The 57,671-nt window shown below is 51.4% G+C and carries 54 protein-coding genes, 1 tRNA gene and 1 riboswitch (1 of these 56 running past the window's edge); of the genes, 18 read left to right on the forward strand and 37 right to left on the reverse strand.

The annotated features are described in order from the left end of the window. The first annotated feature begins 122 nt into the window (after positions 1–122). The 4 genes from KJB30_RS14280 to KJB30_RS14295 all read left to right on the forward strand — a co-directional run bounded on the left by KJB30_RS14280 (position 123) and on the right by KJB30_RS14295 (position 4,222). Positions 123–1,256 (forward strand): NAD-dependent epimerase/dehydratase family protein, encoded by a 1,134-nt coding sequence (locus KJB30_RS14280; protein ID WP_214300502.1) that lies wholly within the window; start codon positions 123–125, stop codon positions 1,254–1,256. Positions 1,257–1,286: 30 nt separating this feature from the next. Then, positions 1,287–2,474: a glycosyltransferase family 4 protein gene (locus tag KJB30_RS14285; protein ID WP_214300504.1), complete on the forward strand. Its 1,188-nt coding sequence runs from the start codon at positions 1,287–1,289 to the stop codon at positions 2,472–2,474. A gap of 142 nt (positions 2,475–2,616) precedes the next feature. Continuing rightward, complete coding sequence (locus KJB30_RS14290) at positions 2,617–3,687, forward strand: CgeB family protein (protein WP_214300506.1); 1,071 nt, start codon at positions 2,617–2,619, stop codon at positions 3,685–3,687. Positions 3,688–3,819: 132 nt separating this feature from the next. Beyond that, positions 3,820–3,896, forward strand: a riboswitch (cyclic di-GMP riboswitch). Positions 3,897–3,964: 68 nt separating this feature from the next. After that, positions 3,965–4,222 (forward strand): hypothetical protein, encoded by a 258-nt coding sequence (locus KJB30_RS14295; protein ID WP_214300508.1) that lies wholly within the window; start codon positions 3,965–3,967, stop codon positions 4,220–4,222. Between the two features lie 118 nt (positions 4,223–4,340). Here the strand turns inward: KJB30_RS14295 and KJB30_RS14300 are convergent, their stop codons facing one another. Further along, on the reverse strand, positions 4,341–4,796 hold the full coding sequence (locus KJB30_RS14300) for a DUF2383 domain-containing protein (protein ID WP_214300510.1): 456 nt from the start codon (positions 4,794–4,796) through the stop codon (positions 4,341–4,343). Between the two features lie 172 nt (positions 4,797–4,968). Between KJB30_RS14300 and KJB30_RS14305 the strand changes: the two genes are divergently transcribed. Together KJB30_RS14305 and KJB30_RS14310 are read left to right on the forward strand one after the other, a co-directional pair. Beyond that, the gene (locus KJB30_RS14305; RefSeq protein WP_214300512.1) at positions 4,969–5,760 is read left to right on the forward strand and encodes an alpha/beta fold hydrolase; all 792 of its coding nucleotides are present in this window, start codon (positions 4,969–4,971) and stop codon (positions 5,758–5,760) included. Between the two features lie 18 nt (positions 5,761–5,778). Next, positions 5,779–6,687 (forward strand): putative 2-dehydropantoate 2-reductase, encoded by a 909-nt coding sequence (locus KJB30_RS14310; RefSeq protein ID WP_214300514.1) that lies wholly within the window; start codon positions 5,779–5,781, stop codon positions 6,685–6,687. A 12-nt stretch (positions 6,688–6,699) separates the two neighbouring features. Here the strand turns inward: KJB30_RS14310 and KJB30_RS14315 are convergent, their stop codons facing one another. The 6 genes from KJB30_RS14315 to KJB30_RS14340 form a co-directional block, all read right to left on the reverse strand. Next, positions 6,700–7,422, reverse strand: a complete 723-nt coding sequence (locus KJB30_RS14315) for a DUF72 domain-containing protein (protein WP_214300516.1) — start codon at positions 7,420–7,422, stop codon at positions 6,700–6,702. Between the two features lie 256 nt (positions 7,423–7,678). Continuing rightward, positions 7,679–8,224 carry a tetratricopeptide repeat protein gene (locus KJB30_RS14320; protein WP_214300518.1) on the reverse strand — a complete coding sequence of 182 codons (546 nt, stop codon included), beginning with the start codon at positions 8,222–8,224 and terminating at the stop codon, positions 7,679–7,681. Beyond that, positions 8,221–9,249 (reverse strand): HoxN/HupN/NixA family nickel/cobalt transporter, encoded by a 1,029-nt coding sequence (locus tag KJB30_RS18260; RefSeq protein ID WP_214300520.1) that lies wholly within the window; start codon positions 9,247–9,249, stop codon positions 8,221–8,223. The genes KJB30_RS14320 and KJB30_RS18260 overlap by 4 nt, the downstream gene beginning before the upstream one ends. Positions 9,250–9,562: 313 nt before the next feature. Next, positions 9,563–10,375, reverse strand: coding sequence for an energy-coupling factor ABC transporter ATP-binding protein (locus KJB30_RS14330; RefSeq protein WP_214300522.1), 813 nt, complete (start codon positions 10,373–10,375; stop codon positions 9,563–9,565). Further along, positions 10,372–11,184, reverse strand: coding sequence for a cobalt ECF transporter T component CbiQ (gene cbiQ / locus KJB30_RS14335; RefSeq protein ID WP_214300524.1), 813 nt, complete (start codon positions 11,182–11,184; stop codon positions 10,372–10,374). The genes KJB30_RS14330 and cbiQ overlap by 4 nt, the downstream gene beginning before the upstream one ends. Before the next feature lie 94 nt (positions 11,185–11,278). Then, complete coding sequence (locus KJB30_RS14340) at positions 11,279–12,307, reverse strand: energy-coupling factor ABC transporter permease (RefSeq protein WP_214300526.1); 1,029 nt, start codon at positions 12,305–12,307, stop codon at positions 11,279–11,281. A 166-nt stretch (positions 12,308–12,473) separates the two neighbouring features. Between KJB30_RS14340 and nikR the strand changes: the two genes are divergently transcribed. Continuing rightward, on the forward strand, positions 12,474–12,890 hold the full coding sequence (gene nikR / locus KJB30_RS14345) for a nickel-responsive transcriptional regulator NikR (RefSeq protein WP_214300528.1): 417 nt from the start codon (positions 12,474–12,476) through the stop codon (positions 12,888–12,890). Positions 12,891–13,341: 451 nt separating this feature from the next. Here the strand turns inward: nikR and KJB30_RS14350 are convergent, their stop codons facing one another. The 6 genes from KJB30_RS14350 to lhgO form a co-directional block, all read right to left on the reverse strand. Beyond that, entirely contained in the window at positions 13,342–14,613 is a 1,272-nt protein-coding gene (locus KJB30_RS14350; protein ID WP_214300530.1) for a YhjD/YihY/BrkB family envelope integrity protein, read from the reverse strand. A gap of 216 nt (positions 14,614–14,829) precedes the next feature. Next, complete coding sequence (locus KJB30_RS14355; RefSeq protein ID WP_246545711.1) at positions 14,830–15,648, reverse strand: transporter; 819 nt, start codon at positions 15,646–15,648, stop codon at positions 14,830–14,832. Between the two features lie 313 nt (positions 15,649–15,961). Beyond that, positions 15,962–16,240: a quaternary ammonium compound efflux SMR transporter SugE gene (gene sugE, locus KJB30_RS14360; protein WP_281415664.1), complete on the reverse strand. Its 279-nt coding sequence runs from the start codon at positions 16,238–16,240 to the stop codon at positions 15,962–15,964. A gap of 124 nt (positions 16,241–16,364) precedes the next feature. Further along, the gene (locus tag KJB30_RS14365; protein WP_214300532.1) at positions 16,365–16,949 is read right to left on the reverse strand and encodes a GNAT family N-acetyltransferase; all 585 of its coding nucleotides are present in this window, start codon (positions 16,947–16,949) and stop codon (positions 16,365–16,367) included. Between the two features lie 27 nt (positions 16,950–16,976). Further along, positions 16,977–17,633 (reverse strand): hypothetical protein, encoded by a 657-nt coding sequence (locus KJB30_RS14370; protein ID WP_214300534.1) that lies wholly within the window; start codon positions 17,631–17,633, stop codon positions 16,977–16,979. Positions 17,634–17,685: 52 nt separating this feature from the next. Beyond that, the gene (gene lhgO, locus KJB30_RS14375) at positions 17,686–18,885 is read right to left on the reverse strand and encodes an L-2-hydroxyglutarate oxidase (protein WP_214300536.1); all 1,200 of its coding nucleotides are present in this window, start codon (positions 18,883–18,885) and stop codon (positions 17,686–17,688) included. Positions 18,886–18,949: 64 nt separating this feature from the next. Between lhgO and KJB30_RS14380 the strand changes: the two genes are divergently transcribed. Together KJB30_RS14380 and KJB30_RS14385 are read left to right on the forward strand one after the other, a co-directional pair. After that, complete coding sequence (locus KJB30_RS14380; protein ID WP_281415665.1) at positions 18,950–19,267, forward strand: type II toxin-antitoxin system RelE/ParE family toxin; 318 nt, start codon at positions 18,950–18,952, stop codon at positions 19,265–19,267. 10 nt (positions 19,268–19,277) lie between these two features. Then, positions 19,278–19,574: an addiction module antidote protein gene (locus tag KJB30_RS14385; RefSeq protein WP_214300538.1), complete on the forward strand. Its 297-nt coding sequence runs from the start codon at positions 19,278–19,280 to the stop codon at positions 19,572–19,574. A 65-nt stretch (positions 19,575–19,639) separates the two neighbouring features. Here the strand turns inward: KJB30_RS14385 and KJB30_RS14390 are convergent, their stop codons facing one another. From KJB30_RS14390 to KJB30_RS14405, 4 genes are all read right to left on the reverse strand, one after another. Next, complete coding sequence (locus tag KJB30_RS14390) at positions 19,640–19,945, reverse strand: hypothetical protein (RefSeq protein WP_214300540.1); 306 nt, start codon at positions 19,943–19,945, stop codon at positions 19,640–19,642. Between the two features lie 55 nt (positions 19,946–20,000). Next, positions 20,001–20,417: a tRNA (N6-threonylcarbamoyladenosine(37)-N6)-methyltransferase TrmO gene (gene tsaA / locus KJB30_RS14395; protein ID WP_214300542.1), complete on the reverse strand. Its 417-nt coding sequence runs from the start codon at positions 20,415–20,417 to the stop codon at positions 20,001–20,003. Positions 20,418–20,547: 130 nt separating this feature from the next. Further along, on the reverse strand, positions 20,548–21,138 hold the full coding sequence (locus KJB30_RS14400; RefSeq protein WP_214300544.1) for a nitroreductase family protein: 591 nt from the start codon (positions 21,136–21,138) through the stop codon (positions 20,548–20,550). A 190-nt stretch (positions 21,139–21,328) separates the two neighbouring features. Further along, the gene (locus tag KJB30_RS14405; RefSeq protein WP_214300546.1) at positions 21,329–21,676 is read right to left on the reverse strand and encodes a DUF3024 domain-containing protein; all 348 of its coding nucleotides are present in this window, start codon (positions 21,674–21,676) and stop codon (positions 21,329–21,331) included. Positions 21,677–22,298: 622 nt separating this feature from the next. Between KJB30_RS14405 and KJB30_RS14410 the strand changes: the two genes are divergently transcribed. Next, a protein-coding gene (locus KJB30_RS14410) for an IS3 family transposase (protein WP_437179734.1) occupies positions 22,299–23,473 on the forward strand; the annotation gives its coding sequence in 2 pieces (ribosomal slippage) (positions 22,299–22,569 and positions 22,569–23,473; 1,176 coding nt in all). A gap of 30 nt (positions 23,474–23,503) precedes the next feature. On the opposite strand, the gene KJB30_RS14415 is transcribed toward KJB30_RS14410, so the two are convergent. Beyond that, positions 23,504–23,959: an REP-associated tyrosine transposase gene (locus tag KJB30_RS14415; protein ID WP_214300550.1), complete on the reverse strand. Its 456-nt coding sequence runs from the start codon at positions 23,957–23,959 to the stop codon at positions 23,504–23,506. Positions 23,960–24,345: 386 nt separating this feature from the next. Here KJB30_RS14415 and KJB30_RS14420 point away from each other — a divergent pair, with 386 nt between their 5' ends. After that, positions 24,346–25,050, forward strand: a complete 705-nt coding sequence (locus KJB30_RS14420; protein WP_214300552.1) for a hypothetical protein — start codon at positions 24,346–24,348, stop codon at positions 25,048–25,050. Positions 25,051–25,275: 225 nt separating this feature from the next. Here KJB30_RS14420 and KJB30_RS14425 read toward each other — a convergent pair whose 3' ends face one another. From KJB30_RS14425 to KJB30_RS14490, 14 genes are all read right to left on the reverse strand, one after another. Next, complete coding sequence (locus KJB30_RS14425; RefSeq protein ID WP_214300554.1) at positions 25,276–26,094, reverse strand: CoA-transferase subunit beta; 819 nt, start codon at positions 26,092–26,094, stop codon at positions 25,276–25,278. Between the two features lies 1 nt (position 26,095). Further along, a complete protein-coding gene (locus tag KJB30_RS14430) occupies positions 26,096–27,070 on the reverse strand; it encodes a CoA transferase subunit A (protein ID WP_214300556.1) in 975 nt (324 codons plus the stop codon). 64 nt (positions 27,071–27,134) lie between these two features. After that, positions 27,135–28,292, reverse strand: coding sequence for an acyl-CoA dehydrogenase family protein (locus KJB30_RS14435; protein WP_214300558.1), 1,158 nt, complete (start codon positions 28,290–28,292; stop codon positions 27,135–27,137). Between the two features lie 9 nt (positions 28,293–28,301). Further along, complete coding sequence (locus KJB30_RS14440; RefSeq protein WP_214300560.1) at positions 28,302–29,213, reverse strand: electron transfer flavoprotein subunit alpha/FixB family protein; 912 nt, start codon at positions 29,211–29,213, stop codon at positions 28,302–28,304. A 150-nt stretch (positions 29,214–29,363) separates the two neighbouring features. Next, positions 29,364–30,140, reverse strand: a complete 777-nt coding sequence (locus KJB30_RS14445; RefSeq protein ID WP_214300562.1) for an electron transfer flavoprotein subunit beta/FixA family protein — start codon at positions 30,138–30,140, stop codon at positions 29,364–29,366. Between the two features lie 156 nt (positions 30,141–30,296). Further along, entirely contained in the window at positions 30,297–32,282 is a 1,986-nt protein-coding gene (locus KJB30_RS14450) for a heterodisulfide reductase-related iron-sulfur binding cluster (protein ID WP_214300564.1), read from the reverse strand. 48 nt (positions 32,283–32,330) lie between these two features. Then, complete coding sequence (locus tag KJB30_RS14455) at positions 32,331–33,470, reverse strand: acyl-CoA dehydrogenase (RefSeq protein ID WP_214300566.1); 1,140 nt, start codon at positions 33,468–33,470, stop codon at positions 32,331–32,333. A gap of 101 nt (positions 33,471–33,571) precedes the next feature. Continuing rightward, positions 33,572–34,354, reverse strand: a complete 783-nt coding sequence (locus tag KJB30_RS14460; protein WP_214300568.1) for an enoyl-CoA hydratase-related protein — start codon at positions 34,352–34,354, stop codon at positions 33,572–33,574. Positions 34,355–34,436: 82 nt separating this feature from the next. Then, positions 34,437–35,282: a 3-hydroxybutyryl-CoA dehydrogenase gene (locus KJB30_RS14465; protein ID WP_214300570.1), complete on the reverse strand. Its 846-nt coding sequence runs from the start codon at positions 35,280–35,282 to the stop codon at positions 34,437–34,439. Positions 35,283–35,391: 109 nt separating this feature from the next. Then, positions 35,392–36,570, reverse strand: a complete 1,179-nt coding sequence (locus KJB30_RS14470; protein WP_214300572.1) for a thiolase family protein — start codon at positions 36,568–36,570, stop codon at positions 35,392–35,394. A gap of 151 nt (positions 36,571–36,721) precedes the next feature. Continuing rightward, positions 36,722–37,888: a M24 family metallopeptidase gene (locus KJB30_RS14475; protein WP_214300574.1), complete on the reverse strand. Its 1,167-nt coding sequence runs from the start codon at positions 37,886–37,888 to the stop codon at positions 36,722–36,724. Between the two features lies 1 nt (position 37,889). Continuing rightward, the gene (locus tag KJB30_RS14480) at positions 37,890–38,417 is read right to left on the reverse strand and encodes a nitroreductase family protein (RefSeq protein WP_214300576.1); all 528 of its coding nucleotides are present in this window, start codon (positions 38,415–38,417) and stop codon (positions 37,890–37,892) included. 151 nt (positions 38,418–38,568) lie between these two features. Continuing rightward, entirely contained in the window at positions 38,569–41,814 is a 3,246-nt protein-coding gene (icmF, locus tag KJB30_RS14485) for a fused isobutyryl-CoA mutase/GTPase IcmF (RefSeq protein ID WP_214300578.1), read from the reverse strand. A 26-nt stretch (positions 41,815–41,840) separates the two neighbouring features. Continuing rightward, on the reverse strand, positions 41,841–42,395 hold the full coding sequence (locus KJB30_RS14490; RefSeq protein ID WP_214300580.1) for a DUF6125 family protein: 555 nt from the start codon (positions 42,393–42,395) through the stop codon (positions 41,841–41,843). A gap of 488 nt (positions 42,396–42,883) precedes the next feature. Here KJB30_RS14490 and KJB30_RS14495 point away from each other — a divergent pair, with 488 nt between their 5' ends. From KJB30_RS14495 to KJB30_RS14505, 3 genes are read left to right on the forward strand one after another with little or no spacing between them, the layout of a single operon-like run. After that, the gene (locus tag KJB30_RS14495; RefSeq protein ID WP_214300581.1) at positions 42,884–43,648 is read left to right on the forward strand and encodes an ABC transporter substrate-binding protein; all 765 of its coding nucleotides are present in this window, start codon (positions 42,884–42,886) and stop codon (positions 43,646–43,648) included. Between the two features lie 17 nt (positions 43,649–43,665). After that, the gene (locus KJB30_RS14500; RefSeq protein ID WP_214300583.1) at positions 43,666–46,077 is read left to right on the forward strand and encodes an ATP-binding protein; all 2,412 of its coding nucleotides are present in this window, start codon (positions 43,666–43,668) and stop codon (positions 46,075–46,077) included. Positions 46,078–46,085: 8 nt separating this feature from the next. Beyond that, positions 46,086–48,122, forward strand: a complete 2,037-nt coding sequence (locus KJB30_RS14505) for an ATP-binding response regulator (protein WP_214300585.1) — start codon at positions 46,086–46,088, stop codon at positions 48,120–48,122. Positions 48,123–48,153: 31 nt separating this feature from the next. Here KJB30_RS14505 and KJB30_RS14510 read toward each other — a convergent pair whose 3' ends face one another. Both KJB30_RS14510 and KJB30_RS14515 read right to left on the reverse strand, forming a co-directional pair. After that, complete coding sequence (locus tag KJB30_RS14510; RefSeq protein WP_214300587.1) at positions 48,154–48,969, reverse strand: citrate synthase family protein; 816 nt, start codon at positions 48,967–48,969, stop codon at positions 48,154–48,156. Next, the gene (locus tag KJB30_RS14515) at positions 48,966–49,772 is read right to left on the reverse strand and encodes a citryl-CoA lyase (RefSeq protein WP_214300589.1); all 807 of its coding nucleotides are present in this window, start codon (positions 49,770–49,772) and stop codon (positions 48,966–48,968) included. Before KJB30_RS14515 ends, KJB30_RS14510 begins: the two co-directional genes overlap by 4 nt. 156 nt (positions 49,773–49,928) lie before the next feature. Between KJB30_RS14515 and KJB30_RS14520 the strand changes: the two genes are divergently transcribed. Then, positions 49,929–51,617 carry a thiamine pyrophosphate-binding protein gene (locus KJB30_RS14520; protein WP_214300591.1) on the forward strand — a complete coding sequence of 563 codons (1,689 nt, stop codon included), beginning with the start codon at positions 49,929–49,931 and terminating at the stop codon, positions 51,615–51,617. Between the two features lie 70 nt (positions 51,618–51,687). Continuing rightward, complete coding sequence (locus tag KJB30_RS14525; RefSeq protein ID WP_214300593.1) at positions 51,688–53,799, forward strand: TonB-dependent receptor plug domain-containing protein; 2,112 nt, start codon at positions 51,688–51,690, stop codon at positions 53,797–53,799. A gap of 123 nt (positions 53,800–53,922) precedes the next feature. Here the strand turns inward: KJB30_RS14525 and KJB30_RS14530 are convergent, their stop codons facing one another. Together KJB30_RS14530 and KJB30_RS14535 are read right to left on the reverse strand one after the other, a co-directional pair. Then, the gene (locus tag KJB30_RS14530; protein ID WP_214300595.1) at positions 53,923–55,896 is read right to left on the reverse strand and encodes a solute symporter family protein; all 1,974 of its coding nucleotides are present in this window, start codon (positions 55,894–55,896) and stop codon (positions 53,923–53,925) included. Between the two features lie 10 nt (positions 55,897–55,906). After that, the gene (locus KJB30_RS14535; RefSeq protein ID WP_214300597.1) at positions 55,907–56,215 is read right to left on the reverse strand and encodes a DUF485 domain-containing protein; all 309 of its coding nucleotides are present in this window, start codon (positions 56,213–56,215) and stop codon (positions 55,907–55,909) included. Between the two features lie 435 nt (positions 56,216–56,650). Here KJB30_RS14535 and KJB30_RS14540 point away from each other — a divergent pair, with 435 nt between their 5' ends. Both KJB30_RS14540 and KJB30_RS14545 read left to right on the forward strand, forming a co-directional pair. Continuing rightward, a complete protein-coding gene (locus KJB30_RS14540; protein ID WP_214300599.1) occupies positions 56,651–57,064 on the forward strand; it encodes a helix-turn-helix domain-containing protein in 414 nt (137 codons plus the stop codon). Positions 57,065–57,199: 135 nt separating this feature from the next. Beyond that, a tRNA-His gene (locus KJB30_RS14545) sits at positions 57,200–57,275 on the forward strand. 50 nt (positions 57,276–57,325) lie between these two features. Here the strand turns inward: KJB30_RS14545 and KJB30_RS14550 are convergent. Then, positions 57,326–57,671, reverse strand: the final stretch of a protein-coding gene (locus KJB30_RS14550; RefSeq protein ID WP_214300601.1) for a TatD family hydrolase. Its footprint extends 1,037 nt past the window's final position; only the last 346 of its 1,383 coding nucleotides appear in the window; its start codon lies off the right edge, out of view; it ends in the stop codon at positions 57,326–57,328.

A 57,671-nucleotide genomic window follows, 5' to 3' on the forward strand; every position in this document is an offset into this window, starting at 1 on the left:
GAACAGAGAATCTAGTTACTGTCAGTCCAACATACAAGGCGTAGCAGCGCTACGCCGCACAAGGCGGGTTTCGAGGATGGCGGCGAGATGGCTGTTTTTCAACAACCCGCTAAGGGGGATTCATGGCTGGCAGGATTCTGATTACAGGAGGAGCCGGATTTATAGGATCCCACCTGGCAGATGAGCTCCTCCATCACGGATATCAGGTACGGGCTCTGGATTGCCTGATACCTCAGGTACATGGACCCGGAGCAGGCCGGCCGGCTTACCTGAATGGAGAGGTGGAGCTGATCAAAGGTGACGTGAGGGATGCAACAGCGGTCGACAAAGCGCTGCACGGTGTTGATGCGGTGTTCCATCTGGCCGCAATGGTCGGGGTCGGCCAGAGCATGTATGAGATTGAAAAATATACCTCGGTAAACAACAGTGGCACCGCAGTTCTGCTGGAGGCCATTGCCCAGACGGGAAACATAAAGAAACTGGTGGTTGCCTCGAGCATGAGTATTTATGGCGAAGGACGCTACCGTGACAGCAGCGGCAATCATTACGACAATCTTCAGCGGCCGGTACAGCAGCTCCAGGCCGGAAAATGGGAACTGCACAACGGCACCAGCGAACCGTTGATGCCCATTCCAACGCCTGAATCTAAAGCTCCGTCACTCTCTTCCGTGTATGCCCTTTCCAAATACGACCAGGAGCGCATGTCGATCATCGTGGGTAACTCCTACCGCACACCTGTGGTAGCTCTGCGCTTTTTCAATGTATATGGCACCCGCCAGGCACTTTCCAATCCGTACACCGGCGCACTGGCCATATTTGCCTCCCGCTTTCTTAACAACAAATCCCCCCGCATTTTCGAAGATGGCCTGCAGAAGCGCGATTTTGTCAGTGTACGCGATGTAGCCACCGCCTGCCGTCTGGCTCTGGAAGTGGACCAGAACGAGGCCCAGGTTTTCAACATCGGCAGCGGGGCAAGCATCAACGTGCTGGAAGTGTTGGACCGCCTTGGTCGGGTATTGGGGTGCGAGCATATTCAACCTGAGATAACCCGGACCTATCGGGCCGGTGACATCAGGCACTGCTTTGCAGACATAAGTGCAGCACGGCAGATATTGGGTTATCAGCCTGAAGTCAGTTTTGAAGATGGGCTGAGAGAACTTGCCGAGTGGCTTCAGGGACAGATTGCAGTGGATCGTGTGCCAGAAGCCCATTCCGAACTCCCCATGAGGGGGCTGACACTAACCTTCATCCTGTAAGTCTGCCGCCAACACATAAGGAGTAACTTCATGAAGCACCACATGCAAAAACACACTGCTTCAGAACCTCGACGTATCCTGATGACAGCAGATCCCATTGGCGGCGTATGGACATACGTTCTGGAATTGGCCAGGGGACTTTCCCGGCATGGGATAGAGATTTCACTGGCGACCATGGGGCAACCTTTATCCGCCGATCAAAAAGCTGAAGTCGCACATATTCACAACATCGTCTTATACGAGAGTTCGTTTAAACTGGAGTGGATGGAGAATCCCTGGGAAGAGGTCCGGCAAAGTGGTCAATGGCTGCTTTCACTTGAAGAAGAGATTAAACCGGAACTGATTCATCTCAATGGGTATATACATGCTGCCCTCCCCTGGAAAGCTCCCTGTCTTGTGGTGGCTCACTCCTGCAAACTTTCCAGGTGGGAGGCAGTACGCGGTACGGAACCGCCTCAACGACTCCAGCAGTATCGGGAACAGGTAAATCGTGGACTGGCAGCCGCTGATCTGGTGGTTGCTCCCTCTGCGGCAATGCTTTTCAGTCTGGAATCTTTCTACCCTCAAGCACCTCAGGGAAGGGTGATTCACAATGCCCGCAGCCGAGGCACCTTAACCCCCGGCAAAAAATCGGATTATATTTTTTCCGTTGGTCGCCTGTGGGACGAAGCCAAAAATATCACAACCCTTGCAAAGGCGTCGTGCTGCCTGGCCTGGCCTGTCTATGTTGCAGGCGAAACAACCCATCCCAGCGGACAGTCCGCCAACATTGATCATGTGCACCTCTTGGGGCTTCTTCCCCCGTCCAAACTGGCCCACTGGTTTTCCATGGCTTCCATCTATGTGCATCCGGCACGCTACGAACCTTTCGGACTCACCGTATTGGAGGCAGCCATGTCAGGATGCGCTCTTGTTCTTGGCGACATTCCCAGCCTTCGTGAAATATGGCAGGATGCTGCGGTGTTTGTTCCGCCAGATGACATTTGGACTCTGACCCGAACCTTGCGCATCCTGTGCAACGACCGCTCTTATCGTGATGAAATGGCCGAAAGAGCACTGATCCGCAGCCGCAGATTCACAGTTGAAGCAATGGCAGCAAAGTATCTGGCAGCTTACGCATCGCTGCTTCAAAATAGGAGGAATCAGGCTGACAGGAAAGCAGAATTCACCAAAGCTTCATTTACTGTTGCGTTGCCCGAAGCAACTCCCACGGCGTGAAAGAAACCCATGCAAATTGTAATGTTCTACCATTCCATCGTTTCGGATTGGAATCATGGCAACGCCCATTTCTGCGAGTCAGACATCGATGACAGAAACCACCCGCTGTACGCGGCAAGGTGGATAAACAGAAAGGATAATCATGATCGCCCCTCTCTCCATTGCCTTTTTCGGATCAAGCCTTGTTTCATCATACTGGAACGGCGCCGCCACCTATTACCGGGGGATGATCCGCGCCCTGCACCAGCGGGGGCACAGCGTCACTTTCTATGAACCGGACGCTTATGAACGACAGGCATATCGTGACATGGACGATCCGGACTGGGCGACAGTGGTGGTGTACCCGGCAACTGAAGAAGGAGTCGTACGTTCTCTGGAGGCTGCAAGGGGAGCCGATATAGTTGTCAAAGCCAGTGGTGTCGGGGTCTTTGATGAATTTCTGGAACAGGAGGTCCTTTCCCTGAAACGGGAAGGAACCCAGATAATATTTTGGGATGTGGATGCACCTGCTACTCTGGCCAGACTCAGAGAAAATCCCGATGACCCTTTCCGGCACCAGATACCGCGCTACGACCTGGTGTTAACCTATGGAGGGGGCAACCCCATCGTTCAATCCTATGGCTCGTTCGGCGCCCGCAGGTGCATACCTATTTACAATGGGCTAGACCCTGAAACTCACTTTCCTGTGAAGCCAGACTCCCGTTTCCAGGTTGATCTGGCCTTTCTGGGCAACCGCCTGCCTGTCCGTGAGCGCCGCGTTGAAAATTTTTTCCTTGATGTTGCAGCCGGACTCCCTCACAGGAGGTTCCTGCTGGCGGGGAGCGGATGGGATTACAAGCAGAGCGCAGACAACATTGCCTTTCTCGATCACCTCGATACCTGCGATCACAACGCGTTCAACTGCAGTGCGAAAGCTATTCTCAACATCAGTTGCAATAGCATGACAGACAATGGGTTCTCTCCTGCCACGCGGGTGTTCGAAGCTGCCGGTGCGGGAGCCTGCATCATTACCGACAAATGGGAAGGCATAGATTATTTTTTCGAACCGGAAAAGGAAATATATGTAGCCGCATCAGGAGACGAGGTCGCCGGGATACTCGACCAGCTAACCCCGGAAATCTCCTGTCTGGTAGGGAAGCGTGCCATGACCAGGGCCCGTGCCGAGCACACCTATGCCCACCGCGCACGCCAATTTGAAGGAATATTCGGGTAAGCGGGAACCGGGGTTCAGATTTGGTGTTGCTGGTCACTCGTCTCCGCTTCGCAACGCTTTTGTACGGGTCATTCACGCATTGATTGACTTTCAAAGCGATTTTCTCTAGATTGCTTTGTATAAAAGAATAGCTAACGATAATACTAAACCATGCGCGAGCATGGGGCGGAAAGCCTACAGGGTCTTACAGAGACAGCCGGGTTGCCGAAATGAAAAGACGGCAACCCGTTTTTTTATTTCGCTCCCTTATACCAAACAGCAAGGAGAAACCATCATCATGATCAGAATTACCGGCAGCATTTTACTTGTTTGTGCAACAGCCAGTTTTGCCATGGCAGCAGTGGGTGTTGATGTGGCCACACCCAATGTAAGAGTTAGGGTAGGTGCACCCCCAGTCCCAGTTCCACCGCCACCAGTAATTGTTACGGAAAGAGAACGGGTTGTCGTCCGGGAGAAAGAAGTAATTCATGATCGGCATGACCGGGGCAAACACAAGGGACATTACAAACACAAAAAAAAGCATAAACACGACTAAGAATTAATCCGCAAATTCTAAGTTTTTTGCTCATTTTCAAATGAGCCTGAACACGAATGGCCCTGCTACATCAGCAGGGCCATTCGTGTCTTAACTGGTAAAATTCTCTCAGGAAGAATCAGCGATTACGGTCCCCACTGCTTGCCCTTGATATAGCCTCACGAACAAAAGAGAGATGGCGCTGCTCGTCGGAGAGGTGAATCCGGATGATCCCGGCAATATCGGCAGGAAAATCCTGCTTTATGGCTTTTTCGTAACTGGATGTGGTGAGGCGTTCATTGGTTTCCATTGCCTCAAGCGCACCTTTCGTGCCGGTCATGCTGCGCAGGGACGTAAAACCGGAGATGAAGAATCCTTTGAAGTCCTTGTGAAATTCAGGCGGAGTCCCTCCCAATACTCTCATCTTTTCAGAAAGAACATCCACGTGGCGACGGTGCTCTGCCTGAAACAACACCAGCTTCTCACGAATTATGGCTTCGTCAATGTTCTTAATAGCCTGCTCATATGCGTGATAAGCATCGACATCCAGGTGAATCAGTTTCTCGATCTGACTTAAAATTTCATCGTTATTCATCGGTTCCTCCTTTATTCAGTATGTAGAAAAAGAGTAACACGCATGAGCAGTTACGCAACCGGCTCAGGAAAATTATAGCGGCACCTGCCCCGCTCTGGTACTATCTCAAGGGCAACCAACCGGTCACCCCTACGGGTTCACCTTCACACACAGGATACATAAAGGAGGCTCCATGAAAGCTGATATAAATGGTATTTCTCTCGCCTACAGCGACCGGGGAGAAGGCCTTCCCTTAATGCTCATCCACGGCTTTCCGCTCTGCCGGAAGATGTGGCGCCCCCAGGCGGAAGCGCTGGCCAAAGCCGGTTGTCGGGTAATTACCCCGGATCTGCGCGGATTTGGAGAAAGCGGAACAGACTCCGGACCGGTGAGCATGGATACATATGCAGATGATGTAGTGGCATTACTTGATTACCTGCAGATCGACAAGGCGATTATCGGCGGAATGTCCATGGGGGGATACGTGCTCCTGAACCTTCTGGAGCGGCACCCGGCACGTGTTCACGCTGCAATTTTCATAGTAACCAAAGCTGGTGCCGATGATGAAGCCGGTCGGGAAAAACGAACCGCTCTCGCTGAAGGAAGCCGCACTCAAGGCAGCCTGCCGGTGGCAGATACTTTTCGTAAAGTACTGTTTGCACCGGGAACAGAGACCGAAAACCTGGAGCTGGTTGACGAGGTGTACGGCTGGATGAAGGCAACGCTCCCCCAAGGTACTGTGGATGGTCTCATTGCAATGCGGGAACGTAAGGACAGCATCCCCTTACTCGGCAGCATCAGCCACCCTGCCCTTGTAATCGGAGCTGATCAGGACCAGGCAATACCGCTGGAAAATGCACACATTCTTGCTGAAGGACTTCCGGATGCGGAGCTTTGCATTCTGCATGGGGCCGGTCACATGGTTAACCTGGAGCAGCCGGTGGCTTTTAACGATACGATCTACAAATTTCTAACCGAATTATAAAGATATCGAGGGTGTACCATGCAAATCGCTGTTGTCGGCGCCGGGGCGCTGGGATTGTTCTACGGGGCTCTGCTGCAGAGAAGTGGTGAAGATGTTCATTTCCTCTTGCGCCGTGATTACAACGCCATCAGCAGCCAGGGGCTCAAGGTTTTCTCCACCTTTGGTGACTTCAGCCTGCCGAAGGTTCATGCATATCGTGCTCCTCAAGAGATCGGCACGGTTGATCTGGTACTGGTGGGGCTGAAAACCTTTGCCAACAGCAGCTATGAAGAATTGATCGGGCCGCTGGTGGGAGAGCACACACAGATACTGACTCTGCAGAATGGTTTGGGTAACGAAGAGGCGTTGGCGATGCTGTTTAAAGAAGAACGCATTATCGGCGGCGTTGCTTTTCTCTGTGCAAACCGGGGCGTTTCCGGGGAAGTTCATCACATGGGACCGAGCCGGATCGTACTGGGCGAACTGAAACAGTGCGACCGGTCACGGCTGGACCGGCTGACAGCGATGTTTACCAGGGCTGGTGTGGAATGTCGCGCAACTGATGATCTCAGACGAAACCGCTGGGAAAAGCTGGTCTGGAATATACCTTTCAATGGCTTGTGCGCCCTTTTGCTGCAGCCGGTCACCAGCCTTCTGGCACAGCCGGCAACACGAAGCCTGGTGCGCGAGATTATGGTGGAGGTAATTTCCGCAGCCAATGCCCAGCAGCTCTCAAAGCCGATTTCCAACGCATTCGTCGACAGCATGATGGAGTTTACCGACAGGATGGGGGAATACCGGCCTTCGATGCAGATTGATCGTGAAGAGGGTCGTCAGCTCGAGATCACCGCGATCTTCAAGATTCCGCTTGAATATGGTCAGCGGCAAGGTGTCCGGATGCCGAGGATTGAGATGCTCTCAACCCTGCTGGAGCAGGCGGTGGGTTAAAGGGTTAAGCCCCTAAAGGTTTCCAAAACCTTTAGGGGCTGTTATCAACTCAAGGAATCTCCTGGCCATCTCAGGCCCCCTGGCTTCATCCTCGTGCTTGAAGAATACAAACACATCCTCCCACTCCTGTTCCCTCACCCGCTCTACCCATGCCTTCAGCTCCTCATCGCCATAATCGGGTCTCCGTAAACGGAGATAGCCCCACCTGCCTGTGGCAACGAAAGGCACTTCAAGATTATTCTCTGCCTCAGCAATACACAGCACCGCCTGATGGTCATGCAACAGGCTGAAAACGTCATCATCAAACCATGACTGATGCCGGAATTCGAACGCTACGCGAACCTGCGGCGGAAACAGCGCGAGAAAATCCCCCAGCCGCGGCAGATCCTTCTTTAACCCCGGGGGCAGTTGGAACAGCAGCGGCCCCAACCTCTCCTTCAGCACGCTCGAAACTTCCAACAGATACGATACGGAATCATCCACATCCTGGAGGCGCTGTATGTGGGTGATCCGCTGAGGGGCCTTGAGCACGAAACGGAAATCTGCAGGCACCTTCTCCGCCCAACCCTCCAGGACTGACACCCTCGGCATGCGATGGAAGGTGTTGTTGATTTCAACCGTCCGAAAGTGCTCGCCGTAAAAATGCAGCATCTGCTTATCAGGCAGCTTCTCGGGATAGAACCTGCCTTTCCATTCCTTATAGGAGTATCCGCTGGTACCGACGTAAAGGTTCATCTGAAACTCCTGAATTTTGCAGGGGATAAAAAATTGCAGCAGGGTGAGGGAGCATGAAAATTCATGCTCCCTTGGCTCTGGATTAATCTACATTACAAAACATTTTTTTAATTAAAATATAACATATAATCTTAACAGGAAACATATCATCTGCAATCACCTCTTAGTCAAGGATCTTGTCTTAAACGAAAAATCCACCAACCTGTTAGGGTGGTGGATTTGGAATTTAAATCGTATCGTGATCGAAGTAAGAAAGTTACCTGGATGGCTTCTTTTTATTCTGGGCCTTCTGCAGCGCGGATAAAAGGCTGTTTTTGCGCTCGGCTTCCTTTTCCCGGTTCAAGCCTTTGCGCAGCATGTTCTCGCTTACCTCCAGCCCCTTTCGATAAGCAGCTTCTGCTTCAGAATTCCGCCCTGACTCTTCCAGAGCTTGTCCCAAACCCAGGTACACCATGGAATCATCACTCTTGATGGAGATCGCCTTCTGAAACCAGGCAATCGCTTCCGCTGATTTCTTTTCCTTCAGGCGAATCAATCCCATTACATCGTGGGCGTCGAAGTTACGAGGTGCAACCTTCAGTGTTTCAACCAGCTCTCGCTCAGCGTCCTTTAACTTGTTCTTGCGGTACAATACCATTGCCAGCTTGGTTCTGGTCTGAATGTCCTTGGGGTTAATCTCAAGAACGATGCGATATTCAGTCTCGGCAATCGCATCCGGCAACAGGCCGGTCTCCGGATGAGCAAGGACCAGGGACGGGGCAAGCAAGGCAGCAATAGTAACGATTACAGGAAGTAGTTTCATGGCAATGCGTTAAAATGAGCTACTGAAGAAACAAGAGTCCCGGCACCGATCAGAGTTACAATCAGCGCACTGGCAAAGGCGACTTTTGGCGCATAGCGTTCCGTATCGATGAACCGTCTGGCTGCCTTGAAACCGTTCACCACTGCCAGGCCAATAGCGACCAGGGAAGCGGCAAGACCAAGGCTGAACACCAGGACCATGCCCAATCCTTTTCCGATCTGACCGACTGAAACCGAGGCCAGCAGTAAGGCCAGCGCAGCAGGACAGGGAACAATTCCGCCCGAGACCCCCAGCAGCAAAAGCCCCATCCAGCCCAGCGGCTTTTCACCATGCCCATGCCCATGACCGTGTGTCTGTGCATGAACATGTTTGCTCTTCTGAGCATCTGCATGGTCATCATGTGCGTGATTATGTCCGTCACCATGGTGATGGTCGTCATGCGGATGACTATGGCCGTCACCATGGTGATGGTCGTCATGCGGATGACTATGGTCATGACCATGGTGGTCATCAACCGAGTGACTCTGATTGTCGTGATGATGATCATCATGGGGATGAGCATGGTCATGACCTGTGTGGTTGTGACCGTGATTTTTGTGGCTATGACCATGACTGTGTCCGCCATGGGAATGAGCAGGTGCATGGCTGTGGCCAAAACCAAAGAGGTGCGTATGATGATGCGCCTTGGACGGATCCTTCAGAGCCTGCCAGCGCTGCCGCAGCATCCACAGACCAATTCCAAGAATGATAAGGCTTGCAACGAACCCGAGGTAGACATGGATTTCCTGTTCAGTTAGAAAGCGCGCCGAGTATTTGGCCAGCAGACCGAGCAGGATGATGCTGAAGGAGTGGGTAAAGGTAACAACCAGGCCAAGGATAATGGCATCGATGCTTCTGCCACGCGAACCGACCAGATAGGCTGCAACAACAGTTTTGCCGTGACCCGGCTCCAGGGAGTGTGCTGCCCCCAGCATAAATGCAGCCATGTAGATACCGATCATGCCTGAACCACTTATAGTTTCCATTCAACCTTCCTGAACAACCGAGTTTGCCCGACAGAGCGGTCAATATACTGTTATTGACAGAGCCATGGCAAGATCTGATTTTCCTTAGCAGGTTGTTGAAAAACAGCCATCTCGCCGCCATCCTCGAAAGCCACCTTGTGACTTCGGCCTGCGGCCTCACCCTTCGGGCGCCTTCGCGGTCCACTTTCACAGGTGAAAGTGTGCGGCGGATTAAGTTCATGCCTCCGCGGGGTGTTCTCCGGTTGCGACGATCTGACTATTTTTGAACATCCTGAATTTTTCAACAGACTCTTAAAGCCCCACCCCAGCACACCTATGAATCAAATCCTGAAGAAGCATATGACTTCGGACAGGGAATAGCAGAACCTGCTAACCTGCCGCTTCCGCAAATCGGGCAGCCCTGCATGGATAGTGGCTTTTCCAGACGACACTCGGCCAGCAGTTTTTCATTGTTGAATATTTCCAGTGTCGGCCCATCTGCCCATACTTCACCTTCATGCAGCACAATAACCCGTTCGCAGAGTTCCAGCACCATGTCCAGATCATGGCTGGTGAAGATGCGCGTATGTTTGAAATCCCTGATCAGTGCCATGAGCTGCCGCCTGGCAAAGGGATCCAATCCATTTGTCGGCTCATCCATGACCAGAATGTCCGGAGACATGGAAAGCACCGTAGCTATGGCCACACGCTTCTTTTCTCCGCCGGACAGATTGTAGGGAGGCTTGTCCCGCAGGTGATTTGCGCCGACCAGCTCAAGCACCTCTGTCACCCGCTGTTCCACATCGGCAACAGCCATTCCCAGGTTGAAGGGACCAAAAGCGACATCATCGAAAACCGTCGGCATGAAGAGCTGATCATCCGGATCCTGAAAAACCATTCCCACCGTGCGCCGGATATCCGGCAGCGTTCCTTTGGACAGCGGTATGTCGCCAATGCGGATGTTGCCGGAAGTCGGCTCCAGGTAGCCGTTAAGATGCAGGAGCAGAGTTGATTTCCCTGCCCCGTTGGCACCGATGATCCCCACCGATTCGCCGTGCGTGATGCGGAAAGAAGCATCTTTTAGGGCTACGGTGCCGTCGGAATAGACGTGCCGCAGGTTCTTGACTTCGACAATGTGATGACTCATGGAAATAACCCCGTGACCAGCTTCCCCAGCAATTGCGAAGCGTTCTGGAGGCGCAGGAAGATGAACAGCGTGGACCAGCCAAGGACAAACATCAGCTCGCTCTTTCCGAAATGTGACTGCCGGTGGGCATGGAATGCACCAGTAAAACCTCTGGCCAGCATGGCCATGTGGATGCGTTCGGCACGCTGCCAGGTGCGCAGCAGCAGGTGTCCGATCAACGAGCTGAAGCTTCGTATCCCCAGTCCTTTTTTCCCGCAGGCCCGCAGCTCCCGTGCCCGTGAGGCCCGGCCAGCTTCTTCGGTGAGCACGAATATGTAACGATACAGAAAGAGCAGCTGAACGGCAAAAACCTGCGGCATTCCCAGGCGCTCCAATGCCTGGCAGACAGCGGTAAAACCGGTCACACCAACCAGTATGAACGCTGCCCCGACAGTGAGGATGGAACGGACCACAATGGAAGCAAAGGAGACCCAGCCGCCGGAGACAGCAAAAGATCCGAGATGAAGAAGGACTTCCCTGTCAAAGACCGGATTGAACATGCCAACCACCAGGACAAATGGACAGAGCAGGGCGATTTTTCGTGCGATGAAAAGAGGGGGAAGATCAGCCAGCGCGATGATAACGGCCGGAAAAATAAAGAAAGGAAACAGGGCGGCCAATTCGTATCTTCCGTACGAAACAATGCATATGATGAACACACAGGTCACAAGAACCTTGGCCCGAGCATCGAGACGATGAATAGACGAATCGTTGTTTGCCAGCAGATCCAGGCGCTTCAGATCCAGCACCGCCTTGTTGATTGAGTCCATGTGTATCCTTTAAAAAGAAGAGAGAGGACCGTTTCTCCCCTCTCCCGGTAATTAATCTACAGAACTAAACTAAATCCACTTTAGCGTCATTCAACTACTTTCTCTTTTTGAGGACCAAGCCGCTGAGAAACGCCAGTGCCAGCACTATCATGGTTCCGACCAGCCCGGCGGCACTTGTGCCGACTTTTCCCGCCTCATCCTTTTGTACCGGGACTGTCTCTGATTTCTTCGGTTCAGGCTGTTTCCTGAAAGAGTAATCGGGCAGAAATGCTGTCTTTTGCTGCAGATCCGCCAGTACACCATGGAGACCCTGTTTCGATGCCTCCAGCTCTTCCTTACCCGTTACTTTGGCAATCGCCCATTCCAGGCCATCGGGGTTCTTGGAAGCGAACAACGAGACAATTCCTCCGATGAAAAGAGCAGCAACTAGGAAGGCAACCACCACAGTACGCACGGGGCGACTGCCGGTTGGCCCTGCTTCCAGCGCACCCTGAAGGATTTCGGGCCGGGCTTTAAATACAAAGGTAACCACGGCAACAGTGACAAGGCCTTCAACAGCACCGATTGCCAGATGAATTGGTTGCATGAGCAGTACAAAGGTACTAAACGGCAGCGAGGAAACGCCCGAAAGCACAGTTTCCAGCACCACGCCAAACGGGCCGAGTTGCAGACAGACAATGGCCGAAACCATTATTGCAAGTGTCAGACGCGTCTGATTCGGATTATTGCCAACCATTTTTTTGTAGATAAAGGGATAGGCCAGGAAAGCTGGAAAGAAACCCATGTTGAAGATATTGCAGCCCAAGGCCAACAGTCCGCCATCGGCAAAGAAGAGAGACTGAACGACCAGCACAGAGGCAATGGTTAGAAAGGCCGCGTACGGGCCAAGCAAGATGGTCAGCAGCATTCCCCCACCGATATGTCCGCTGGAACCGGTGGCCGGGATGGTGAAGTTAATCATTTGTGCGGCAAACAGGAATGCTCCCAGAACTCCCATCAACGGCACCTTCTTGTCGTCCAGCTCTTGTCGAACCTTCCTGGAACAATAAGCGATGGTGCCTGCTGAAACGGCACACATTGCGCCGCCTACAGCTGGTGAAAGCAGTGCATCTGCCATATGCATGATCGTTACTCCTGCCTTATGATAAAAGGAATTGCACAGTAGCATGAATAAACAGATCGTGTCACGACTTGAATGCATCGCTGTACCGTTTCCACAAATCTATAGCTTGAAACAATGAGAAGTATGATATAGAGGTGTGCCGAACAACAGCAGGGAGGAGTTACATATGGGAAACACCGTAAGATTCGGTATATCACTTGATGAGAAATTACTGGCCAGCTTTGATCAGCTCATCGAGCAAAAGAGCTATATGAACAGATCCGAGGCGATTCGTGACCTGATTCGCGCATCTCTGGTGGAAGAACAACTTGGGTCGGAAGAGCAGGAAGCTGTCGGTACGGTGACGCTGGTATACAACCATCACGTACGTGACCTTTCGGACAAGCTGACGGAACAGCAGCATTCCCACCATGACCACATCATCTCAGCACTGCATGTGCATCTTGATGCTCATAACTGTCTGGAAGTGCTGATCATTCGTGGGATTGTGAAAGACATAAAAAAGATCGGCAATGAACTGATTGGCGTGAAAGGGGTAAAACACGGTAAGCTTGTACTGACCACCACGGCTGAAAATCTCTGATCCTCCATTTCATATCAAAACTGTAAAGGGACATGCTGCTTTAGCTGTCCCTTTTTTCGTCTCAGGTTTTAGCCTGATTACTTATGAAAAAAAATTGTAATGAACATCAGGGGAAATGAAACCAGAAATGAGATTACAAAGATGATGCAGGTCACAGCAAGAATCGGGTCGTCTAACTTGGAATATTTTCTTTTAAAAATGAATTCAAACAGCCCGGCTAGCTTGTGAATTGAACCGTAAAAAATATCGCCGAATTCCTTTTGTTCGAAAAAGTGCCTATGCTTGATATGCAGCCGTATCAATATGGCAAGCAGTGAAGTATTTACAATCACGAAGGATATCAGCATAAAATTTTCAAGCATTTATCCGACCCTTGCAATTTTCTATAAAGTATCCAAAGCTTAAACCGTCATCGAGATTATCGCCGTAACCCGTACTTTCATCTATTTCCTTATTGAACTTCTGTCTCCTTAATACTTCCCGGGGACGGTTGAGACGTTTCCTTCATCATGTCACCTATAGTAAATCCTTTGAAGGTCTCACGACGCATGCCTGATTCCCGGGCCAACAGATCAATTGCCGGTCCGCATGCCGCAACGAATTCCTCTGTCGGCGGCAGTTTTCCGCGCAGAGCGACCAAAACCTCATCAAGCATCATGAATGAAGGTTCACGCGCCGGAAGCCATCCCGCGCGGTCACCTCTGACTTTCACCAGATAATGCAACTTCTGCAGCGTCTCCAGCAATTCCTCTACTTCATTGAGCGGTATGCCCAGTTCATCGGACAACTGCAGCGCCGCAGGCGGCGGCGCGCCAGTGTAAAAACGCTTGCACACCAGCAGCAATACTGACAAAGCCAGCATATCGCGAGTAGTGTCGGTTCGTACGCCGGTTCCCGGATGCCTTGTGCAGACAGCCCGGTGCTGATGGGCGTAGGCCACTTCCAGTCCGAATAAAACGATCAGCCAACTGATATATACCCAGACAAGGAAGATCGGCACTGCCGCCAGAGTGCCGTAAATAGCATTGTAATTGGTCATCCCGATCTGAAAGTAAAAATAGCCCCACTGGGCAATCTGCCAGGCGGTTCCAGCCAGAACGCCCCCAACGATTGCAGAGCGAAGCTGAACCTTGGTATTGGGAATGAAGATATACAGGAAGGTCATGGCGACCCAGATGAACAAATACGGTGCCATGCGAAACAGCAGCAGGATGGTGCCAGCCAAATAGGTGTTTTCAATCAGCCACTTCACCAGCCATTGGCTCTGCAGGCTCGAGTTCATACTGGTCGCGGCCAGAAGCAGCATGGGACCTATAACCACGACACTCAGGTAATCACTGAAGCGACGCTGCAACGATCGGTTTTCCGGTACGCCCCAGGTTGCATTAAAAGCTTCCTCGATAGTGCCGAGCAGTGAAATTACCGACAGCACAAGCATCAGCAGGCCAACTGTTCCTATGGATCTCACATTGGTATTATCCACATAGGTGATGATCCGGGAGATAGTTTCCTCAGAATCCCCCGCCACCTGCTGCAGCAACGGTTCAAGAGCATTCTGGACACCAAATCCCTTGAGTACCGAGAAGGCAATCGCAAGAAGGGGAACCAACGAAAGCACAGTTGTGTAGGTAAGAGCTGATGCCCGCAGGAACCCCTGGTGAGCATAAAATGCGACGCCTATCTGATAGGCGGTCTGAAGAAACCTAAAAACCCGCCCCTTCATGCCTCTCCAGGAGTCCGGATCATCTATGCATAGAATTTTGGGTAGTTTAAGAGGGTTCATACAAAACCTTTAGGAGGATCTATGAGTCGGACGATGCCCTCGTTTAAGATCCTTATTCCTTTATTATCAGTTATTACCTGGAAGAAGCTACGCCTGTTGACAAAAAAAATCATGCGGAAAAAGAGGACATTGCTTTCCATCTTGTTCCCCAACACTCTAGAACAGCGGATGCTCAAAAGAGAGATATGTCAGCACCCCATACTCACCTTTTGATGGGCCCACTCCAATTGGAAAGGATAGTCCCGGCACAACCTGCAGGCCTGATTTGAAATTGATGGCAAAGCGCATCCCGGGATTGATGAACATGGTATCGTCCGAAACTGTCGTGCCTGGACCTGCAACCGCCTGGCCGGAAGTTCCGGCTGCCTCCAGCATCAGGTTGAAGTTTGGCGATGCAAGGTAGATAAGACTTGCTCCGTAATTGGTGGAAAGGGTATCCGCCTTTTCTCCAATCTCGTTCTTGCTGTCCGGGGTGAAGGTCCATCCCAGGTTCCAGTGAGTAACAAACTTGTCGTTCAGCTCAACACTCACGGGAATATTAACCTGGTATCCCACCGTACCGGTACCGCGTCCTTTCCGATAATCACCCGTAGGCAGAACAAGAGAAAAACGGGGAGCAACCGCGATATGCTCTTTTTGAATGGCCTGATAACGGTAGTTGAGCAGTATGTCACCGAAACCTGAACTTTGCTGGGAATCCAGCCTCATCACCGGGATCGTGTACGAAAGCTGATGCGTCTCCCTGGGTACAGGCCACTCCTGGGTGAACATATATAGCCACGCATCCCCTTTCATATACTGGAATGACTGTATATGCTGGACAACGCCATGTTCCTGGTTGTAGGCCTCTTCAATCAGGAATGAATTATCCTGGATCTTCTTCTCTTCTTTTGGTGTTTCCTGGGCGAGTAAAGGAGTGGATATGAAGGCAGATACCATGAAGGTTAGGCTCACTGCGATTCTACGTAGCAACATAAATTCCTCCATTTTGAGATAGGGTGGTTCATTCTATTGAAAATCAGGTTAAAGGAACACCCGATGAAGCATGCCTGAAGCTGTCCCATACAGTGCTGTAGCCGTTACTATGGATTCTCACTTTAATTTCTGCTTTCAGATCGAAGCGGACTCATGATCTGTCCGTAAATAAATCCACCGATACCGCCTCCTATTCCAGCTCCAGTTGAACCAATATAGTTCTGGGGCAAGCATACTTATCTAGTTCTGAATAAGGCCACCAGAATAAGTTATTAGACTGGTGTTGCAAACTTGAGTCCAACAATACCTGCAATTATAAGGGCAAGCTTACCAGCCGCAAAGGATTTGCTGACTCACCCAGCAGGATTATGCCGAGTATGGCTGTACCAACAGCGCCCACTCCTACCCAGATTGCGTAGGCCGTACCTACCGGAAGAGACTTCATGGCGATGCCCAACAAGCCAAGGCTGATGGTCATAGAAAGCACGGTGCCAACTGTGGGCCAAAGACGAGTGAAACCTTCTGTGTATTTAAGCCCAATCGCCCAACCAATTTCGAAAAGACCTGCAACGACAAGAATGAACCAGTTCATAACTACCTCTCATTTTTTGTGGGGCCGTCCCCATGTGAAATAGAGAGGTGAGGTCGTCCTCACTTCTTTGTCAAACTCAACGGAGAGACGGTTGAACGCGACGTCGAATTTATTATCCAGCTCCCTAGCCTTCATACAATGCTCTCTCCTCTTGCCAATCCCTGCGCAAGAGTGAGTAGATCAGGGAATCCACGAACACATCCTCGGCAAGAAAACTCTCCCTCAGATGCCCTTCCAGGCGAAAGCCGAGCCTTTCGAGCATCCGCGTTGAACCATCGTTGCCAGGGGTGACTCCGGCCTCGATACTGTGCAGGTTCATATGCCCGAAGCCGTAATTGATAACCGCACCCATCGCTTCGCTTACCACCCCTTTACCCCAGTGTTCGCGGGCAATAATGTAACTTATGTCTCCACGCCTGTGGGCTCTGCGCCATTCATTGTAGCCGCACTTGCCGATCAGGCGCCCGTTACCGCGCAATGCAATCCCCCAGTGGATACCTGTACACTCCCGTACCTGTTTCGCAATGCTCTCGATGAGACTGCTGGCCTGATCTATCGATGTGTAGGGCCGGCAGCTCCAGTAGCGCATTGTCTCTTCATCGGAAAAAATACGGAAAAGATCTTCAGCATCCGATGGCACTATTTCGCGCAGGACAAGCCGTTCGGTCTCAAGTTCCGGAAATGTCTGCCATACAGAGGCTAGGGACATGAAACATACTCCATTTCAGTTGACTATTCATTTTAGTACTTCAATTTTATCTAATTCCAAAGGGTGAAGATCATTTATTTCTTTCAGCTGTACCCTTGCCTGTAGCTTGTTGTTTTCATTTTCACCAATTTTTATATAGGTGTATTTATCTTTATCTTCATGCCTATAAACCGTTACAAAATATTCGCTTCCGGTTTCTTCATCTTCATCTGACTCTGCACCTAAAAAGAAAGTAGGATTTAATGTTACTATCCCAGATTTTTTTTCAGAATTCCCATCTGTAAAGGTTATTATAAATTGAAATTCTAAACTAGATAAATTGAGTCTTCTCAAAACAAGTTCTAACAATATACCTTTTTCTTCTCTTGAAAAAAAATATTGCTTACCTGCTTCGATTTCTGACGGCAGCAAATATTTTTCTTTCCCAACAATCAGTAGGTCTTCTAACAGTTGCGTAGGTACTTTTTGCCCAATGCTATAGTTTATTAAACCATCCACAAATGACTCTTCGTAATTGGTAACATCTTTTATATAGATGTAATTGGATCTATATTCATTGGTTTTACTTCTTTGACTCTGTGGCGTCTGGTTAGGAATCGTATTTGTTTTGTCACAACCTGATGTTAATACTGCAAATATTATTGACAGCAATATGGTTGATTTTATTTTTAGATGTTTTTTCACTTTAATGGTGTTCCTTCTTCCATAAAGGGTATCGTCAAAGCTGGTTCATTCTTTACTTTTCAGCAAGCAACCTCACCTTTTCCACAATATGCTTGCTGATCGGAATAGCCGAAGTGGCCGCTGGTGACGGCGCATTACAGACCGCCAGGGCTCGCCTGGTGTTGACGAACAGGAAGTCGCTGACCAACTGCCCCTTTTTGCTGACCGCCTGGGCGCGGATGCCGGCGGGGTAGTCGTGGAGATCAGCCAGGGTAAGTGAGGGACAGTATTTTCGCACAAGCTCAAGATACCCTTTTTTATAAACACTGTTCTTCAGCTCGACCATGCTGACCCTGAAATTATTGCGCAGAACCTTGAGCAGTCCCGGATAGGTAAGCATTTCGATGCTGTCGCGCAAACTGAAATCAGTCTTGTAATACCCTTCGCGCTTGAATGCGAGGACAGCATTTGGGCCGACAGTGACCGTTCCGTCAATCATTCTGGTGAGATGAATCCCGAGGAAGGGCAGCTCCGGATCGGGAATCGGATAGACCAGGTGGTTGACGATGCGGTTATGCTCCGCACTCAGCAGGTAGTATTCACCGCGAAAGGGAATGATCTTGAAGTCGGGTTGAACCCCCAACATCTCTACGACCCGGTCTGCCATAAGCCCTGCACAGGCGATCAGATATCGCGCCGTAAAACTGTTGCTGCCGGTCCGCACAGTTATGCGGTCGGGCTGTTCGTCCACCGCCACGACCTCGCTGCTGTAGCGAACCTCGCCCCCACCCTGCACCACCAGATCAGCCATTTTCGCAGTAATTTCCTTATAACTGACGATGCCGGTAGAGGGCACCAGGAGAGCTCCGACGCCTGATATATTCGGTTCAATCAGTTTCAGCTGCCGGGCTGTCAGCTCCTCCACCGGAATCTCATTGTCAGCACAACGCACCACCAGGCTAGCCATCCGCCTAAGTTCCTCTTCACTAGTTGCCACCAGCAGTTTGCCGCATTCATCGTACCTGATGCCGTACTCCGTGCAGAACTTCTTGGTGGCACTGTTCCCTTCCTTGCAAAACCTGGCCTTCAGACTTCCCGGCGTGTAATAGACACCGGCATGGATAACGCCGGAGTTGCGGCCTGTCTGGTGACACGCCGGAAGAGCCTCTTTCTCCAGAACCAGTACAGTACAGCCCGGAAAAGCCTGCTGCAGTTGCCAGGCAGTGGACATTCCGATTATTCCAGCACCGATCACCATAAAGTCATAGGTCATGAGGGGTCTCTTTTACCGCGATAGTTTTGGGGCAGTGACAAGTAATGTCAGAGGAGTTGACAGCATGTATCCGCAAGGCTACAATTCAGCCATGATAGAAATCCGCAAAACTGAACTTTTTGCCGCATGGCTCGATAACTTGCGTGACATCCAGGCCAAGGCCCGTGTCCTGGTCAGGATTGAACGCCTTGCCTCGGGAAATGCGGGCGACGTTAAGCCAGTTGGAGAAGGTGTTTCGGAAATGCGGATCGACTACGGTCCCGGTTATCGTGTTTATTTCATCCGACGCGGCAGCGAGTTAATCATCCTGCTGGCTGGCGGTGACAAGAGCAGCCAGTCCCGGGATATCAAAGCAGCGATCCGTCTTGCACAGAACCTATAGGAGTTGAAAAATGCCTAAAACAACTACCAGTCGATATGATGTTGCAGAACATCTCCGTACTCCGGAAGAAATGGCGGCCTACCTTGAAGCCTCCCTTGAAGAGGCCAATGGCGATGCAGCCTTTATTGCTAAGGCACTTGGTGACATTGCCCGCGCCAAAGGGATGTCGCAGGTTGCCCGTGATGCCGGACTTTCCCGAGAAAGTCTTTATAAGGCACTTTCAGGTGAGCGAATTCCTAGTTTTGATACTATTTTAAAAATCGTTTCAGCACTGGGACTCAAGCTTCACGCAGAGGCCGTGCACTGACCCCACTTCTTCTGCCCGTCGATCCAGGGCTAGGGACAACAGCATGCCCCCACATCTCCACCCTGTTACCTCTTTAAAACCTTCCGAACATTCACGACCTTGGCCCCAAGCTTCAGTTTTCTTCCGCAATCCTCTTCACAAGTAGCAGATACCCCGACTTTAAGGCCAGCGGTGGAGCCCACCTCAAATATATGTTCGGCTCCTTTTTTGTCCTTGATCGTTACCACGTTGTCCTTGATGCTGGTAACTCTCCCGCCAAGAATAATACTTTCCCGGTCGCCGGTTTTGTCAGTTTTGTTAATTGCAAATGCTGCAGCACCACTTGCGAGAATAAAGACACTGACAAGCAAAATACTTAACTTTTTAAGCATCGCTCTCTCCTCTTATTTGTCATTACCGGGTCTGGACCCGCTGTTTCTAAGAGCATTAAGAGTCAGCCGACTGCCGGAGAATTGATTTGATGTCGACCACCGGTGTGCCGTCAAGAGCCTCAAGCGGGCCCACCTTCATCTTTGACCCGACGATCTCATGCACAACAACTCGATGTAGGCCAAGGGGGTTGGGTCGATTGGGAGATCGTGTGGCAAACACGCCAGTCAGGGGCAGATCCTTGTTGCGACCCGGATGTACTTTCAATATGTTCCGCTCTGACTGGTGAAGCCAAGTGATAACGATAATTTCATCGCCGACGGCAATACCATCGAGTCCCTCTGCAACAGCTGGGTCAATCTCAAGCCAGGCATCGGGCGCACCTTCATACCCTTGACGAGGAGCCTCTTCCCGTCTGGTCAGCTCGGAGCGAACCACCCCGATTGAATTTAATGTGTAAGATGTTGGGAACATTTTTTCTCTTTATAAGGGGATCAGTAGGGACAATGCCTGCTACAGCTAAAAGGGGAAAATTTCCTGGCAAAGCCCCGCGGTTTAGTTCTCAAGTTCAAAATGGGGTAAAGAGGAGGGAGGGAGGTGTGGTTTACCATTTCCCCCAATGGATCTTGTTCTTCTGATATTTGTCCTTCGGTTTATCCTCCCCGGTTGGGACGCCAACCAGAATTACATTCAACGGAATGACACTCGCCGGTATACCCAGCATGGTTCGCACATGCTTCATTTTATCTTCGTACGGATATGAGGCCGTCCAATGCCCGCCCAGGCCCAATGCCTCGGCGGCCAGCAGAATGTTTTCACTAGCCAGAGATGCGTCGATGATTGCGAAGTCCTTACTCTGCAGGTGCGCCTTTTCCGGCTCCGTGCATACGATGATTACGGCTCCGGCCTTTTCGATTCCCCGGGCAGTCGGCAGTCCGGCAGCCAATTCATCTATTTTCTTTTTGTCGGTCACGATGACGAACGACCACGGCTGCTTGTTGACCGCCGTTGGCGCCGCCATCCCAGCTCTCACCATCTTTTCCAAATTTTCCACACTAACCGGCGCTCCGGTGAACGATCTCACGCTCTTTCTGGAATGAATCACCGAAAAGGTGTCTTTCACCGGCTCCGCCTCTTTGGCCGCAGCAGGGCCTGCCACAAGTAAAACCAACAAGCAGAAGGATAAGATTTTCATGTTTCTACCCCCAGGGAATTTTTCTTTCAACAAGCCTTCTACGCATCTAGTTGTGTTGTTGGGGAAGTCAAGTAATCAAGTTCTGACATAGCCCTTCCCCTAAATTTAGCCCTCGCTCAACGGCGTGGAGACGTAGCGGCGGAGCGTTAGCGAAGACCGTCTGCCGCCAGCTGGTGAACGATTTCTCTCCTCAGCCGAAGAAACATCCATGCTCATCAGTGTTCACAACCTCCAAAAATTTTTCGATTGTTAGAACTGTCAAAACAGGTTGGTAACCATGCCATTTCAAATCAGCTCGGAGCCAGAAAATTTTCCAGTGTTTTTGAGTTGATACATAAGTTGCTTTTGCAAATGGGTGTTCTCGAATTATGCTTGGGTCGTCCCATTGTGGGCGGATTTCGAAGAGTTCCAAACTTTGACCTGAGAGCCTGTACCCCAAGTCTACTTGAGAGCGGATTTCAGGAGGTGGCCGTCTTATTTTTAAAAATTTCGTCAATGCCTTTTCAATTTTTTTTAGCTCAAATTCAGAGAATGCCATAACTTCAATCACCTTTTATGCGCTGCTTGGTTTTCTGGTTACTTATTTGGGTTCATATAAGGGGACAGGGTTCATATAAGGGGACAGGCTACTTATTAGCACTTCTTTTTCGCCCTTTTTGCCATCCGCATATAAGGGGACAGGCTACTTATTAGCACTTCTTTTTCGCCCTTTTTGCCATCCGCGTGGACGCACTGTCGATGCCAGTCCCATTTGCCCACACAACTCATCTCTCCAATGTGCCTTACCAAATGGCGCCTGCCGATTGACACTGTTTCTTAGACGATTAATCTCTGCGTCAGTCAATGGTGTATCCACATTCATATAAGGGGACAGGCTACTTATTAGCACTTCTTTTTCTCCCTTTTTGCCATCCACGTGGCCGAACTGTCGATGCCAGTCCCATTTGCCCACACAACTCATCTCTCCAATGTGCCTTACCAAATGGCGCCTGCCGATTGACACTGTTTCTTAGACGATTAATCTCTGCGTCAGTCAATGGTGTATCCACGTAAGCGGCCCAATCATCAGGCAACACAATCGGAAATGGGTCCGGGAGTACTGAGGTAAGTTGAAAAATTCGGACACCAATGTTAATTACCCCATTAACGGAGGTGTTGAAATGACGAGAAGTTCTAACGGCCGCTATTCAAAGGAATTCCGATGCGAGGCCGTGAAATTGGTTGTTGAAGGAAGCATATCTGCCTACGAGGCGTCCCGCCAGCTCTCCCTGCCGAAATCCACCCTTGAAAACTGGGTACGAGCCTTCAAGGCCGGGAAGCTCGGTTATATCGGTGGACAGCAGCGCCCCTTAACTGATGTTGAGCATGAACTCGACCGGGTCAAACGAGAATTGGCGCAGGTCAAGCAGGAGCGTGATATTTTAAAAAAAGCCGCCGCGTACTTTGCGAAGGAGTCGCTGCACGGTACGCGGTAATAAAAGAGCTTCGATGTGACTATCCTGTTCCTGAGCTCTGCCGGACTCTGGAAGTATCAACCAGCGGCTATTACGACTGGCTGAAGCGTCCAGACTCGCCGCGCCAGAAGGAAGAGGCACGGCTCGTCATCGAAATCAAGGCGGCTCACAAGAGAAACCGGGAAACCTACGGCCCTGAACGATTGCAAAATGATCTCGCCGAGCATGGCATTCAGATCGGAGTCCATCGAATCAAGCGTATCCGCAGGGTCAATGGCATTCGCTGCAAGCAGGTGAAGAAGTTCAAAGCGACAACAAATTCCAGCCACTCGCTGCCAGTTGCCGAAAATCTTCTGGAGCAAAACTTTGCGACCGAAGCTCCGAACCAGGTGTGGGTGAGCGATATCACCTACATTTCCACCGCCGAAGGCTGGCTCTATCTTGCCGGCCATAAGGACCTCTTCACCGGCGAGGTAGTCGAATACGCGATGGGCGACAGAATGACGAAGAACTTGGTTAGCCAATCCCTTTTCCGCGCCACCTCTGCCAAGCGGCCGGCGAAAGGCTTGATTCATCATTCCGACAGGGGCAGCCAGTATTGCGCCCTGGAGTACCGCAAATTACTTGAGCAGTTCGGCATGCAAGCCTCCATGAGCCGCCGCGGCAACTGCTACGACAACGCCCCGATCGAGAGCTTTTGGGGCATACTGAAAAACGAATTGGTCCATCATCACCGGTATGCCACTCGGCAGGAGGCGATACGGGAGATCACCGAATACATCGAGATCTTCTACAACCGCCAGAGGCGTCAGGCGCGGCTAGGTTATCTGTCACCGGCTGCATATGAACGGAAATATCTCAAAGAGCTACAAGCTGCATAGGTGTTTGGTGTCCGCTATTGACGACCGACCTCATACACCTTCGGCCGCACTTCGTGATGGATGTGACGACCATGGCCACTGAGAGGCTGTTGCAGAGAGACCTGCTCGTACTGGATTGGCTTCAATGTAACGGGCTACCGTCAAGAGATGATCGTCTTCTTGCACGATGAAACTTTTGTACCTACCTTGCCAGACATGCCCGCTGGTGCCGTAATGCGCATGATAACGGCGGACATGGCTTGTCATCAGCCACTGCATACATTTGTTGAGTTGATCAGCCTGTTCGGGCTGAACGAGCAGATGAAAATGGTTTGGCATCAGACACCATGCTTGAAGCTTTACTGCATACTTTGTCCTTGCATGGAGCAAAAGATCGATAAAGGCACGATAGTCACCGTCCTTGTGAAAGACCTGTTGTTGGCCGTTACCTCGATTAATAAGGTGGTAGCAGCAGTTATCCGCTAAAGCTCTGGCAATTCTCGGCATATTGTCATTCCCCAATAACTAGCCTGTCCCCTTATTACTTCCCCATATAAGGGGACAAGTTACTTATATATTGGCATTCTGGGGGCAGACCAAGTTAAACCACTGAATATAAACACAAAATATTCCAACAATAGCTATCATTTTGGTTTAAACGTCCATTTTTGGGGTCAAAATCGACACAGTAAGATACAAATTCCTCTTTCAACACCCATTTGCCCCGTTTTCTGCTCTTCGATCCTTCTCCCCACTATTCTACTTCCAAGGCCGACATAAAAAAGTAAATATTAATATTAATAACTTAATTTGCGGTTTGCATTCGCTTTTTTTTCATCTATATTTTTTGGGGCCCATCACGAACTTGGCCAATAAAAAACCCTGGAGGCCGTATGAGCAGAAAAACTAACAACAGATCGTTTGTCCAGGCGGCTACACTTCTCGCTTCCCTCACTCTTGGCGTCAACTTCGTTTACGGATGGGGCGGTACTTCATCAGGGGGATCAACCAGCTGGTCGTCCAGTGGTTCAAGCAGCAGTTCCGGCAGCAGTTGGGGCGGGTCGAGCGGTGGGTCAGGCAGCAGCCAGACAGCTAAATGCGTAATCGCAAACCTCAACCTGTCACTTACAACAGCAGACTGCCACAAATGCCACACCGGGGATGATACGGCTATTGCAGCCCTGCATCACAAAATAATAAACCCTCCGCCGTGTGCAAACTGCCATTCATTTACCGGCACACTTGATCCAGTGCAACGGGACTGCATTTCCTGTCACCTCCCCCCCCAGCCCCCCCCCACCACCTTCACACCCCACGGCCCCACTGTTCACGACAAGGTAACGCATTGCGTTGTTTATGACTCGTGCGGTAATTGCCACAGTGGCTCACTTCCGGACATCCATTCCGGTGCCAGCTCATCTGGCAGCAAGTACAGTTACCATGGCGGCAGCTATGGGGATAGCTCTGTGAATCCCGGCAAGTCGGTATGCTACCTCTGCCATACCAGCAGTAACTCGACCGTGAAGCAAACGGTCATAAAAGGACTCGCCGGGCAACCAGTATCCTGCTCCAATTGTCACAATGGAGGCGGAAGGTAAATCCTACCACCTCCCTGTTTTTAGTATCAGAATGACCGAAAGTTTCCTTCCGGGCTGTTCCGATTGTCATTGAACCAGCTAGACAGGAAAATGACCGACAAAAAAGGCGAGAGTACGCAAGAGAATAAGACCATACCGGACAGAAAAAGAGGGGCTGACCATCACGGCCAGCCCCTCTTTTCCCCTCTCATGGCAGACAGGGCACAACGATCCAACCTTCTTCCCCTACCCCTTCTTTACCGCCGGAATAAAAATGCCATCCGGGTCCAGCACATTATGTATGAAATGCAGTTCTTCCCTGGTCGGCAGCTCGGTTTCTCCTTTGACCCGCGAGATGTCCAGATCAAACTGGCACATGCCCCTGATCTCTTCCGGGGTCTGGCCAGGATGGCAGGTATCAAGGTAAATCCTGCCACTCTGGTCGTCAAAGCGGAATACGCCGGCCGTGCTGATCACCGCCGATGGTCCACCACGGTAGGCTGAACCATACAGTTCCCGGCGATGGACGAACTCTCCACCCGGCCACTTCTTCACCCGCCAGCCGGGGCTGGTGATGTAACTGACATTGGGCACAAAACGCCGCTTTTCGTGCACCATGATGAAGACTGTGCGCCTGGCAAAGGAGTTGATGTCCGGGTTGCCGCCACTGCCGGTCAAGCGCAGTTCCGGGTTGAGGTAATCGCCGATGCAGGTGGTGTTGACATTGCCGTACTCGTCCACCTCCGCCCCGCCCAGAAAGCCCAGGTCCACCAGACCGCGCTGGGCGATGCTAAAGGCGTCGCTCAGTCCTGACGACCGTGAGGCTCCCATCTCGCAGCGGGCATCCCCCACCGAGGTGGGCAATTCGGGTGGTCTGCCATCCAGGGTGCCGGCTTCAAAAATCAGCTTCAGATTGGGTGCATGGGTTTTCTGTGCCAGCATGATCGCCACCATGGGCAGGCCGGTACCGGCAAAGACGATCTCGTTATCAGCCACTTCGCGGGCGGCGGCGCAACAGAGCAGGTCGGCCAGGCCGAATTCTTCCGGTTTCGCATACTCGCTCATGTCACTTACCTCCCTTTGATTCGCGCGGACTGTAATTGAGCGCGGTATTGGCCTTCAGCTTGAGCATGCGCGGCCAGCCCAGCTTCTCCAGGTAACTCATGTGATCCTGGCCATGAATCCACTCTTTGGCAAAGTCATCAAACCCTTCCTGGGTGCGGGTGCGGCCATAGAAATCCTTGAGGAAATTTCCGTCCACATCGTAGCGGCCGAACATGCCGGTCGGGTGGGCACCGAAGGGGCATTCGATGATGTAATCCACCTCGAAGCTGGGGATGGTGTTCTGGTCCGCGTTGCGCCGCAGGTATTCTTCCGGCACGATCTCCTCGGCAAAAGCGATGGTGATATCCGCGGCCCGGGCAGACTCGGGATCGGAATAATACTGGCCATTGACCCGTACGGTCCCCTCCTCCCCCACCTGCTGCACGCAGAGCACTGCAACATCCAGCTTAACGGGAGGGAGCAAAACCTGAGCACCGGCCCCAAAGAAAGGATCCTCCACGAACTGATACTTATGCTTGGCGATGTGAGGATGTGTGCCGTCACGCAGGCCGGCACGCCCCAGCATGTCGTACTCGGGATTGTGGATGTCGGTTCCAAGAGAGGTCTGAGTCACAGCATAAGCTGCACCCTGTGCGGCAGCTGAAAAGCGGAACATCATCTCGGCATGGCTGTAATCCTCGACGATGATCTCCTTGTTGCCGACCTTGCGGGAAAGATTGGCGCCGTACTTGCCGTACAGCTCATGACCAACCCAGCACGATTCCCAGATATCGACGCAGCCGGCACCAACAAGAAATTCCGTCTGGGGCCCGCCCTGCACCTCGATCAGATGTAGCCCCCGGCGCTGCTGGCGGATCAGTTCATACACCAGCGCAAACGGCCGCCGCCAGATGGTGAACCCGGAAAACGTAAGACTGGAGCCATTCTTGACGATCTCGGCTGCCTGCTGCAGGGTGATGCGTTTGTCGGTGCTCATGCGTCCTCCTTTTATAGGCTAAGGCTAAGGTTAAGATTCAGGTTGAGGATACTCAACCTCAATCTCAACCTAAGTTTTTCAATATTTCCCGCGAGATGATCAGTCGCTGGATTTCGCTGGTTCCCTCATAGATCGAGGTAATGCGGGCATCACGTGTATAACGTTCGATTGGGAAATCACGGGTGTAACCGTAGCCTCCGAGCATCTGCATTGCCGTGTAACAGGCGCGATTGGCCGACTCGGTGGCAAACAGCTTGGCCATGGATGCCTCTTTGGCAAAGCTCTTGCCCGCTTCCTTGCGGCAGGCGGCGTTCATCAGCAGCAGCCGGGCCGCTTCCAGCTCGGTGTAGGCGTCGGCGATCATCCACTGCAGCGCCTGAAAACTGCTGACCTTCTGCCCGAACTGGACCCGCTCGTTAGCATAGCGGGTAGCGTAATCCATGGCAGCCAGGCCAACCCCCAGGCCGAGTGAACCGATGCCGATCCTGCCGCCGGCCAGTTCTGCCACGGCAATGCGGAATCCGTCGTTGGGTTTGCCCATCATTGCGCTTTCAGGTATGCGACAGTTATCGAAGATCAGTTCGTTGGTAGCGGAGGCATGCTGGCCCATCTTGTGTTCTTCCTTGCCGATTATCAAACCGGGGGTGCCGGCTTCTACCAGAAAACAGCTGATCCCCTTCCCTTTGGGCGCCTGCTTGTCGGTCACCGCCCATACTACGAAAACTCCGGCATAGGGGGCGCTGGTGATGAAGATCTTGGACCCGTTGAGTACATAATGATTGCCGTCCTTGACCGCCTGGGTACACATACCCGAAGGATCGGAGCCGGCACAGGTTTCGGTCAAGCCGAAACTGCCGGCAGCATATTCGCCGGAGCATATTTTGGGGATATAGGCCTTTTTCTGCTCTTCGGTACCGACCGCCTGAATTACCTCGCAGACCATGTTGTTGACCGACACGGTCACCGCAGTGGAGGCACAGACCCGGGCAATTTCGGTCATCGCCAGGCTGAAAGCAACCACTCCGGCCTCGGAGCCGCCATGGGCGTCTTTCACATTGAGCCCCATAAAACCCAGCTCTGCCAGTTTTTTCAGGTTTGCCAGCAGCGGCCCACGATCACCCCCCTGGTCCAACTGTGCCGCAACCGGCTCCAATTCTCCATTGGCAAAATCCCGGGCGGTTTCCTGAATCAGCTTCTGCTCTTCAGTCAGTTCCAGATCCATGTTTTCTCCCTATTTAGCGAGTTTGGCCGTAAGGGCCGGCACAAACTGCATCACGTCGGCCACAACCAGCACGTCGGCCACCTCTCCGATGGGTGCGTCCTTGTCCTTGTTGATGGCAAGGATAAAGTCCGATTTCTTCATGCCTGCCAGATGTTGGATCGCGCCGGAGATGCCGCAGGCCACGTAGAGTTTGGGGGAGACGGTCTGGCCGGTGGTGCCGACCTGATGATCATGGGCCACCCATTCGGCATCCACCACCGGGCGGCTTGCTCCCAACTCGCCCCCCAGAGCCTTGGCCAGGGCTGCAATTATCGCCACATTGTCCTTCTTGCCCACTCCACGACCGGCACTGACAATCACCTCGGCCTTGGCCAGATCCACACCTTTTTCTTCGGCCGGTTCATAGCCGACAAACTCCATCGTCCCTCCGCCTGGTGCTGCCAGCCTGGTTACCTGGGGAGTGCCCCCTGGCTGCACGCCCTGGAAGGCGCCTGCCTGAATAGTAATGACCGTTTGCGGAGTAGAAGGTTTGACGATGCGACGCATTTTGCCGTTGCAGCAACCAACCTCGAAACCACCCTCCTGGATAGCAACCACCTCCGAGACCTGGGCCGCCTTCAGGGCGACCGCCACCCGCGGAGCCAGGTCCCAACCGTAGGAGGAATGGACAAAGACGATGCGGTCGGGATTCTCTTTCTGAACAACATTCAGGATCAGCTGCTTGTGCAGGTCTGGGTTATATTCACCGCAGGCAGCAGCGTCGGCCAGATAGAGTCTGCCGCCGAATGAGGGGAGCTGGGTTTCGCTGCCGACCATGAACATGACCGGCTCGTCAGCCGCCTGACCGGCAAAACCAAACAGCTCGTAGGTGGAGTCAAGCAGCTTGCCTTCGCGAAATTCACCTATCAGTAAAGTTTTCATTTTGTCTCCTAGTGCGCTGAATCTATCCCCCTCCCTAACCCTCCCCCTCCAGGGGAGGGAACACGCTCCTCCCCCAAGCGGACCCACAGGGCCTAAAGGGGGGGTTGGGAGGGGGGAAACCCTGGTACGAAAAACAAGCCTTACATGCTACTACCGCAACACCGCGGTTTTTTCCTTGAGCAGTGCAAGAACCTTGTCCACCTGGTCGGCAATATCACCCTCCACTAGCAGGCCGCCCCCCTTTTTCGCAGGCGGGTGAAAGCTGGTGGTCTTTGCCAGGCTCTCTTCCTTGAGCAGATCGGCCACCGGTAATGCAATGATTTCTTTTTTCTTGGCCTTCATGATGTTGGGCAGGGTCGGGTAGCGGGGAATATTGAGGCCGAGCTGACAGGTAACCAGGGCAGGTGTCTTCATCCTCATCACTCCCTTGACACCCCCTTCCAGCTCCCGCTTTGCGGTTACCACATTATCTTTGCAGGAAAATCCCACCACGGTGGTTGCGCAGGAAACCCCCAGCAGCTCCGCCAGCATGGCACCGACCTGGGCAGAACCTCGGTCCTGGGACTGCATCCCGGTAAAGATCAGATCGAACTTGTGCTCCCTGGCATAGGCTGAAATGATCGAGGCAATCTGCCAGGGATCCCTGGACGAGACCGCCTGATCCTGAATATGAACGGCCCTGTCGCATCCCATTGCCAAAGCCTTTTTAATCGCTTCGACAACCCGATCCGGGCCAATCGAGAGCACCGTTAAATCGGATGAATCACCACATTCCTCCCGAAGCTGGACCGCCTGCTCCACAGCATATTCGTCATATTCATTCATGCGGTATGCAAGGTCTGCTTCATCGAACCAGGTATTGGAGGCATTGGGCTTGAAACGCGATTCCAGGTCAGGAACCTGTTTTATGCAGACGAGAATTTTCATATATAACCTCCTTTTAATTCTTCACCACGGAGACACTGAGACACAGAGAAAATCTCGGACGAACACTGAAATCTGTTTCAGATCCAGAACGATAAACCTATAAAAGCAGTTTTTTTCTAGTACAGTTCTCCGTGCCTCCGTGTCTCTGTGGTAAATTCAAGCCTTAATTCGTTCCGCCACGATCTCAGCCAGATCTCTTACTTGTAATGTTCCTTCCACCCCGCCAATCTTGATGCCGTCCTCGAACATGGTCAGGCAGAAAGGGCAATTGGAGACCAGGGTTGGTGCGCCGGTATCAGCCGCCATCCGGATGCGCTTCTCGCTGATCTTGGTGCCGAGCTTCTCTTCGGCCAGGATGCGCCCCCCGCCGGCACCGCAGCAGAAGCTGTCGTAACCGCTCTTTTCCATCTCCCGGATACGCCCCCCTGCCTGCTGCAGAATGCTGCGGGGCTGGTCGATGATATCCATGTACCGCCCCAGATAGCAGGAGTCGTGGTAGGTGACATCAAAGGTTTCCGGCGCTATCGCAAGGCTGCCGCTCTTAAGCAGTCCGTGGATGTAGGTGCTGTAATGTTCCACCGGCACGTCCAGGCCCAGGTCCCGGTAATCGCGGGACAGGGTGTTGAAACAGTGGGGACAGGTGGTGACGATGCGCTTGACTCCGTAACCTTTGATCAGCTCGATGTTTTCTGCCGCCATCATCTGGTAGAGGTATTCGTTGCCCAGCTTCCTGGCCGGCTCGCCACAGCATTTTTCCTCTTTGCCGAGGATGCCGACTTTGACCCCGGCGGCGGCACAGATCGTGATGAAGCTTTTGGCAATTTCACGGTTTCGTTTGTCAAAGGAAGCATAGCAACCGACGAAATAGAGGATATCCACTTCAGCGCCGCTTTCCATGCGGGTTACCGGCAGGCCTTCCGCCCAGTCGCCGCGGGAGGCAAAGGTCAGGCCGAAAGGATTGCCGTTGACTTCGATATTTTCAATGGCGGTCTTGACTTCGCTGCCGGGAAAGCCACCCTCCATCAGGGTCAAGTTGCGGCGCAGCTCGATGATCTTGTTGACGTGCTCGTTGTTGGCCGGGCAGATATCCTGGCAGGCACGGCAGGTGGTGCAGGCCCAGATAGCATCCGAGCCGACTGTCTCCACCAGGTTCCCTGCGGGCGCTGTTTCAGCCTGCTCGCCGATCTGTTTGATCAGCTTCATGGGCGAAAGGGGCTTTTCGGTGGTGTGGGCCGGGCAACGGTCCTGGCAGCGACTGCAGGAGGTGCAGGCATCGGCGTCAAAAATGTCTTTCCAGGTCAGATCTCTTACTGTAGCTGCACCGAACTGCTCGACCCCTTCATCCTCGAGATTGATGGTGGAGATGGTGCCTTTGGGCTCCATGGGCGCAAAAAAAGCATTGGCGCTTGTGGTGAAGATGTGGCGCAGCTTGGTATAGGGAATGGCGGCTATGAAGCCGAGCACCAGGACAAAATGCGTCCACCAGAGGACCTGATGTGCTGTGCGGATGGATTGATCGTCATACGAGGTAAACAGTGCGGAAAAGAGCAGGCCCACCGGTGAAAAACGGGCCAAGGCCGGATTCTGGGTTACTTCGGTGGCAGCCATGCGGGCGCCTTCGATGAGGAATCCGGTGATCAGAATGGCGAAGAGCAGGATGTGGATCCGATAGTCGTCGTCAGTGGTTTCCAGCCCCTCCGGTTTGATGAAGAAACGCCGGATGAACAGCCCCCCCAGCATGACCATGGCCACCAGACCGGCACAGTCCAGCACCAGGGAAAATGCCTGATAGAATCCGCCGGAAAGAATATTGACCCGGGTAAGCGGAGTGAGAAAGTCAGCCTGAAGCATAACCAGCAGCGTGCCGAGGAACAAAACTCCGAAGCCCCAGAAAAAAAACGAGTGGAACAGGCCGCCGATCTTGACGCGGGAGATTTTCTCCTGGCTGAACACCTCGGCCACCATGCGCTTGACCCGCTCCTCGAACCGGTCGCAACGCACAAGTGGTTTCCCCAACCGGTACAACGGCAGTCGCTGCCAGAATCCCCACACCAGCAGACCAACGGCAGCAATGCTCAGCAGATACATGGGCGCCACCACGCCATGACCGATATTCCAGTATATTTCTCGGGTAGCTTGCATATGCTTCTCCGGTGTAAAAGTCCCCTGTGGGTTCAGATCAGGACGTTCTTACGACAGTAATAATTTTGAAATAACTACTCTTTGCACCTCGTTTGTTCCCTCATAAATCTCCGTGATTTTGGCATCGCGAAACATCCGCTCCACCTCATAATCAGCGATGTAACCGTATCCCCCATGAATCTGAAGCGCTTCCTTGGTCACGAAAGTGGCGGTCTCGGATGCGTGCATCTTGCACATGGCCGATTCCATGGTGTAGTTCCGTTTGGCATCCTTGAGGCAGGCGGCTTTGTAGGTCAGCAGCTTGCTGGTCTCAATGCGGGTCCACATGTCGGCCAGCTTGAACTGGATCGCTTGGAACTCGCTGATCGGCTGTCCGAACTGCTTGCGCTCCTTCGAATAGGCCAATGCCCTTTCAAAAGCGCCCCCGGCAATGCCCAGAGCCTGGGAGGCGATCCCGATCCGGCCGCCGTTCAAAGTATCCATGGCGATGTTAAAACCCTTCCCTTCCTGCCCCAGCAGGTTTTCCACCGGCACCCTCAGGTCATCAAAGGCAAAGGCCGTGGTGTAGCTGCCGCGAATGCCGAGTTTTTTCTCATTTTTCAGAATTGAAACGCCGGGAGATTTGAGATCGACGATGAAGGCGCTGATTCCCTTGTGCTTGAGGCTGCGGTCATATGAAGCCAGCAGGATGCCGGTACCCTGGTAACCGCCGTTGGTGATGAAAGTTTTACTGCCGTTGATGATGAATTCGTCCCCCTCACGGCGGTAGGTAGTAGCGGTTCCCCCTGCATCACTGCCGGCATCCGGCTCGGTCAGCAGGAAACAGCCGATTATTTCGCCGGTGTTCAGGGCCGGGAGCCACTTCTGCTTCTGCTCCTTGGTACCGAAGGTGTAGATCGGACCACTGCACAGGGAGGTATGGGCCGAGATCAGAACCCCGCTGGAGCCGCAGGCTTTGGAGACCTCTTCCACCACGATTGCGTAGGAGAGCATGTCCAGCCCCGCCCCGCCGTACTCTTCGGGCAGGTAACTGCCCAGCAGACCCATTTCTCCCATTTTCGTGACCAGATCGTCAGGGATCATGTGGTCTTCATCGATCTTCATCGCAATCGGCTTGATCTCCTTTTCGACGAAATCACGAACAGCGGATTGCAATACCTTGTGGTCCTGGCTCAGTTCAAAATCCATGGTTTCCTCCGGAGTAACAGGCTTAGGTTGAGGTTGAGTGTTAAGGTTGAGTGTTACGGAGTTTCTAAACCTAAACCTAAACCTCAACACTCAACCTGTTTTTATCTGTTTTTAAATGCCGCCTTCCTCTTTTCCACAAATGCAGCCATCCCCTCTTTCTGATCCTCCGTGGCGAACAGAACGCCAAACAGGGAGGCCTCGTAGCGAAAGCCGTCTTCTTTGACCATGTTAAGGCCATTGGCAATGGCGTCCTTTGCATAGGCAACGCCCAGGGAGCCGACACCGGCAATGGCGGCGGCGGTTTCCCGCGCCTTGTCCAACAGCTCTTCCGGAGCAAAGACTTCGTTGACGATGCCCCAGGAGCACGCTTTTTCGGCGCCGATCATCCGGCCGGTGAAAATCATCTCGTTGGCCTTGTTGGGGCCGATCAGGCGGGACAGGTTCTGGGTACCGCCGAAACCGGGTATGATCCCCAGGGTCACCTCCGGAAATCCGAGCTTCGCCTTTTGCGAGGCATAGATGAAATCGCACCCCAGAGCCAGCTCCAGTCCGCCCCCCAGGGCAAAACCATTGACCGCAGCAATGACCGGTTTTTTCATTTTCTCCATGGCCATCATCACATGCTGCCCCTTGACCGCGAAACGATGTCCTTCATAGGAAGACATGTCCGCCATCTCCTTGATATCCGCTCCGGCCACAAAGGCTTTTTCACCGGCTCCGGTCAGCACCACCACCTTTACCGCCGAATCATATTCAAGCTGATACAGCGCACGCCCCAACTCATCCAGCACTTCACTGTTAAGGGCATTCAACGCCTGAGGACGGTTAACGGTCAGGGTAGCTACGGCGTCGGTGGTTTCGATCAGCAGGTTTTTGTATTCCATCGGATTCTCCGTAGGGGCGCGGTTACCGCGCCCTGGTTAGCATTATTGAGCGATGGGCGTGGAAACCGCGCCCCTACACCTGTCAATACGTGTAGAACCCGCGCCCCGACTTGCGCCCCATATACCCCGCATTGACCATCTTTACCAGCAACGGACAGGGGCGGTATTTGGGATCCTTGAAACCCTCATAGAGAACATTGGCAATGGCCAGTACCGTATCCAACCCGATGAAATCCGCCAGTGTCAGCGGCCCCATGGGCTGGTTGGTGCCCAGCTTCATCCCCTTGTCGATGTCCTCGGCCGTGGCAATACCTTCATAAAGGGCAAAGACAGCCTCATTGATCATCGGGATCAGCACCCGGTTGACGATGAATCCCGGGTAATCCTGGGAAACCGCCATCTCCTTCTCCAGCCTGGCCACCAGCTCTGCAGTCAGTCGAAAGGTTGCGTCGCTGGTGGCATGACCGCGAATGATTTCCACTAGTTTCATCACCGGCACCGGGTTCATGAAGTGCATGCCGATCACCTTGTCGGGACGCTTGGTGACCGAAGCGATTTTGGTGATTGGAATCGAGGAGGTGTTGGAAGCCAGAATTGCGCTGGGTTGCACGATGTCGTCTAGCTTGCGGAAGATGTCCAGTTTAAGCGGTTCGTGCTCGGTGACGGCCTCGACGCAGAAATCGCAGTTAACCAGATCGGTCATGTTTTTAGTGGTCATGATCCGCCCGACAGTCTCCCCGACCAGCTGCTCGCCGATGACTCCCTTTTTGGCCTGGCGCTCAAGATTCTGCCGTATGGTCGTGATCGCCTTTTCCAGCTGCGGTTCAGCGATGTCGTAGAGAAAAACCTGATATCCATATTGAGCATAGACATGGGCAATGCCGTTGCCCATCTGCCCTGCCCCGAGAACTCCAATTGTTTTGACCATAAGATGCCTCCATTTCAGAATCGGAATAACACGGAGCAACTGAGATAGACACAACGCTTCTTTTCTTAATTTTCTCCGTTGCTCCGTTGCTCTGTGTTTCAAACTGTTTTCAGACCCGCTCGAAGACGACGGCTACCGCTTCGCCTCCTCCAATACACAGCGTAGCCAGCCCATAGCGTGCATTGCGCCGGTGAAGTTCACGGATCAGCGTAGCAGCCAGGCGACCACCGCTTGCGCCGATGGGGTGACCGATGGCACAGGCTCCGCCGTTGACATTCACCTTCTCCAGGGGCAGACCAAGCGCCTTGATAGCCAGCAGCGCCACTGAAGCAAAGGCTTCGTTAATTTCAAACAGATCGATGTCGGCAACCGAGAGACCGGCTCGTGAGCAGACTTTTTCAATGGCCCCTATTGGGGCTTCGGGGAAGTTATCGGGATGACGGCTTTCGGTTGCGTACGCCACGATTCGGGCTTTGGGACTCAAGCCATGCTTTTTCAGCCCTGCCTCGCTGCTTAACAGAAGCAGTGCCGCGCCGTCATTGATGGTGGAAGCATTACCGGCCGTGATGGTGCCATCCTTACGGAAAACTGTCCGCAGTTGGCTTAGCTTGCCCGCATCCCCTTTGAACGGCTCTTCATCGCTATCGACTACCTCATCACCCTTTTTCCCTTTTTTCACCACCGCAATAATCTCATCCGCAAAGGTTCCTGTGGTCACCGCTGCTTGAGCAAGCTGGTAGGAACGGGATGCAAATGCATCCTGTTCGTCCCTGGTCAGACCGGCACGTGCCACGCTATCCTCGCCGATTTCACCCATGTGGCGTCCGGTGTAAGGATCCTGCAATCCATCGTAGATCATCAGGTCCAGCAGTTCGCCATGACCCATGCGGTATCCACTGCGACCTTTTTTAAGGATGTAGGGAGCCAGGGACATATTCTCCATGCCACCGGCCATAACAATGTCGGAGTTTCCAAGACGTATACTGTCGCAGGCAAGCATTACCGCCTTGAGACCTGAACCGCAGACCTTGTTGATTGTCAGGGCTGGTGCGCTGTCTGGAATACCGGCTGCGCGCATGGCCTGGCGTGCCGGTGCCTGGCCGCAACCGCCCGATAGCACCTGACCGATGATGACCTCGTCAACCGTTTCGCCGGACAGGCCGGCAGATGAAAGCATTCCCTGCATGACCGTTGCCGCCAGACGGGGTGCATCAATTTCAGACAGCATTCCATTGAAGGAGCCGAACGGGGTTCTTTTCGCCTCTACCACAAAAACGCCTTCATTCATGACATTCCCTCCGATCCCAAAAGTGATGCCACTGTATAATCCGTTTACGTTCATGTCAACTAAAAATATAACACAATTATACATTTCAAAATGAGTACAAAAAAAGCCGGAGCTGAGTTACCAGACACCGGCTTGTGATTGACAGTTGAGACTACAGGAAAACAATTTTATCAGGCATATCCGTCAGCTTGATTCCACCGTTATCACTAACTGAAAAAGTGTTTTCTATGCCGATTGCTCCCTTACCCGGAAGGACAAATTTCGGTTCGACAGCAATCGTCTGACCGGAGACAAGCGGCACTTTGAAACCCTGTGCCAGAACAGGATATTCATCCAGCTCCAGACCAACACCGTGCCCGACAAACTTCGCCTGCTCACCCGGCATGCCCATGAACGCTGAACCGAGACCGGCCTCTTCGGCCATTTTGACAGACATTGCAAACAGATCCTCACATACGGCACCAGGCTTCATGGCCTGCCGGATGGCTTCTTGAATGCTGAGAGAAGCATCAAAGGCGTGCTGCAGTTCCGGATCTAGTTGGCCGATCACAAAGATACGGGTCATGTCCGTCACATAGCCATTAAAAACACCGGTGTAGTCCAACAGGATCGGCTCGTTTTCGCGAATGACTTCAACCGAGGCCCCGTGCGGCGATGCATTGGAAAGCCCTTTTCCGGTCACCGCGCCATCAAAAAATCCATAGCTGGCGCCCCCGGCGGAGACCGCCAGACCACCGTAGAGTTCCTGGTTGAAAGCTCTCATGCGAACGTATCCCTCGTTACCCGCCTTACGAAGCCGGTATTCGAATTCAGCGGCGAGATCGAGTTCGCGCATGCCAGCATTCAGGAACTGAGGCACCTGGTGAAATACCGAACAAAGGACACTCCCACTGTACCGCAACTGCTCCACCTCAAACTCCGATTTGACTGATCGAACTTCCCGGTTGAGGGGGGAAATGTCGACAATCTGATGTCCGGGCAACAGCTTGGTGTAATAGTTTAGCTGCTGTACCGGAATGACATCAAACGTCATACCGATTTTCATTTCTCCTTCACCAAACAAGGAGGGAAACTCTTTACTTGAAGGAAAGGGACGGATGTCAGCAAGCGGACTTTCCCCCCTGGCCCGCGAAAGACTCTTTCGCACCAGCAGCATGGGTGCGCCCTCCACGGGAATCCAAAGCGTTGAGTTCTGACGGGTGCCGGTAAAGTAGTAGACATCGATGGGAAATATGAAAAGTGCGCCGGATAATCCCTTCTCCTTCAGCCCGGCCTGCAAGCGAAATACTCTCTGCTGCGATTCCTGTTCTGTTAGCATGTCAGCACCCCCATTCGTTGAAAAAGGCAATCTCCACTAGTTCTTTCCGCGGACGCGCCTTTGGTTCCTGATCAGGATATCCCAAGGGAGTTATGCCCACGATTCGGATGGCCTCGGGGAGCATAAGGGATTGTTTAATCAGTGCCTCGTTATACCACCCCATCCAGCAGGTGCCAAGCCCAAGGGCATGCGCTGCAAGACAAAGATGCTCAAAGGCGATGGCGGTGTCTGCCGCAAAGTATCCGATGCCGTTTTCCACCCCCGATTCACCAGGGTCAGCACAGACGACAATCACCACAGGAGCCATTGCAATCGCCTTTTTACCGGGGTTGTCATCAGGAAAAGCCTCCAGCAACCTGGCCCGCTTATCCGCATCGCTCAACACCAGAAACCGCCAGCACTGGCTGTTTTTCCAGGAAGGAGCCAATCGTGCCGCATCCAGGATCTGCTCGATTTTTTTACGTTCTACCGGCGTATCCTTATATTTGCGAATACTGCGGCGATCACGAATTACCTGAAAAATGTCCATGTGTCCTCCCTCAAATCGCTTTTCCCTACGGGGGCAAAATTTCGGCCAGATTGTCGTCACTCCGCAGGGATTCCGCGGAGACGTAGCAGCGCTACGTCGCACAAGAGAGTCCCAAGGAGTGGCGGCAAGATGGTCGGAAGGTTGCACCCGCCTACATATTGCGCCGGTATTTGCCTCCGACTTCGTACAGCGCTTTCGATATCTGCCCAAGCGACGCTACCTTCACCGTTTCCATCAGCTCGGCAAAGATATTGCCCCCTGCCACTGCTGTCTCCTGCAGCTTCTTGAGGGCCTGCGAGGCATCCCCGCGATGCTGCTCATGAAAAGCGGCCAGATTGGCAATCTGCTGTTCCTTTTCCTCTTTGGTGGCCCTGGCTAGCTCACCCGGCACCTGGTACCCCTCTTCGTCTGCACGGGGATTGCGGAAGCAGTTGACCCCCAGAATGGGCAATTCACCCGAATGTTTCTTGTGCTCGTACAACATGGACTCATCCTGGATCTTGCTGCGCTGGTACTGGGTTTCCATGGCCCCCAACACACCCCCGCGCTGGTCGATCCGTTCGAACTCGCACAGCACCGCCTCTTCCACCAGGTCGGTCAGTTCCTCGATGATGAAAGAGCCCTGGCTGGAGTTTTCGTTCCTCGTCAGGCCGAACTCGCGGGTAATGATCATCTGGATCGCCATGGCTCGGCGCACCGATTCTTCGCTGGGCGTTGTGACCGCCTCATCATAAGCATTGGTATGAAGCGAATTGCAGTTGTCGTAGATGGCGGTCAATGCCTGCAGTGTGGTGCGTATGTCGTTGAAATCCATCTCCTGTGCATGCAGCGAACGTCCGGAAGTCTGAATATGATACTTCAGCTTCTGGCTGCGGTCGCTGGCACCGTACTTCTCACGCATCACCACTGCCCAGATGCGACGTGCAACACGTCCGATCACCGTGTATTCCGCATCAAGACCATTACTGAAGAAGTAGGAAAGATTGGGAGCAAAATCATCTATGTGCATGCCGCGCGACAGATAATATTCGACGTAGGTGAAGCCGTTGGAAAGGGTGAAGGCCAGCTGGGAGATCGGGTTTGCACCTGCCTCGGCAATGTGATAGCCGCTGATGGAAACCGAATAATAATTACGCACTTTCTGCTCGATGAAATACTGCTGGATATCACCCATCATCTTCAGGGCGAACTCCGTGGAGAAGATACAGGTATTTTGCCCCTGATCCTCTTTAAGGATATCAGCCTGGACCGTACCGCGCACGGTCTGCAGAGTGCAACTGCGAATCTCTTCGTACTCTGCTCCGGAAGGTTCGCGGCCGTGCTTCTTGCGGAAGCACTCCACCTGCTGTTCAATGGCGGCATTGAAGAAGAAGGCCAGCATCATCGGAGCCGGACCGTTGATGGTTATGGAAACGCTGGTGTTGGGGGCGCACAGATCGAATCCGGCGAAGAGTTTCTGCATGTCGTTGACCGTACAGATCGATACGCCGCTCTCACCGACTTTTCCATATACATCCGGTGGAAAGTCAGGATCCTCGCCGTACAGGGTCACGCTGTCAAAGGCGGTGGAAAGCCGTTTCGCATCGTCATCCTTGCACAGATAGTGAAAGCGCCGGTTGGTGCGCTCGGGAGACCCTTCTCCCGCGAATTGCCGCTTGGGGTCCTCTTCCGCCCGCTTGAAGGGGAATACTCCGGCAGTAAAAGGGAAACTGCCTGGCACATTCTCGAACATGGACCAGCGCAGGATCTCCCCCCAATCGGCGAAGTCGGGAACACACACCTTGGGAATCCTGGTCCCGGAAAGGGTGGTGATGTAGAGGTCGCTGCAGATTTCCTTGTCTCGAACTTTGGTAATCAACTGATCCTTGCGATAGGTTTCCTTAAGCTTTGGCCATTCCTTGAGAATCCGCTTCGGCTCCTCATGCAGTTTGCCCTCGAACAGGGAAATCTGGCGCTCAAGTTCGGCAACCGTAGATTCTGTCAGCAGCTCTTGTGCCCCCTTCAGCTGAAAGAGACGTCGGGCCACCACAACCTGTTCCTTGACCTGCTTGCGATAATTGCGCGCCGCCGACACAATTTCCCCCAGGTAATGCACCCTGTCAGGAGGAATGATGTACTTTTTCAAGCTCTCGGTCTCCGATACTTTCAGTCCGGATTTCAGGGAGAGCCCCTTCTTTACATTCAGCCTGTCCAGCAGGGCCAGGTAAAGTACATTGGTGCCCGGATCATTGAACTGGGAGGCGATGGTGCCGTACACCGGCAACGACTCATCCGCCTCCTGAAACAGGTTGCGATTGCGGCGATACTGCTTGCGCACATTGCGCAAGGCATCTTCGGCACCCTTGCGTTCAAACTTGTTCAAAGCCACCAGGTCGGCGAAGTCCAGCATGTCGATCTTTTCCAGCTGGGTCGGTGCGCCGAATTCGCAGGTCATGACGTACAGTGACACATCGGCAATCTCGACTATCCGCGCATCCCCCTGGCCGATGCCGCTGGTCTCCACGATGACCAGGTCAAAGCCGGATGCCTTGACCACATCAATTGCATCTTTAATGGCTCCGGAAAGCTCGGAGTGGGAATCTCGAGTGGCCAGGGAACGCATGTAAACCCTGTCGGTGTTGATGGCATTCATTCGGATACGGTCGCCCAGCAAAGCACCACCGGTGCGCTGACGGCTGGGGTCCACGGCCAGAATGGCAACGCTTTTGTCAGGGAAATCGAACAGGAAGCGACGCACCAGTTCATCGGACAGGGAGCTCTTGCCTGCACCGCCGGTGCCGGTAATGCCGATCACCGGCACATCCCGCCCCATACTTCGAATTCGCTCACGCAGGCTCTCGTAGCCGGTCGTATGATCGTGAACTGCCTGTTCCGCCAGGGAGATCAAGGTGTTGACGGCACGGATATCCTGCAGCTTGAGCTTATTTATCTCCTCCTCGATGCTACGTTGAGGAGCAAAGTCGCATTCCTTCAACATCAGGTTGATCATCCCCTGCAGCCCCATGCGGCGGCCATCTTCCGGAGAAAAGATCTTGCTGATGCCGTACTCCTCCAGTTCCTTGATCTCATCGGGAACAATGACCCCGCCACCTCCGCCAAAGACACAAATATGCCCGGCATCGCGTTCATGGAGCAGATCCTTTATGTACTTGAAAAACTCCAAATGCCCTCCCTGATAGCAGCTAACCGCTATCCCCTGGGCATCCTCCTGGATGGCCGCAGTCGCAATCTCTTCCACCGAACGATTGTGACCCAGGTGGATTACCTCTGCACCCGAGGCCTGCAATATGCGGCGGATGACATTTATCGTGGCGTCATGACCATCAAAGAGGCTGGTGGCGGTGACAAAGCGAACTTTATGGGAAGTGGCGTAGGGTGCGGTCGCTGCAGCGTTCATGTATGGACCTCCAGGTGGAGTTATTTTCAGGGATTTTGGACAGGCAAAGTGAACTCCCACGCGCACCAGAACTCCTCTGGATGTACATCCGGAGGGCAGGCGATGCAGCGCGTCCTGATACGCGGATCGATGGTTCTTGCAAACTCTGAGTACTCAACGATTCCCACTGATTTGCAGGGGTGATCGGGCAACCCCTTGCGCTTGCGCGCCGACTGGACCCGACAGTCGATCATGCGGAAAATGGCGCGATCTTCCGTAATTTCGATGCATTCCTGAAGATTAAGACGCGCGTAAAAGCGATGCTTGAGGCATTCTGCCAAGGCGGCAATCCCGCCCCCCGGTTGCATGCCGAGGCGTTCCATGATCCGTTTGGCCTCGATGACGGTGAACAACCGCCATGCATCCGTATCGATATCGACCGCTACATCCATGCCATGCTTCTTTTCAAGTGACTGAAACCAGACACCATCGTGGGCCAGCCAGTTTTTGGCATCATCGATGATTATCCGTATCAATTCATCCTTGCTCAAATCATGAAGTAGGCTGATCCCTTCATCACCCGCACGCTCGGCATTTGACATACGCAGTCCTCCTAACGGTACGTATTAATCTGTTAACCTGGCTGGAATATAATTTATCATTTACGTTCATGTCAACACATAATAAAACATATTTATATTATTTTAGCTCTTTCATAATCGAAAAAAACATCCTGGCCACAGGCAATGCCAACCCAGTCTATTTAATGACATTAATTAAAGACAAAAGTCACCACAACCACCAAGACAGATTGATTTATGATTGTATTACTAGTTGAATTAGCTATACTTGGGGCCATTTTTTTTGGCCTCTTATCTCCAGCCTGCTTCAAGCCCTGGTTTTAATGTTAGGTCAGACGTGCTCATCCATTATCCAGGGACTCATCTTGAGATTTTCTTTCCCACATAGAAGGTCTTTACTCTTCGAGCGATGCTGCCAATTACTTCCAGCGCTGTTCCTCCTTTCGCTGTTGATAGCTTCACCGGCCTGCGCAGAGAAGGTTCTGATCGTTGGTGACAATCAATACGCGATGGTAGCTGATGTTATTGCAGAGATTCAAGTATCCCTCCGATCCCAGAGCAAGGAATATTCAACTACGGAAGTCAAAGGAAGGCTTGGTTCAATAGTTGAACGCGAGGACGCCCAAATAGTCGTTGCACTTGGAGTGGATGCTGTCAACGAAGCTCTGCGCCTGCCTTCCTCGATCAATGTGGTGTATGGTCTCGTCGTAGCTCCGCCAAGAACCGGCAGAGCAAATGTCACCGGGGTGTACATGTCTCCTCCTGTCAGCGAGTATGTTGCTACCGTCCGGCGCTACCTGCCCTCGCTCAGCAAGCTCTCGGTCATTGGAAACCAAAGTATGCTCAAGAGCCTGAACGGCGGCGAATCCCTCCAGGTATCTGCATATAACGTCAGCACTTCCTCAGATCTGGTAAAGACCATCAACCGTCTGCGTGACACCAGGGCACTCTTGCTGCTTCCCGACGCAAATCTATTGACCGCTTCAGTTATGTCAAACGTTTTACTGTATTCCTTTAAATACAACATTCCACTGCTTGGCATTTCAGAGGCAAATGTAAAACAAGGGGCGCTGTTTGCCCTCGTATTCGACCACAAAGCGATCAGCCGCCAGATTGGAGAGAAGGTTCAATCAATACTGAATGGGGGAAGTGCGGAAGAGCTATCCGCCTCCCCTCCAAGCAGATACATGTTGTACATAAACCACAACACTGCACAGAAGATGGGAATTGAAATACCGGAAGAGATGATGAAAAAGGCCAAAAAAATCTACTGAGACACACAGGCCCGGTAATGACGAACATCACAAAGCATGATACAGCAACAGCACGGCGGAAACGCAGGCTGGCTGAGCGGCTTACGCCAATGCTTCCTCTGACTTTCAGGTGGCAGGCAGTGCTACTCCTGTTCCCGATGATTGTCATTATCTCCGCGGTTTACACCTTGGAGTCGATCTCCACCGAAAGAAAGATCCTCAGAAACGAGATAATCAAAAAGGGAGAGACCATCGCCAGCATTGCCGCAAGAAATGCGGAACTGTCACTGCTCTCCGAGAATCTCGAACAACTGAAAATTTCAGCCCAGCAGCTGATGGAAATCAAGGATGTATCTTTTGTCTCATTCATAAACAAAAACGCCCAGATACTGCATCACCAAGGGAAGATGTATCCCCTGCCACCCACCCTGACAGCGTCCGAAAACCAAAGTATCAGCTTTTTTGAACATGATAAATTCTTTGAATTCATTGTCCCTGTAGTCACCATCAAGGAAGCCGAAGGGCTATTTCTCTTGGAGGGCACTGCTACTGCCCCCCCCGTAAAAGATCAGATCGGCTGGGTGCGTATTGGCCTCTCCAAGGAGATCATGAGCAGATCCGAACGCCAGATCATCTGGCGAGGCGCTTCATTAGCGATCCTGTTCTCTACTGCGGGTGTCGTGCTGCTCTATCTTTTCATAGCTCTGGCAACACGTCCTTTGTATGCCTTGATCAATGCCGTAAAGGATGTGCGAGAAGGAGAACATCCCGAGGTAAAGGTTATCTTGCCCAGAAGCGAGATTGGAAAACTGTCTGCCGAATTCAACCGAATGAGCCGGGCGATAAAGGACCGAGAAGAAACACTTACTGAAAAAGTACAGGAGCTAGAGTATGCGCAGGATCAACTTCAGGATAATGTTCAACAGTTGGAGTTGCAAATCAAAGCGCGCGAAGCTGCTGAAGCCGAGCTTATAAACCATCGTAATAATCTTGAAGGACTGGTAAGCGAACGCACCGCGCAATTGACCATTGCAAAGGAGCAGGCGGAGTCGGCCAACCGGGCCAAGAGTGATTTTCTTTCCAGCATGAGTCATGAGCTGCGCACGCCACTGAATGCTATCCTCGGTTACGCTCAGATCCTTAAACGCCACGAGAACATTACGGAAATGCAGCAGCAACAACTTGAGATCATGCGTAGCAGCGGAGAACATCTGCTGATGCTGATTAACGACATTCTGGATGTGGGCAAGATCGAAGCGCGCAAGATGGAAATCGCTGAAGTGCCCTTTGATCTGCCGGCGCTGCTGAAACAGGTTTACAGCCTCACCAGACTGCAGGCAGAGGAGAAGGATTTACGCTTCAGCTACGAGACGACTACCGATTTGCCGCAATATGTGCGGGGGGATGAGCGAAAATTGCGGCAGATTCTGTTGAACCTGTTGAGCAATGCGGTCAAGTACACTCTCAAGGGTGAAGTTACTTTGAAGGTCAGCTACAGCAGTGAACAAGGAGGATTACTGCGGTGCGAAATAAAGGACACCGGCATCGGTATTCCAAGCGACAAATTGGAAACCGTCTTTGAGCCGTTCACACAGCTGGCCACAAATCGGCAAGTGCGGGAGGGCACCGGACTGGGGCTGAATATTACCAGGCAGCTGCTGACATTGATGCAGGGCAGAATAGGAGTTGAGAGTACGGCTGGAAATGGAACTCTCTTTTGGTTTGAGCTGCCGGTGCAACGGGTGATGGAATTGGAAGTATTTCCAAAGAAACAGCAGCAGGGCATCACAGGCTATCAAGGGGAGCGCAAAAAAATCCTGGTGGTGGACGATAACATCAACAACACCTCCGTACTGATTTCTCTACTGAACTTGCTCGGTTTCAAAGTCACAACTGCCGCAAACGGAGCTGCTGCCTTGCAGCAAGCGACGGAGCAACGGCCTGACCTGGTGATCATGGATCTTGTTATGCCTAAAATGAGTGGGTTGGAGAGCGCCAGTGAGATGCGCAAGCGACCTGAACTGTCAGGAACAAAAATAATCGGCGCCTCAGCCATAGCAACGGATTCATCCAGCAAGGAAGCTTTTATGGCTGCCTGTGACGCCTTTGTAATCAAACCAATTCGGATAGATGTTCTGCTGGAGCGGATCGGGGAACAGCTCGGACTTACATGGATTACAAAATCATCCCCCCCCACTGCGGACAGTGTAACAACCGGGGCAAATGATTCTGTGGACCATTTTGAAATACCACCACTCGATGAACTAAAGGCAGTTCACGAACTGTCTCTCCTGGGTGATATGCGCAAAATACAGGCCTGGGCAGTTCAACTAGAGAAAAACGAACCTCGGTACAGCATCTTTGCCTGCAAGTTGCGAGAACTTGCAGGCTCATACCGAACTAAGGCCATTTTGTCGCTCTTGGATGAACATATGAGGGAAGTGAGATGAGTACTTGTATGCAAAACCCCATAATCCTGGTTATTGATGACGATCCTAACAACATGGATATAGTATCCAATTATCTTTCAGAATCTGACTACACGGTTTTTGTGGCAGAAGATGGTGAAAGCGGTCTCACTCGGGCAGAATACGCCAAGCCCGATCTGATCCTGCTTGATGTAATGATGCCTGGAATCGACGGCTTTGAGACCTGCCGCAGACTCAAGATTCTGGAATGTACACGCGACATTCCGGTAATTTTCATGACTGCCCTGGCAGAAACCGAGCACAAGGTAAGGGGTTTTGAAGCTGGCGCGGTGGATTACATCTCCAAACCATTTCAGCGCGAAGAGGTGTTGGCTCGCGTTAGTGTGCATCTTCGCATAAAAGATCTGACAACCCGTTTGCAGGAGGCGAAAGATTTGTTGGAAAAACGGGTGGAGGAGCGAACAGCGGAACTGGCACAGACTATTGATGCACTGCACCACGAAATATTGGAACGCAAGCGTGGCGAAGAAGAACGTATGCGCCTGGCCCGTGCTATCGAGCAGGCAGCTGAGGCCATATTTATGGCCGATGCACAGTGGCATTTCACTTATGTCAACCCAGCCTTTGAGCAGATGAGCGGATATAGCAGGGACGAGATTATCGGCCAATCCAGCACGATTCTCAGAGGCAATGCCTATCCCCCCGCACATTTCAATCAGATTCGGAAGATCATTGACCGGGACAATGCCTGGTCGGGACGCCTTGCCACTAGAAAAAAAGATGGCTCATTTTTCGAAGCCGAAACAACCGCTTCCTCGGTTAGGGATTCGAAAGGGGCAATCATCAATTATGTCATCATCCAACGCGACGTCACCAACGAACTGAGAATGGAGCGAGAACTGCGACATTCACAGAAAATGGAAGCAATCGGAACGCTTGCCGGCGGCATAGCCCATGACTTTAACAATATCCTGACGGCAGTAATTGGTTACACCGAAATGGCGCAACTGAAGCTACCGAAAGATAATCCGGCAGCACGCGACCTTGAACGGGTACAGGAAGCAAGTTCGCGCGCCAGAGATCTGGTAAAAAGAATTTTGACATTCAGCCGTCAGACAGAACAGGAACTGCAGCCGATTCAGATAGTCCCGGTGATTGAAGAGGTCATTGGCCTGCTGCGATCCACGATGCCTACGACCATAGAAATACACACCCGCACCCTCACAGATTCCAAGGACAATGTCATTCTGGCCGACCTGATTCAAATCCACCAGGTACTGATGAACCTCGGAACAAATGCAGCACATGCCATGCGTGACAAAGGCGGAATTTTGAGTATCTCCCTGTCTGATGTCGATGCCGATGCAGCACTAATCGCTACTCACCCTGACCTCAAGCCGGGACACTACATACGATTGACGGTGGAAGATACCGGTCACGGCATGGAGAAGAGTGTAAAGGAAAGAATTTTTGATCCTTATTTCACGACAAAAAAAGTCGGTGAGGGTACCGGCATGGGACTGGCGGTAGTAGAAGGCATCATCAAAAACCTGAACGGAACGATCAGCGTCTACAGTGAACCGGGCCAGGGAACCGCTTTCCACATCTATCTGCCGAAACTTATAAGAGGCAATGTTAAACAGGTTGTTTCAGAAGAATTAGCGTGTGGTGGAACAGAGCGGATATTATTCGTGGATGATGAAGAAATGCTGGCAGAGTTAGGACAGAAACTGCTTGGATCGCTCGGCTACACCGTAACAGCGAAGCTGAACAGCCTGGAAGCATTGGAACTTTTCAAAACAGTTCCAGACTCATTTGACCTCGTTATTACAGATATGAGCATGCCAGGCCTCACCGGCAAAGAGCTGGCGAGTGAGCTTTTGGCTGTCAGACCTGATATTCCAATCATCCTCTGCACCGGCTTCAGTGAGCTGATCGATGAAAAGCAGGCCAAAGAACAAGGCATAAGCGGCTATGTAACAAAACCCTATGCGACGAGCAGCCTTAATAAAATTATTCGTGAAGTGCTGACGGGGGAATCGTCAAATACAATATACTGTTGGTAAATTTTAGCGGTTCATTCATGTGAACAGCTAGCTATCCTGACTTGCCACTTTTCCAGGACCGCTTCGGTGGGCCCTCATACAGGATATGATCGCATGACAGAGGAAAGAGCGTACCTTCAGGGCGTTCTGAACTTTCGATATAGCAGGGGGGCATGCCAGCTAAAAAAGCGGGAAAAACGAATAGATAATATTCATAAGGTGAAAGTCCTAAATCAGCGCATAAAGCAGCTGCAATAGCACCGTAATTAATGCGCAGCCGCCAACGCCTGGCAGCCAGAAGCTCGTCAACTTCAAAGGCCAGTTGCACATGAGGGCCATCGCCAAGTCCTAGAGAACGAGCCAAACTCATTATTGGTACTATCCGCTCATCGCCGGACACCAAAGGGCGGCCATAACCAGCAATGCTACGATGTTTTTTCAATTCATCCCGCACACAGTCAACAAGTTCTACCCCTTTGTTCAGAGCCTTAAGTGTACGCTTAAGAAAATTAATTGACGGAATATATATACCACCACCATAAATTGAGGCTTCCGAAACAGCAAGGGCCGCTGCAATTCCCAGGGCGCCGGTGCTTCGAGAGCTACCTGCCAGGGCTGCCACCCGATTGTTCCAGATACGTGCGTCCGGGTAACTTGTGCAAACCCATATAGCGTGCAGCAGACTGAGCTGCTTTTCGGTGAAACGACGACCTGTGATACCAAATACATACAGTTCAATCCAATCCATATTCTTCAACTCAACATGCAGGTCATGACCACGAAATATTGCCCGCTCCCCTGGAAAACAAGCCCCCATACTGCTTTTCAGGCGGTCGATATGCTGATGTAGTAATTCAGGTCCATTCATCTGGCCTCCCTGGCTGGGTCATTCTCCAGCTCAATTCCAAAAAATGGAAATTTCTTGTGCCCAATCTGCCACTGTTCCAAAGCATGGGCTGCCGCCCCCGGAAGACGCAGCAACAGGTGGAGCATCTCTCCCTGCCCAGAGGTGAAACCGAGGTCGCTGAACGTGGCTGCCGCCACACCACTCAATGCCAATGGGCGGTTTACCATTGCCTCAAGATTTGAACGGTTCTTTGCCAGCCAAGGAAGTCGGGTTCCGATGCTTATTCCAGCAAGACAGGCAAGGGTTTGTTTGACGATTGTGGGCGTGCTGATACCGTTCGGATCAAACCCCGGAGGATGTTCCGATTTCGGCCAGATGGAAGTCATATCATCAGCGGGCGCTGTCAACAGGCGCTGCCAAGCATCAATATCAGTACCACAACTGTTCCAGCTTTCCATTGCAAGGAACACTTCATGGCCTCCGGCAACTTGTCCAGCTCCTACGGCCAGGGCGGCGATCAGGCAGGACGCTGCAGTGGAGCCTCCCACGCCTCCACACATGGCAGCATGAACAGATGGATCGCGTGGTCCCGGATTAGCCAGTGCCACCGCCACTGTTTCTAGCAGTTCCGTCTGTGCGCTCGTAGGTGCCTCACCCCGGAAAAGCACATAAAGCATTTCCACCCAGCGCGCCTGCCCGAGCATTCCGCCATAGACATCGTAGCCGTAACAATAAGCTGCTTTTGTGGCAAATACATTATCAGGTTCCGGCTCTTCCAACCAAATTCGAGTGTGAACCTGTTCAATTGAATTTTGGGAATTCATATAACTCCTTAAAACCACGTGATGGCCAAACCACACCCAAACATATTTTAATTAATCTTAAATTACATATATTTTGTTATTTGTAAATTATATAAATACGTTATAAATCTGATAATCAAGAAAAAGAATATGCAACAAAACAGTAGTGGAGGTGCAATGAATGCTGCCGAGGTAATTGTCGGTTCACTTGAAAAAGATGGTGTGCAGTACATTTTTGGCATTCCTGGCGGAGCGATTGAACCCCTCAACAACGCTCTATACACCAGCACGATCAAAGTTATCGTGACCAAACTCGAACAGGGCGCTGCATTTATGGCAGACGGCTATGCACGGGTCAGTGGCAATGTCGGAGTATGCTGCAGTACAGCAGGGCCTGGTGCAACAAATTTGATCACCGGAACAGCATCTTCCTTTGCAGATTCAATTCCGGTAATAACCCTGACCGGACAGGTTTCCACATCTCTTTTCGGCAAAGGAGCGGTCCAGGAATTTTCAATACAAAGCTTCAGCATCGTGAGCATTTTCCGTCAGATTTCGAAATACAGCGACATCATCATCAATGAAAACAAGGCCGGCGAGATGATTGCCAAGGCGCGCAGACTCGCTCTAAGCGGCAGAAAGGGCCCTGTCCACCTGAATCTTCCCGCTGATATCATGAAACGCAAAGTTGCAGATGAACATCATCGAAAATTCAGTACTGCCCAGGTCATGGGATTTGACAGAGAGGCGGTCAAAGAGGCCGCTAAACTATTGCTTAGCGCAAAAAAGCCTGTGATTGTTGCAGGATGGGGCACCGTTCTCTCGCGGGCCGATATAGAGCTTTTGGAACTCGCTGAACTTATGGACATACCTGTGGCCACTTCGCCAAAAGCCAAGGGCATTCTAAGCGAATCACACCCCCTTTCACTGGGGGTGCTGGGTTTCGCCGGATCACCGACTGCAAAAGAATATATTATAAAAAGAGATGTGGACGTTATGCTTGCGGTAGGCACCAGTTTCAACGAATGGGTGACACCTGGATGGGATAAAAAATTGCTCCCGACTAAATCAATGATCCAGATTGACATCGATTGCAATGAAATCGGAAAAAACTATTATGTAAACACAGGGATTGCAGGCGATGCCAAGACAGTCTTGCGTGAGCTTATCTATGAATTGCGCAGAAACAACAAACGAAAAAAACTGAGAGACGACAGGTGTAAAGATATCCAAGCCATTAAAGAGAGTTTGAAGGTAAATCCAAAGAAGTTGGATAAGATGCCATACCATCCCGAGAGGATGATTATGGATCTGGCCGAGGCCGTGCCGGAAGAAACGCTATATTTTGTAGACAGCGGCAACTGCATGGCTTGGGCAATCCGCTATCTTAACATTGAAAGACCTTATTCCTTTTTTGTCGGCCTCGGGTTTGCCTCCATGGGTTTTGCGGTAGCAGCATCGATTGGGGCCAAATTGGCTGCCGGCGATAAACCTGTTATCGCCTTGGTCGGTGATGGCTCATTCCTGATGAATGGCACGGAGGTGGCTACAGCCGTTAATTACAACATTCCAGTGATCTGGGTAGTAATGAATAATTCCATGTTCGGCATGGTCCACCATGGCAGAAAGCTTGCGGGCATCCCCGAGGGGATCACCTCCTCCTTCAAGCCGGTAGACTTTGTTAAATTTGCGGAAGGATGCGGCGCACGAGGAATCAGAATTACAAAGCCGGGTGAGATAAACAAGGAAATGATGGATGAAATCATTTCAACGGGTGTTCCAACTGTTCTGGATGTGATTATTGATCCGGAAGAGGTTCCTCCGATTCATTCTCGCATTGCGACGCTTGAAAAACTTTACACTTAAAAGACCGTAGTGTATTAATTTTAATGGTAAGGAAGATCATTAAGGCACACCTATAATCAGCGGAGAAACCATGAAGAAAACATCATTGTTTCCATACATATTTCTTGTAGGGTGTCTGAGCGTTAGCAGTCCTATATGGGGAGCTGACGAATCTCTTTCTCAACCAGATCTTCAGACATCTGAAAACAGCACCACCCAAAATAAAGAACTGCTCCTCTTTTTTGAGGAACAGGATTTGGTAACAGCTACAAAAAGGGCCACTTCGTTACGCAAGGCTCCTGCCATAGCCACCATTATTACTGCCGATGAAATCAGGAACATGGGTGCGCGAAATTTGCTGGACGTGCTGAAAATGGTGCCTGGCATCGGCATCTCAATCAACGAGTATGGCGTTACCATGATCGAAGTACGTGGCGTCAGATCATCTACCAGCGAAAAAATCTTGGTCATGATCAATGGCCATTCATTGAACAAGAACTTTACCGGCAGTGCTTTCTACTCTTATGCCGAAATGTTGCCTACAGAAAATATCCGTCAGGTGGAGGTGGTGCGGGGACCGGGTTCGGCCCTTTACGGCAATAGCGCTTTTGTAGCCACCATTAACATCATCACCCGTAATGCTGAGGAGATTAACGGTTTGGAACTGAATGCTGGAGGCGGCAGCTTCGGTAGCTTCAAAGGGAACTTGCTTGGAGGCAAAGCCATTGGCGACAAACTGACGCTTTCCGGCAGCCTTGACCATTACCAGACAAACGGCCACAAGCGGATAGTTGAATCCGATTACCTGAGTGGAAATCCTTCCTCTTTTCCATTCCCAACGGCCTCCCTTTCCACGGCCCCCAATACGCCTGACCTTAGCCTCAAGCAGACAGATGCTTTTCTGAAGATCGGTTATGGAGACCTTTCTTTTCGCGGAGGATATCGAACTGTACGTAAAGGGGCTTTTGTTGGTTTGGGATTTGCTCTTACCGATAATAGTTATCAGGATATCGATACCTATTGGAGCGAATTAGCCTATGGCCTAAATCTGTCTGAAACATTTTCGACGAATATTAAATTGTATTACGACCTTTACGAGCAGGTCCCGAATGTAAAAATATTACCTAACGGTTTTCTCGGATTTCCTAACGGAATGATTGGAAGGCCGTTAGTCAAAGACCGCACCATTGGCGCCGAACTACAGGTCGATTGGGAGGCGTTCACAGGCAATCATTTAATAGGGGGATTTTCCTTCGAGGATATGCAGCAATATGGTGTCAGGCAACTTGGCAACTTTAATCCATTGACCGGCGTACCACTTGGATCCATCCAAGAGGTTGCCACATGGAACAAAAATGCGAATCGCCAAATTTATGCATTTTATCTTCAGGACGAATGGCAACTGCTGGAGCGGCTCAATCTTACAACAGGTCTCCGCTACGACCATTACAGCGATTTTGGCAGCACAGTAAACCCTCGAATTGGATTGGTATGGAGCTTCCTCGAAAACGCCGACCTGAAGATATTGTATGGTCAGGCTTTCCGTGCACCTAATTTTCAGGAACTTTACAATATTAACAACCCGGCGCAGCTTGGAAATTCGAAGCTAAAGCCAGAACATATTGAGACTATTGAGACCGGCATCGGCTGGCGCCTAAACCGCTCCTTTGCCGCCAATCTGAACTACTTTTACAGCACGATAAAAGACCAGATAGATGTGGACCCCTCAACAACGCCCACACCTACCTATGCTAATTTCCGTAAATCCAAGACTCAGGGAATTGAACTGGGCCTGAACGGCGCCTACGGCCCTGACCTATACTGGAAGATGAATTATGCCTTTCAGGATCCGCGCGACGCCGACTCTGAGAGAAAACTTGCATATGTGCCATCTCATCGGGCCTCCGGCAGCATCAACTATGCCCCTGTGAAATACGTGAATCTGCACACCGATGTACTCTGGACTGGGCCCAGACCACGAAGCAATGGAGATAGCCGACCGGAGATGCCTGCTTACACTACCGTTGATCTGGCCGTGACACTGAAGAACTTTTACAAGACCTTGGAGATTCAAGGGACAGTCCGCAATCTCTTTGACGAACATTACAAAGATCCTGACACCTCGGGTGCACTTAACAAAGTTCCCGGCGACTTTCCACGGGAAGGAATCTCCGGATTTGTGACTGCTTCATATCGTTTCTAACCCTTCCACCATCCATTCATCTGCACCACCTTGCTGACTTTTCCTTGAAATATACAGCAGAAACAAAAAGATCCGGCAGGGTTACAACCCTGCCGGATCTTTTTATTATCAATTGTTTAATTGTTAGTGATCGCTGGCTTTTGCTATTCCCAGCCCGGTTATCTGACGAACCTCAATTTCATCAAACATATCTTCAGCACGCTTATCCCTGAAAAGAAGCGCTCCCATGATGGCTGCTATCAGACCAATGGGTACTGAGACAATACCAGGATTCTTAAGCTGAAATATTGGTGCCTTGAGACCTACCATTGAGGTGCCGCCATCATTCTTGGCAAAATCCGCCTTGGATTTATCCAGCAACTTGAGATCCTTTTCCGCCAGCACAACACCTTCAGCCTGTTTCTTCTCCAAAGTCATAACAATCTTTTTGGCATCGTCGGCTATCTTCTGCGGATAGGTCATTACCGGTGAGATCACCACCAGCCCAAGTGCAGTGATGGTTCCGACAAGAAGGCCGCTGACGACACCGGCAGTGTTGAATTTCTTCCAGAAGAGCGAAAGCATGACACAGGGAAAATTACCCGAAGCTGCAACGGCAAACGCCAGAGCTACCAGTGCAACAACATTTTCCTTTTCGGCAGCAAGTCCCATGATAATCGCCGCAACACCGACAAACAATGAAGTTATACGTGCAACTTTAACCTGAGTGTGCTGGTCTGCTTTTCCATCCATGATGATATTCACATACACATCGTGGGCAATTGCTGCAGATGCTGCGAGCACCAGACCTGATACAACCGCCAGGATGGTCGCAAAGGCCACTGCGCAGATGAAGGCCAGAAAAATATCACCACCGAGAGATCCTGCTCCGCCGCCAAGTTTCTGAGCCAGCAGCAGAGTTGCCATGTTGCCCCCCTTATCAACCGAACTGATCAGTTGTGGGGAGAGGTAAAGAGCTGCTCCGAACCCGATCAGGTTAATCAAAAAGAAGAATGTACTATTGATGAACAGGGCAATGACAATTGATTTTCGAGCTTCTTTAGCACTGGGAACCGTAAAGAAACGCATCAGAATGTGAGGCAGACCTGCGGCGCCGAGTGCCCAGGCAATTCCAAGCGAGATTTGATCCAACGGATTCTTCAGGAACAGGCCGGGCTCCATGAAGCGCTGTCCGTAATCGAAGCCAGGTTTGGGCAATGCATCTTTCATGACGTTTATACGAACATGGTCCTGAACAAGCTGATTGCCGACGATGTCAGAAAAGAAACCAACAGGGTTGAAGCCGGCTTTCTGCATGACAAGCAGGGCCAGTAGAACTGTGCCGGACATCAGCAAACCTGCTTTAATTATCTGAACCCAGGTAGTGGCTTTCATGCCGCCAAAAACAACATATCCAACCATCAGGATGCCGACCCCGATTACAGAGACCCGATATGGAATATCCAGCAGGACCTGCATCAATTTTCCTGCACCAACCATTTGGGCTATCAGATAAAAAAGCGAAACCGTGACAGTTGAAATGGCTGCCACGGCACGTACCGGCTTTGGTGAAGCGCGGAATGAAAGGATATCTCCCAGGGTGAATTTACCAGCATTGCGGCATGGCTCGGCAACTACCAGCAGAATGGCAATAAATGAGAACATGGGCCCTACGGCATACATAAACCCATCGATACCGTATAGCGAGATAAGACCTGACATTCCGAGGAAAGATGCCGCTGACATATAGTCGCCTGCGATGGCCCAGCCATTTTGGAGGCCGGTGATGCCACCTCCTGCTGCGTAGAAATCTGCAGCCGTTGTGGTTTGCTTTGCAGCCCAGACGACGACGCAAAGCGTTATGCCGATGATGGCAAGAAACATGCTAATGGTTATTGCACGGTTCGGCTTCACCTTTACTTGCGGCGCAGAAGCAGCAGGCTTGGCTACGGCTGACGCAGCCCCGGTTTGTGCAGGTGCTGAGGTGGCAACAGTAGGCACCTGGGAGGATTGAGAAACTACCGTAGCGATCGGGGCCGATTTTGACGGTTCTGCAGCAAAAACTGTGGCGGTCAGCATTAGGACAAAAAAGATTACAGATAATGTTTTAACGAACATCAATCACCCCCTATTGTATTTCTTTGACAAGTTCTGCCGTCAGTCGGTCAAAATCGCGGTTGGCAACTTTGGTGTAGTAGATTGCGACAAAGAAGGCCACCACAAACTGAGACAGAATGAACACGTAACCGAAGTTAATCACACCGATGATTTTGATTTTGAACAGATCCGGGAAATACCCGGAAAGGATCGGCAACAGGAAATAATACACTGATGCTGCAATCCACCACCCAAACAGAAACACTCTTTTCCTGCGTTTTAGTTCCAGATACTTGGTGTGCTGTGCAATCGTTCCCCAGTCATACGATTTGGCCGTCATAATCCACCTCTCCTTTCATGAAATCCTTCACTCAGTAAAAAACCCGCAGCCTGACATACTCTCAAACGCTGTTAAACCAAAGTCATGAGCAAATCATATTGCTCAAAACATCAACAAAAACAATTCTGCGTATTAATGACCATCTGCTACCGTCGCGGAAAATATAAGAAATGAAGATCCATAAATTGGCAATTTTTACTGATTGAATTGCGCCACATATAATATCTCGCTTACGTACATGTCAAGCAAAAATAAAACATTGTTTATCGTTTTTTTAAACCAGTTTAGACGATGCCAGAAGCGACAACAAAAATCAGAAGCAGGGCGAAGCTATTTTCAAATGTTCAAAAAAGAAGGCAACAACCAGCATCATATGATAAGGTGCATGATTAAGAATTGAGGATTTCAGAGTTGTTACAAGCGGAGAGAATATTTATGAGCACCAACATAGACAGCGAAGAAATAATTTCGATAGGAGATCTTTCAAAGGAATTAGGAATTACAACAAGGACCCTGAGATATTGGGAAGAAGTTGGGATAATTGAAACTGTTGATCGTTCAGACGGAGCCACGCGAGGGTACACGCCATACTATGTCAGGCGAATCAAATTCATCATGAAGCTAAAAGAATTGGGATTGACCATAAAAGAGATGCAGGATTTGAATAGTGTATATGGAGAGGCCAAACAAACAGACAGGATGGTACCGCAACTGATAGATGTACTCGATTCCCATATTTCCAAGATAGATGAGAAAATTGCCCGACTGGCATCACTTAAAGCTGATATCGCTGAATATCGTCAGAAAATGGTCAATAAATTAAACTCGAAAACAAAAGCCGACAAATAAAAAGAAATATGATGGATTATGTTGCGTGTGGCAGCTCTATAAGATTTCGCAGGATCTAACTGTTCACTCTCGTTCATAATCAATAAATCATCTTGACTTGCAACGCCCTTTGGGATATTTAGAAGAACTCATACGGTGGCTATGGTGAAGCGGTCAACACTTACGACTGTGACTCGTACATACGTGGGTTCGAATCCCACTAGCCACCCCAAAAATTCAAAGGCCGCGTCGACTGACGCGGCCTTTTTTTATCTCTATCCCCTACCCGACTTCCGCATAATCGCGTACACGGAATTCGACGCCAAGTGATTGGGCAAGCTTTCTGCAGGCATCTATATCAATCCCCGGAACCGTCACAGCACTGGCAATAACTTCAGGAATATGTTGCCGTGCCGCTGAAATAAAATCACATACGGAATTAAACCCTGCTGCGCCAAATGGTGTGTTGCACAACTGATCATAGGTTTCTGCATCTGGAGCATTAAGGCTAATAGAAATACTGTCAATTAACCCGGCCAAGTCGGGCAATATATTACGGCCATGGACAAGGTTGGCTTGGCCATCGGTGTTAATGCGAATTCGATACCCTCTACGCTTCAGTTCCTTA

Origin of the sequence: Pelotalea chapellei (genome assembly GCF_018531195.1) — a bacterium.
In the GTDB taxonomy this organism is placed as follows: domain Bacteria; phylum Desulfobacterota; class Desulfuromonadia; order Geobacterales; family Pseudopelobacteraceae; genus Pelotalea; species Pelotalea chapellei.

Excerpts from the sequence above, each read along its gene's own strand:
- KJB30_RS14280 (WP_214300502.1), top strand. The coding sequence starts at position 123 with ATGGCTGGCAGGATTCTGATTACAGGAGGAGCCGGATTTATAGGATCC.
- KJB30_RS14285 (WP_214300504.1), top strand. The coding sequence starts at position 1,287 with ATGAAGCACCACATGCAAAAACACACTGCTTCAGAACCTCGACGTATC.
- KJB30_RS14290 (WP_214300506.1), top strand. The coding sequence starts at position 2,617 with ATGATCGCCCCTCTCTCCATTGCCTTTTTCGGATCAAGCCTTGTTTCA.
- KJB30_RS14295 (WP_214300508.1), top strand. The coding sequence starts at position 3,965 with ATGATCAGAATTACCGGCAGCATTTTACTTGTTTGTGCAACAGCCAGT.
- KJB30_RS14300 (WP_214300510.1), bottom strand. The coding sequence starts at position 4,796 with ATGAATAACGATGAAATTTTAAGTCAGATCGAGAAACTGATTCACCTG.
- KJB30_RS14305 (WP_214300512.1), top strand. The coding sequence starts at position 4,969 with ATGAAAGCTGATATAAATGGTATTTCTCTCGCCTACAGCGACCGGGGA.
- KJB30_RS14310 (WP_214300514.1), top strand. The coding sequence starts at position 5,779 with ATGCAAATCGCTGTTGTCGGCGCCGGGGCGCTGGGATTGTTCTACGGG.
- KJB30_RS14315 (WP_214300516.1), bottom strand. The coding sequence starts at position 7,422 with ATGAACCTTTACGTCGGTACCAGCGGATACTCCTATAAGGAATGGAAA.
- KJB30_RS14320 (WP_214300518.1), bottom strand. The coding sequence starts at position 8,224 with ATGAAACTACTTCCTGTAATCGTTACTATTGCTGCCTTGCTTGCCCCG.
- KJB30_RS18260 (WP_214300520.1), bottom strand. The coding sequence starts at position 9,249 with ATGGAAACTATAAGTGGTTCAGGCATGATCGGTATCTACATGGCTGCA.
- KJB30_RS14330 (WP_214300522.1), bottom strand. The coding sequence starts at position 10,375 with ATGAGTCATCACATTGTCGAAGTCAAGAACCTGCGGCACGTCTATTCC.
- cbiQ (WP_214300524.1), bottom strand. The coding sequence starts at position 11,184 with ATGGACTCAATCAACAAGGCGGTGCTGGATCTGAAGCGCCTGGATCTG.
- KJB30_RS14340 (WP_214300526.1), bottom strand. The coding sequence starts at position 12,307 with ATGCATATGGCAGATGCACTGCTTTCACCAGCTGTAGGCGGCGCAATG.
- nikR (WP_214300528.1), top strand. The coding sequence starts at position 12,474 with ATGGGAAACACCGTAAGATTCGGTATATCACTTGATGAGAAATTACTG.
- KJB30_RS14350 (WP_214300530.1), bottom strand. The coding sequence starts at position 14,613 with ATGAAGGGGCGGGTTTTTAGGTTTCTTCAGACCGCCTATCAGATAGGC.
- KJB30_RS14355 (WP_246545711.1), bottom strand. The coding sequence starts at position 15,648 with ATGTTGCTACGTAGAATCGCAGTGAGCCTAACCTTCATGGTATCTGCC.
- sugE (WP_281415664.1), bottom strand. The coding sequence starts at position 16,240 with ATGAACTGGTTCATTCTTGTCGTTGCAGGTCTTTTCGAAATTGGTTGG.
- KJB30_RS14365 (WP_214300532.1), bottom strand. The coding sequence starts at position 16,949 with ATGTCCCTAGCCTCTGTATGGCAGACATTTCCGGAACTTGAGACCGAA.
- lhgO (WP_214300536.1), bottom strand. The coding sequence starts at position 18,885 with ATGACCTATGACTTTATGGTGATCGGTGCTGGAATAATCGGAATGTCC.
- KJB30_RS14380 (WP_281415665.1), top strand. The coding sequence starts at position 18,950 with ATGTATCCGCAAGGCTACAATTCAGCCATGATAGAAATCCGCAAAACT.
- KJB30_RS14385 (WP_214300538.1), top strand. The coding sequence starts at position 19,278 with ATGCCTAAAACAACTACCAGTCGATATGATGTTGCAGAACATCTCCGT.
- KJB30_RS14390 (WP_214300540.1), bottom strand. The coding sequence starts at position 19,945 with ATGCTTAAAAAGTTAAGTATTTTGCTTGTCAGTGTCTTTATTCTCGCA.
- tsaA (WP_214300542.1), bottom strand. The coding sequence starts at position 20,417 with ATGTTCCCAACATCTTACACATTAAATTCAATCGGGGTGGTTCGCTCC.
- KJB30_RS14400 (WP_214300544.1), bottom strand. The coding sequence starts at position 21,138 with ATGAAAATCTTATCCTTCTGCTTGTTGGTTTTACTTGTGGCAGGCCCT.
- KJB30_RS14405 (WP_214300546.1), bottom strand. The coding sequence starts at position 21,676 with ATGGCATTCTCTGAATTTGAGCTAAAAAAAATTGAAAAGGCATTGACG.
- KJB30_RS14415 (WP_214300550.1), bottom strand. The coding sequence starts at position 23,959 with ATGCCGAGAATTGCCAGAGCTTTAGCGGATAACTGCTGCTACCACCTT.
- KJB30_RS14420 (WP_214300552.1), top strand. The coding sequence starts at position 24,346 with ATGAGCAGAAAAACTAACAACAGATCGTTTGTCCAGGCGGCTACACTT.
- KJB30_RS14425 (WP_214300554.1), bottom strand. The coding sequence starts at position 26,094 with ATGAGCGAGTATGCGAAACCGGAAGAATTCGGCCTGGCCGACCTGCTC.
- KJB30_RS14430 (WP_214300556.1), bottom strand. The coding sequence starts at position 27,070 with ATGAGCACCGACAAACGCATCACCCTGCAGCAGGCAGCCGAGATCGTC.
- KJB30_RS14435 (WP_214300558.1), bottom strand. The coding sequence starts at position 28,292 with ATGGATCTGGAACTGACTGAAGAGCAGAAGCTGATTCAGGAAACCGCC.
- KJB30_RS14440 (WP_214300560.1), bottom strand. The coding sequence starts at position 29,213 with ATGAAAACTTTACTGATAGGTGAATTTCGCGAAGGCAAGCTGCTTGAC.
- KJB30_RS14445 (WP_214300562.1), bottom strand. The coding sequence starts at position 30,140 with ATGAAAATTCTCGTCTGCATAAAACAGGTTCCTGACCTGGAATCGCGT.
- KJB30_RS14450 (WP_214300564.1), bottom strand. The coding sequence starts at position 32,282 with ATGCAAGCTACCCGAGAAATATACTGGAATATCGGTCATGGCGTGGTG.
- KJB30_RS14455 (WP_214300566.1), bottom strand. The coding sequence starts at position 33,470 with ATGGATTTTGAACTGAGCCAGGACCACAAGGTATTGCAATCCGCTGTT.
- KJB30_RS14460 (WP_214300568.1), bottom strand. The coding sequence starts at position 34,354 with ATGGAATACAAAAACCTGCTGATCGAAACCACCGACGCCGTAGCTACC.
- KJB30_RS14465 (WP_214300570.1), bottom strand. The coding sequence starts at position 35,282 with ATGGTCAAAACAATTGGAGTTCTCGGGGCAGGGCAGATGGGCAACGGC.
- KJB30_RS14470 (WP_214300572.1), bottom strand. The coding sequence starts at position 36,570 with ATGAATGAAGGCGTTTTTGTGGTAGAGGCGAAAAGAACCCCGTTCGGC.
- KJB30_RS14475 (WP_214300574.1), bottom strand. The coding sequence starts at position 37,888 with ATGCTAACAGAACAGGAATCGCAGCAGAGAGTATTTCGCTTGCAGGCC.
- KJB30_RS14480 (WP_214300576.1), bottom strand. The coding sequence starts at position 38,417 with ATGGACATTTTTCAGGTAATTCGTGATCGCCGCAGTATTCGCAAATAT.
- icmF (WP_214300578.1), bottom strand. The coding sequence starts at position 41,814 with ATGAACGCTGCAGCGACCGCACCCTACGCCACTTCCCATAAAGTTCGC.
- KJB30_RS14490 (WP_214300580.1), bottom strand. The coding sequence starts at position 42,395 with ATGTCAAATGCCGAGCGTGCGGGTGATGAAGGGATCAGCCTACTTCAT.
- KJB30_RS14495 (WP_214300581.1), top strand. The coding sequence starts at position 42,884 with ATGGTAGCTGATGTTATTGCAGAGATTCAAGTATCCCTCCGATCCCAG.
- KJB30_RS14500 (WP_214300583.1), top strand. The coding sequence starts at position 43,666 with ATGACGAACATCACAAAGCATGATACAGCAACAGCACGGCGGAAACGC.
- KJB30_RS14505 (WP_214300585.1), top strand. The coding sequence starts at position 46,086 with ATGCAAAACCCCATAATCCTGGTTATTGATGACGATCCTAACAACATG.
- KJB30_RS14510 (WP_214300587.1), bottom strand. The coding sequence starts at position 48,969 with ATGAATGGACCTGAATTACTACATCAGCATATCGACCGCCTGAAAAGC.
- KJB30_RS14515 (WP_214300589.1), bottom strand. The coding sequence starts at position 49,772 with ATGAATTCCCAAAATTCAATTGAACAGGTTCACACTCGAATTTGGTTG.
- KJB30_RS14520 (WP_214300591.1), top strand. The coding sequence starts at position 49,929 with ATGAATGCTGCCGAGGTAATTGTCGGTTCACTTGAAAAAGATGGTGTG.
- KJB30_RS14525 (WP_214300593.1), top strand. The coding sequence starts at position 51,688 with ATGAAGAAAACATCATTGTTTCCATACATATTTCTTGTAGGGTGTCTG.
- KJB30_RS14530 (WP_214300595.1), bottom strand. The coding sequence starts at position 55,896 with ATGTTCGTTAAAACATTATCTGTAATCTTTTTTGTCCTAATGCTGACC.
- KJB30_RS14535 (WP_214300597.1), bottom strand. The coding sequence starts at position 56,215 with ATGACGGCCAAATCGTATGACTGGGGAACGATTGCACAGCACACCAAG.
- KJB30_RS14540 (WP_214300599.1), top strand. The coding sequence starts at position 56,651 with ATGAGCACCAACATAGACAGCGAAGAAATAATTTCGATAGGAGATCTT.